The sequence below is a fragment of the Shewanella atlantica genome (assembly GCF_003966265.1).
Classification (GTDB): domain Bacteria; phylum Pseudomonadota; class Gammaproteobacteria; order Enterobacterales; family Shewanellaceae; genus Shewanella; species Shewanella atlantica.
This window is the reverse complement of record NZ_RXNV01000003.1, coordinates 288,357-346,027: the sequence shown is the minus strand read 5'-3', so window position 1 is coordinate 346,027 and position 57,671 is coordinate 288,357. Positions and strand designations below refer to the sequence as shown.

The window sequence follows — 57,671 nt, the reverse complement described above, 5'->3', positions numbered from 1 at the left end:
TTGTACCCATACCTTGTGTGCTCGGAGAGCCTCTGAAGGGACCGATCTTCAAATATCAGCTGTTAGTCTTGGTAGATAAAAGGAGTTTCAAATGTCGTTAAAGCTAGAAATGCAGGGACAGACCTATGGTCCGTTCATTAATGAATATACCGAAAGGGATGTCATGCTGTTTGCACTGGGCTGCGGTGCAGGGAGTGATGGAAAAACAGATTTAGATTATGTATATGAAAAGAATTTAAAAGTATTGCCTATGTTTGCGGCAATACAGATTGTCGATGCCGAGGTGACCAAGACCATTGATTACGGCTTCCAGTGGGGCGGCTCGCTGCATTGGGGCTTCGATCTCCATATTCACCAGCCATTACCCATCTGTCCCGGCAGGTTAAGCACTAAGGTATTACTCAAGGGGCTGTTCGACCGCGGTGAAGGCCGTGGCTGCCTGGCCCAACATATAGGCGAAACTTTCGATGAAGCCGGCACTAAACTCTTTACCAATGAGAGCTGGGATTGCGCCCTGTTTGACGGCGGCTTCGGTGGACCCAAGGCTCCAAGAGATATCGTAGAGATGCCGGAGCGGGCACCTGATTATGAAATTGAACAAGCTATCCCGTTGAACCAAGCTTTGATATACCGACTTTCCGGCGACGACCACCCCCAGCATGTGGACTGGGAGTACGCTCAGGAGTTTGGCCACCCTAAGCCGAACCTACATGGGGTGAGCACGGCCGGTGTTGCCTGTCGCCACATTATTCAGGCCATGTTTCCCGGTGAACCCGAACGTCTGACGCGTTTTAAGACACGTCTCACTAAATCATTGTATCCGGGCAGCACAGTGAAGACCCAAATCTGGAGATGGGATGATAACTGCATTCATTTCAAAATGGTGGATGCCAACGATCCAGAGATGGTCTATCTCAACTTTGGCCTAGCCGAATGGAAATAGTCCAGTGGAAAAAATCCAGTGGAAATAGTTGAGTCGTAATAGCTCTGCTTAAGTTTTCTGGTGAGCTCAATGTTTTAATGAAATATCAATGACCCCTGGATATTCAGAGCTCACCAAATTAACCGGGTCAGAATGAGAGAAAGTATCCGTTAATTTTTTGCGCTTTGAGTCAGAGAGTTAACCGCTAATTTCTTGAATAACGCTAGTGAGTATTTTAAATGGCCTGTTATGAGTTTGAAGGGCTGGTGCCTGTGGTGGACCCCAGCGCTTATGTTCATCCAACTGCGGTATTAATCGGTGATGTTATCGTTGGCGCGGATGTATATATCGGGCCAACCGCGTCGCTGCGTGGAGATTATGGACGGCTTATTTTAGAGAAAGGCTCTAATCTTCAGGACGGCTGTATCATGCATGGTTACGCAGGTATGGATACGGTTGTCGAGCAAGACGGTCATATCGGTCATGGCGCCATTTTGCATGGCTGTGTGATTAAGCGAAATGCACTTGTCGGTATGAATGCGGTGGTGATGGATGCTGCCGTGATAGGAGCTGACAGTATTGTCGGTGCAATGAGCTTTGTAAAAGGGGGTTTCAAAGGGGCGCCGAGGCAACTCTTACTTGGTTCGCCCGCTAAGGTCGTTCGTCAGGTATCTGATGAGGACCTGCATTGGAAAGGGTTAAACACCCTGGAATATCAGCTGCTTTCAGGTCGCTCATCGAGAACCATGAAAGAGGTAGAGCCGCTTGAACAGATGGAGGCTAATCGCCCACGTTTAACCGGCTCTACCGAGGTACAGCCGAAAAGCTAGTGAAAATCTGGCTGGGAAGAACTCTGCATTTTGGAACTATTGCCATTAATAACAGTGTTATACGCTTATCAAAGCGTGACGGTTTTCATGCCGTCTGACGAGCTTTGTTGCTCACATGCTCTATTTCAATGGAGTCAATTGATGATTATCAATCCCCACATCGTTTGATTCTGTTGCTGTTAGTGATTGTCAGGCGGCATACCTTTTTATGTTCAGGTTAGAAACGAATAAGTGAGGTGACATATGAAGTGTTCAAATGTACTCACAAACAGTTTTAATATCACATTTTTATAAGGAGAGGAGCATGCCGCTCGATCCAAAAGTTGAACAGTTCTTGCAAGAGGTGCGTGATTCGGGAGCCCCGGCCTATGAAGATATGACGCCGGCAGAGTCCAGACGTGAAGATCTGGCCGCATTAGCCGTTGCAATTCCAAGCCGTCAACCAGAAAAGGTTGCGGCCGTAGAGCATAGATTTATACCGGGACCAACGGCTGATTTGCCCATTCGTATTTATCGACCCGAAGGTCGTGAAGATACGGCCGAATTGCAGCCTGGGCTTATCTTTATTCATGGCAGTGGTTGGGTGGTATCTAACATAGAAACCAATGATTCATTCAGCCGTGCACTGGCCAATCGTACCGGAACCGTGGTTATTGCCATTAATTACCAGAAGGCTCCGGAGCACAAGTTTCCTATTCCTATGGATGATTGCTATGCCTCGACTCAGTGGGTGTTCGAATATGCATCGCAGCTGGGTTTGGATGTGAACCGAATTGGTATTCTAGGCGACAGTGCCGGCGGTAACCTTGCCGCCGCGGTATGTTTGCGCCTGCGTGATGAAAACGGTCCTAAGTTGGCTTATCAGGTTTTGGTCTACCCGGCAGTACAATACGGATGGAATACCCCTTCGGCCGTCGCTAACGCAGAAGGTTATCTATTGCAGCAAGCCAGTATGAAATATTACTGGCATCACTATATGCGCAGCGAAGCCGATGCAAAAAATCCCTACTGCTCGCCCCTCGATGCAGCCGACCATAGCGCGTTGCCACCTACGTTCATCTATACCGCCCAGTATGATCCCTTGTGCGACGATGGCTGTTATTATGCGCAAAAACTTCACGCATGTGGCGTGCCGGTAAAACATAAGATGTATGACGGTGTCATTCACGGTTTTATTAAGATGTTAGGTGTGTTTGACCAAGCCGATGAGTTCCTCGATGAGGTCAGCGAAGACCTGAGTTCGATAATTGGTTAGCTAAATACCGTGTCTCAATGGAACCTGAATTGCTTAATTAAGCATCTATAGATTAGTGCTCAACTGAATTCAGTTAGGCACTATTGTAATTAACGGGTAATTAACTAGTAACAACGTCCAAGTTATAAAACTGTGACCTGAGTATTTATTGGATTAATAGTGGGTGAGATGTATATGTCATTTTAACGGTCGGAGGTAAAATAGCTTACACGAACAGCTTAGGTTTATAATTTTATTCACATTTGTATATATTTTAATATTTATCTTCACAACTGGGTTTATATTTTTATCTGTACTTAAATTTACCTTTTTATTGATGTTCACGTTATCGTGAGTGTTTGTGAGCCCGGTCTTATTATTAATAACTACCTCTATATTTAACCAGGGTGTAACACTTTATTGTGCGCGTCATTACATCTTTTCAGTAAACGCTTATGATAATCTGTCTGGAAGGTTTTCGATATTTAGTTAATTATGAATAATAATATTCCGTTAAGAGCGCTTCAGATTTTTGAGTCCTGTGCAAGGTTAGAAAGTTGCTCTCTTGCCGCTAATGAATTGAGCATTACTCAAAGTGCTGTGTCACAACAGATCAAACAGCTGGAAGACTACTTCTTAGAGAAGCTATTTTATCGAAATGCAGGCAAGATCAACCTTACCGAGGCGGGCCTTGAACTGAGGCAGAGACTGTCTCCGGTTTTCTATGACTTAAATAGTGTCTGTGCGAGTCTGGTCCCGACTATGTCTGGAGAGGTCAGGGTGCATTCATATACTTCTCTGGCGGCCAGATGGTTGGTACCGAATATGGAGAAGTTAAGAAAACAATACCCTGAATTGAATATCAACGTCGGCATGTTTCAAAATGACATTGAAATGAGCGATATGATTGCCGATATATTTATTGTGACTCGAGAGTCACAAGATGGATATGTTTTTAAACCTCTTATCAAAGAGACACTTATTGCATTTTGCAGTCCTGAGTATCTTGAAAAATCAAAAGAAATTACCACACAAAATTTGCACGAGCATTGTTTGCTGTTTTCAAAGCATAAAGATTATGGCCTGGATTGGGATAGCTGGTTCAGAGATAACGGTGTCGAAATGAGTTCGACTCAGAAAAGGTTAGTGTTCAATCATAATATGCTTGCCGTTCAAGCCGCTATATTTGGAGAGGGGATCGTACTAGGGGTTGAACAGACCTTAAGGGTGGAAATTGAGTCTGGTAACCTGGTGAAATTAGAGCTCCCTTCATGCTATTCAGGTTTTAATTATTCTATAGCTTATAAAGCATCCAAGCAGCGCGATGCCAGGATCATGAAAATCGTCGATTGGATCTGTGACAAATACCCCAGTGTGAGCAGCATTAACTAAAATAGGGATTGAATGTGAGGGCACTGAATACGGGTGTCCACAAGTTTGGTTACAGCCTTTAAGGTTTTTCTTTAAAGGCTTTACTGCTGTTTTTTTGCTCTTTTATATTTAACATCCCCATAACTTTCGCTATGATGGGTAAAAGCATCTGTTAATCATGGCGTTAGTTAATGTTTAGAATAATAAGAATATTCCTTCTCGGTGCCTTAACACTCACCTTTCTCGCGGCTATGGGCATCTACCTCGGACTTCACCTGAGCCTGCCAAAGTTGTCGGGTCAATGGGAGAGCGGGGGCATAGCGTCTGAAGTTAAGATTGAGCGAGATCGGTTAGGTACTGCGATTGTGAGCGGTGATAGTCGGCGTGATGTGGCATTTGCACTAGGTTATGCCCACAGTCAGGACCGCTTTTTTCAGATGGATCTGCTCAGACGAAACTCCGCGGGCGAGCTATCGGAAATATTTGGTGAAAAAGCGATTAAGCTGGATGAGTCCCGCCGTTTTCATCAGTTCAGAAAGCATGCCGAAAACATTGTCGCCAAGTTGCCGATAGCCGAAAAATTACTCTTGCAGACCTACGCTAACGGCGTCAATGAAGCTTTAAAATCCATGCCTGTGAATTCATTTGAATACCTTGTCACAGGAGCGACTCCCACTCCATGGAAACCTGCCGACAGTCTATTGGTTATCTATAGTATGTATCTGGACCTGCAGGCTAATACGGTTAAGCGTGACCTGGTATTAGAGCAGATTAAACAATTTTATGGTGAGGAGATGTTGGCGTTTATTACTCAGCCAAGCGCTTTTCAGGCGGCGCTCGATGCCAGTCTAGTCCCCATGAAAGCTGTAAGTGTTCCGAATCTCTCTTCGGAACTTGTGGCTAATGCAGTCAATCAAGCGATTGAAGAGCCCCTGGATATCGGCAGTAATAACTGGGCAGTAACCGGGGCACTAACCGAGTCGGGACGCGCTATGTTATCGGATGACATGCACCTGTCATTTGCAGTACCTATTATCTGGTACCGTGCTCAGCTCAACTACCCCCATTCGATAACCAAAGAGAGTGTGCAGGTCACCGGGGTCTCCCTGCCCGGCGCGCCGGTCATTGTGGTCGGCAGTAATAATAAGGTTGCCTGGGGATTTACTAACGCCTATATCGACACGGCCGACTGGATAAAGTTAGCCGCCGATGAGATCACTGTATTTGAGCGAGAACAGATCCCGCTTCCTGATGGCAAGAGTCATGAATATAGTATCGAGATGTCTCAATATGGCCCGGTTCGCTCTGTCGGCGGCCAGAGATATGCGTTGAGCTGGGTGGCCCATAAAGACTATGCCGTCGATATGGACTTGATGGGATTGGAGACGGCAACAGATGTAGCCGACGGCCTGGAGGTAGCGACAACAGTCGGGATCCCGGTACAGAATATGATGATAGTGGACAGTAAGGGGAGTGCGGCCTGGAAACCCACAGGCGCGATTCCCTCACGCACTAACCCATCTGATGTCGCTCAAGATGCCTCAGAGTTTCAAGCCAAAGGTTGGAACCTTGACGAAACGACACTTCCCAGTGTGTTCAATCCCGAAAATGGTCGTCTTTGGAGTGCCAATTCACGGGTGATGTCATCGAGTGAACAAGTTCGATTTGGCGATGGCGGATATGCGCTCGGTGCCCGTGCGATGCAAATTCGCGATAATTTACAGGCAAATTCACATTTCGATGAAGCCGCATTTTATCAGTTACAGTTGGATAATCGTGCAGAGTTTTTAAAGCCTTGGCACGGATACCTGCTTGAGCTGCTCTCGACTCAGCCTAAGCGTTTTGCCAAAGATATTCAGTACCTCAGGGACTGGCAAGCATGCGCCTGCCCAAGCTCGGTAGGCTACACCTTAGTCCGGCATTTCAGGGCGAGGCTAATCGATGCCAGCTTTGCACCAATCGAGACAGGTTTAGGCAAACATCATCTATCTCTTTCGGTGGTTAAACGTTATCTGGAACCTGGAATGTGGCAGTTAATCGAGGAGAGACCTGAAACCTGGTTAGCCGATGGTTATAAAAACTGGGATGACTTTGCTATCGATAGTTATCAACACTCTGTTGCCGATCTGTTGGCTGCCTTCAGTGACAGTGAGGAGTTAGCCGACCTAAGCTGGGGCAAGGTTAATGCCCTGAAGATCCAGCACCCCTTCAGTAAACAGTTGCCAATCTTGAGTTCATGGTTAGATATGCCTGAAGTCGAGGCCTTCGGTGACACCTTTATGCCCGCCGTGCAGCGTAGCTCTTTCGGCGCCTCACAGCGCTTCATCGTACAACCGGGAGCCGAGGACAATGCCATCATGACGATCCCCGGTGGCCAGTCTGGCCATCCGTTATCTGACTACTACCGGGCTGGATTCGATGAGTATGCCAAACAGGAAGCTACTCCTCTGTTGCCGGGTGAGGTGCTACATACAATAGTCATAACACCGGTTCAATAACGCCCGGTAGCCTGACGGTTTGTTGGGCAAATAGATCGCCTTTGTCATCGCCTTAACCTCTTTACATTGTCAGTTTCTGTCTATGTGTTGAGGTTTTGCGTCTGCTTGAAAAAAGTTTTACTCAGATAAAACATCTTCAATTGAACAATTGTGGTGAATAGATATTCGTATTTAGTATTTTTTTCCAATTTATTGGCTAAGAAAGGGATGTTTAAAGGTTATATCTCTTGCCAGGCGCTTTGTAAGTAAGTGCAATGATTTAAAATATGAAACCAGACTCTGTTAAGCTTGGATACAAATAATTACATTAGAGTCGGCAGCGCGATGAAGAACACCTGGATTACTGCACTCATCTTGAGTGTTGTTGCATTATCAGGTTGTGATAAAGATGTCTCATTTCAACTGGATGCGGTTTCAGAGTCTGAGTTTAGCTCTCAAGACAGTGATGACGTTTTATTTACCTGTTATCTGCGAGTATACGCCACTAACCATCTGAAATACGGCGTTAAGGTTGGACCTCAGATCACAGTGTTTACCGATTCCGGCGCCCATCGATTTCGCATTGATTCCTGGGGTGACGATTGGGAGTACCTGATCGCCAACGATGAGGGGGAAGGTGAGGGGAACAGGCAACGCTTGTACTTTCGCGAGGAAAATGAACATCCAATGAGCTGCGCCAAGCTCGCCCAAGCCATCGACAAGAAAGCCTTTACACTCGAACTCAACCGTTGTGAGAAGGTAGACCAATCACCTGCCAGCTGCGATGTCGCCCTGGAAGTGGCCAGTGACGGGGTCGAGCTCCATAATGCCCAAGAGAGAGCACAGCAGGCGCATCAAGGGAGTGCGAACTCACCTGTTCGATCATAAATGGATTTTTTGTTCTATACGTGAGTTAGTAGCCTCCCAAATCGCAAAACGCAAGTAACATAATCCCTTGAGCTTCTCTCAGGACATAAAAAACAATCTCGATATCACGCCTAACGAGCTAGGCGCGAATGAATCGCTCGATTTCATTACCAATCAGGCCTTTCAGTACCCGGTGCGCGCACTGCCTTACGGCTTCGACGGCACGACTTACACGGCAAAAGTTAACTTTAGCTTCTAGGTTTAGCTAAAGGGGTTAACCCACAATAAAGATAAAAGCCATCGAGGAGACTCGATGGCTTTTTTGTTTTGAAGAGATCAGAGATAAGGTGTTACGAATCCATATATCTGTTTCTAGTTGTTGTGATTGCCCTTCTTTAATAAGTGGTTTTCTGAAGGCTGCATAAAAATGTGTAGCTCTTTTGGGTTGGGAAATCGTTTAACTTTTTTATCAGAGTGTTAGCTTGCTGGCATATTCGCTCGCAATGATGGGTACCTATCATCTTGGAAGTGGTTCCAAAATAACGCTTGGTTAACACTCTTGCTATAAGGAATATTTTAAATACCTGTATTTTGATAAACCCCAATAAATATACCGTACGGTTAATTTATTATCCTGCCCTCTAATTTGTTGGTCACTTTAAAATTAATATTTGAAAATGAAAGACGGAATGTCTAGTGCTTTTACCATAGACAGGCATTTCTCTATTCACTTCACAAGATGCATTAGTTTTTAACGATATATTTGCAACTGGCTGTATTTACAAATTAATTACTACAATACATTTAAAGGGTTGTGGATATGTTTAAAGATTTACGCTTAGGTTTGAAGATTGGCTTAAGCTTTTCTACTGTTTTAGTCCTGCTTTCTCTTGTACTCGGTGTGGGAGTCGTCGCTCTTAAAAAGGCGGATGAAGGTGTTACTACATACAGAGGTCTGGCGAGAGATACCAACCTTTCTGGTCGCTTACAGGCCAATATGCTGATGGTTCGGCTGAAAGTGCTGAGCTACCTCAATACCCAAAGTGATACAGACTTAGCTCAATATAAAGACCACCTTGCTAAGATGCATACCTTCTTGGATGAGGCCAAAAATGAAATTAAAAAACCGGAACGCGCAGAATTAATTACGGACGTGGATCTTTCAATATCTAAATATGAAAGTGCTTTCACTCGTGTTGTGGCTTTAATTGAGCAGCGAAACAGTGTGTTAAATAAAAAGCTTATTCCAGAGGGAGAGCTGATGAGAAAGGCTATCGCCGAGATTATCAAATCTGCCTATGATGGAAATGATCCCGAGATCGTTTACCACGCCTCTCATGTTCAAGAGGCATTATTATTCGGCAGGTTGTTTGTTTCCAAATTCCTCAACTCGAACACTCAGGAAGATTACGCTGTCGCGATCAGCCAGATAGGAACAAAATTGGAAGAAGAAGCGACAGAGCTGAATCAATACCTGCAAAATCCTACCCAAAAAAAATTGCTCTCCCAATTGTTTAAGGCTCAACAGATCTATGTGAATGGCCTGCATGAGATATATAGGCTTATCGAAAAGAGAAATGAGCTGATTGACAATACACTGAATCTAATTGGCCCGCAGGTTGCGAAAAATGTAGAAGACGTAAAGCTCTCTGTCATGGCAGAACAAGATATATTGGGGCCCGAGTTACAAGCAAGTACAGATGGCAGTATCAACCTTACCCTGTTGCTTTCTCTTATAGCCATAGTGATCGGATCTATTGCGGCCTACTTACTGACGGTCTCCATAACCCGTCCGATAAGTCAGGCAGTGAAGGCCGCGAATCATCTTGCTGAGGGGGACTTAACTATTGAAGTAACCAGTGCAGGCCGAGATGAAACTGGTCAGTTACTGAAAGCCATTCAAGGTACGGCGAGCAATTTGAGAAATATTGTTTCCACCATATCAGGCGCCAGCGCTGAGCTTGCTTCTGCTTCAGAAGAGTTGGCTGTGGTAACAGAGCAGTCAAGCCAGGGGATTGTAAACCAGCAAACCGAAACAGACTTGGTTGCAACCGCAATGAACGAAATGGCGGCGACGGTCCATGATGTTGCTAACAATGCAGCTAAGGCCGCTGAAGCGGCTAATCAAGCAGACAATGAAGCGAGTGTTGGTTCACAAGTGGTTGAAAAGACAATTTTAGCCATCAGTACGCTTGCCGATAGGGTGAATGAATCTTCAGATAAGCTTGGTGAAGTTGAACTGGAAACTATGAATATTGGTAAAATTCTTGATGTTATCCGAGGAATCGCTGACCAAACTAATTTACTGGCACTTAATGCTGCTATTGAAGCTGCTCGCGCAGGAGAGCAGGGTCGTGGCTTTGCCGTAGTGGCCGATGAAGTTCGCTCTCTTGCTCAGAGAACGCAGGAGTCCACTCAAGAAATTCAGATAATTATTGAGCAGTTGCAGGTTGGAACTAAGAGTACGGTAGCGGTAATGGATCAAGGGAAAGAGCAAGCGATACAAAGTGTAAAGCAAGCCAATGACACCGGCGGGGCATTGCAGGAAATCACTCTCGCTATCAGCGTGATTAACGACATGAATATTCAGATTGCAAGTGCATCCGAACAGCAAAGTTCAGTGGCTGAGAATATTAACGAGAACGTGATAAATGTAAAACGAATTGCGGAAGAAAATGCGGTTGCCGCAAATCAAACAAGGGCCTCTACTGGTGAAATTGCACAGTTATCTTCGCAGCTAAGAGAATTGGTTACCCAATTTAAAATATAACAGTTAGTCACTGATATAAAAGAGCGTTTGAGCATACGCTCTCTTATTCTTTATGACGGCTGTTAGCCTGGTTTATAGTTAGATAATCTATTAGGGAAAAATGGATATTTTTAAACATATTACACCTATGTCGTATTGGGTATTGGCTACTTTATGGGGGGGTATCATTGGCGTTTACCTGTTAAAACTAAGGCAGTTAAGAGCTGATGGGGCTGTAAGCAGAACGGTGGGTGTTCTCCTTATTATTCTTGCTATTGATGCCTTCAGAACCATACTTGAAAGCGTCTATTTCGGATTGTATTTCAATTCGCTGTACGGACTGATACCTAAGAGTATTGCCGATCTGCTATCACAACCCTCTTTGCTAATTATTCCGAAGTTAATCAATATCCTTGCCGGCTTGATAATCATCTTGCTTCTCATCAAGCGCTGGGTACCTAGAGATATTCATGAGCGCAAAGAAGCACTGCTCGCTCTTCACGCAGCAAAAAACGCATCAGTCAAAAATGAAAATTTGTTTAATTCAATTTTTAATGGCGTTACCGATGGTTGTATTTTTGCCGATGCTGATCGAAAAATTGTCACGGTAAATCAAGGTTTTGAGTCGATGCTTGGCTATGGTGTTGATGAGCTTGTGGGGAAAACCGCATCAATAATTTATGAGAGTGATGAAGAGTACGAGCGACAAGGTCGTATTCATTTTAATCTGGCAGCGAAAGAGAAAGTCACACCTTATGAAGTGAATTATCGGCACAAGGACGGCAGTATCATTGTCGGTGAAACCAGTAGGATTGTTATTAGAACTCTTGAAGATCAAATTTTGGGCTACGTTGGGTTTATCCGGGACGTTACAGATCGCAATAAAGCTGCGACGGCATTACAGGAAAGTACGGCAATGCTCTCCCATCATGTTCAGAATACCCCGCTTGGGTGCATCTCATGGGATAGCAATTTAAATTGTATCGAGTGGAACAAATCGGCCGAGAAGATATTCGGATACTCACCTGACGAAGTTATTGGTCATTCTCTAGTAGATATATTGGTGCCTGAAGAAATTAGAGATGATATCAGCAAAATAGGTAACATATTGTTTAAAGAGAAGAAATGCACCAGAAGTTCAAGTGAAAACATTACAAAAGGTGGCAGGAGCATCATTTGTGAATGGTATAGCACCCCGATCGTGGGTGTGAATGGTGAAGTTATCGGTGTGACATCATTGATTCTAGATATTACCGAGAGCAAGCAAGCCGAAGTAAAGTTAAAACATGCCGCCAGTGTATTTACCCACACAAACCAAGGCATCACAATTACAGATACCTCAGGAGTCATCATCGAAGTTAATGATGCTTTTAGCACTATTACAGGCTACGCACGCGATGAGGTGATAGGGAAAAATCCGCGGGTCCTTCAATCCGGACGACATTCACCTGAGTTCTATAAAGAGATGTGGGACACTCTTCAAGCGGATGGACATTGGACAGGTGAGATTTGGAACAAACGTAAGAATGATGAGATCTATCCAGAGATGCTTACTATCAGCGCGGTACTCGATGCTACCGGCAAGGTGCAAAACTACGTCGCGCTTTTCAACGACATCACAGCGATTAAAGAACATCAGGAACAGCTGGAACGCATTGCTCATTATGATCTTTTAACCAACCTGCCAAACCGCACACTATTGGCTGATCGTCTAACGCAATCCATGGTGCAAGTCCGGCGCCGGAAGTCATCCTTAGCGGTTGTTTTTCTTGATTTAGATAAGTTCAAAGAAGTGAATGACGCTTATGGTCACGATGTCGGTGATAAATTGTTAATTGTTATCTCCCGTCGCCTGAAGGAGGTGTTACGCGATATCGATACGCTGGCACGAATAGGTGGTGATGAGTTTGTCGCCGTGCTGATGGATATAGATAAAAGTGAGGATTGTGAACCTGTATTGGAAAGGCTGTTAGAGGCTGCCTCTGGCTCCGTGACTGTGGAGGGAATTATGCTGAAGGTCTCTGCCAGTATGGGGGTCGCCATTTACCCACAAGATGGCATAGATGCAGACCAACTCCTGCGTCATGCAGACCAAGCTATGTATGTAGCAAAGCATGAGGGTAAGAACTGCTATCACTTGTTTGACACTGCACAAAATATTGCGATGCAGATTCGGCATGATGATTTGCAGAGTATGCGCAAGGCTTTGGAGCAAAGTGAATTTGTGCTGTATTACCAGCCCAAGGTCAATATGAGGACAGGGGCAATCATTGGTGTTGAAGCCTTAATTCGATGGCACTCCCCTGAGCGTGGTTTAGTCCCCCCTATCGAGTTTTTACCTGCAATTGAGAATCATGTTATTAGCATTGGGGTAGGCGAGTGGGTCATTGACACCGCACTGGGTCAAATAGCGGCATGGCAAAAGCTAGGGTTGGATATTCCTGTTAGTGTCAACGTTAGCGCACTTCAACTACAACATGATGACTTTGTAACTTGCTTGGCTGCACTACTGGCTGCACACCCGGAGGTAGCTCCGAGCTCTTTGGAAATAGAAGTACTTGAAACGAGTTTGATAGACGATGTAATGCAGGTCTCGGCAACCATGCTCGCCTGTATTGAACTGGGGGTGACCTTTGCTTTAGATGACTTTGGTACAGGCTACTCTTCACTGACTTATCTAAGACGATTGCCGGCGAGTTTGATTAAGATAGACCAAACCTTTGTGCTCGATATGCTGACGACACCAGATGATCTGGCTATTGTTTAGGGGGTTGTGAGCTTGGCTAAGTCATTTAAACATAAGGTAATTGCTGAGGGGGTCGAGACCATCGCGCATGGCACAGCGCTATTACAAACGGGGTGTGAATTAGCACAAGGCTATGGCATTGCGCGCCCCATGATGGCTAAGGATATTCCTGAGTGGTCGGTTAATTGGAAGCCAGATGATGCATGGCGAGAGTTTAGCCCTCATGTGTAATGAGTGGAGCTGAAAATTTGCCACCCATGTTAGTTGGCAAAGACCCCTCTACTTCATAGTTATACTAATTGCTATTGGCCTCTCCTTGACTCTGTTATATATTGATCGGGTGTATCAAAAACGAACCCAATTAATGTCAAAGTAGCAATAAATACAGAAGTATAGAGAGGTCCTATGAGCAAGTTCGAATTCGCCCCCATGCCTGACAATCAAGGTTTCTTTGGTGAGTATGGTGGGCAGATTATTCCGCCTGAGCTAAAGAGTGCGATGGATGCGATTAATCAAGCCTACGAAGAGATTCGACAGACTCAAGGCTTCCAGGATGAGCTGATGCAGCTGTTCCAGGACTATGTGGGCCGCCCAAGCCCCATCTATCATGCCAAACGCTTAAGCGATAAGATCGGCGGCGCGCAGATTTATCTCAAGCGTGAAGACCTTAACCACACCGGCGCTCATAAGATCAATCACTGCCTGGGTGAAGCACTGCTCGCCAAATACATGAACAAGAAAAAGGTGATTGCCGAAACCGGTGCCGGACAGCATGGCGTCGCACTAGCCACGGCCTGCGCCTTGGTCGGGATCCCCTGTGAAATCCATATGGGTCAGGTCGACATTGAGAAAGAACATCCTAACGTTACCAAGATGAAAATATTAGGCTGTAAGTTAGTGCCCGTAACCCAAGGTACCGCAACCTTGAAGGATGCTGTCGACAGCGCTTTCGTTGAATACCTTAAGAATCCGCAAGACTATCTCTATGCTATCGGCTCTGTCGTTGGGCCTCATCCTTTCCCTAAGATGGTACGTGACTTTCAGAGCATTATCGGCCGTGAGGCCAGAGAGCAGTTCCAACAAAAATTCAATAAGCTTCCCGATATCATCACAGCCTGTGTGGGCGGCGGCTCGAACGCCATAGGTTTGTTTACTGCATTTCTAGATGACAGCGAGGTGAAGATTGTCGGTGTCGAACCTGCCGGTAAGGGGCTTGAAACCACGGAGCACTCGGCAACCCTCACTCTTGGCTCGCCCGGTGCCATCCATGGTTTTAAATGCTATCTGCTGCAAGATGAAGCGGGTGAGCCACTACCGGTTCACTCCATCGCCTCAGGTCTGGATTATCCGGGAGTGGGCCCGCAGCACTGTTACCTTAAAGATATTGAGCGTGCACACTATGATTCGGTTACCGATGAGGAGTGCCTTAATGCCTTTATGACGCTGTCGCAGGTCGAGGGAATTATCCCTGCGCTGGAGAGTGCTCATGCGGTGGCCTGGGCCATGCGCGAAGCGGCTAAGTTACCAAAAGATCAGCAGATCTTGGTTAACCTCTCTGGCCGTGGTGATAAAGATGCCGACTATGTAGCCGACAAACTTGGTCTTTAACACTTTGATTCAGAGTTAAAAAGCTATTAGAGTCATATATTAAGCTTAGCCATTTGCCCGGCTAAGCTTTTTTCGTTAATGCCGCGGCGCAAGATAAATGTGCTTGTGTTGTGGGCTTGATGAAATGGTTCATTATGGCGATTTTAAGGTTACTAAATATGCGAATAGAAGATCTGAAACTTTTTACTATTGTCGTCAAACTTGGCAGTTTCACCGCTGCGGCGACAGCTTTAGACCTGCCTAGAGCTAACGTCAGTCGACGGATTGGCGAGCTTGAAAAGTCCCTTAATGCCCAGCTGTTTTTCAGAACAACCCGCCAACTTAGATTAACCCAGCACGGCGAAGCCTATTATCATGAGTTGTTGACTGTGCTTGAGGGGTTTGAGCAAGCCAAAAACAAATTACATGATATCGATGACAAGCCCGTAGGTAAGGTTAAGGTTGGCTTTTTACCTGAAAGCGATGAGGCATTGCAGCCTATATTGGCGCGCTTCCAAGAACTGCATCCTGACATTGAACTCGACTTACGCTTTACCAATAACTATGTCACCGACATCTATAGCCAAGGATTAGATTTTGTTATCCACGCGGGACGAATTCTGGATTCGGGCTTTATCGCGAGACGGTTACTCAGTCTTGGGCGTTGTATGTATGCCAGCCCTGAATATATTGAAAAAAACGGCATGCCGAATACATTAGATGAACTGCGAGAACATCAGTGTATTTGCTATCGCTGGCCGGATGGAACCCTTGATGATTGTTGGGATCTGCTCACCGAAACGATAAAAGTCTCAGGCCGGTTCAGCAGTAACCATATGGGATTTGTCCGGCGCGCCATCATAGGCGGGCAGGGGATTGGTTTTTTGCCTCCTCTGTTTGCATTTAATGCGATTGAGTCGAAAATGCTTGTACGCATTTTGCCACAATACCAGTCTAAGACTGAAGATGTGTGGCTCATCTACCCGGATCGGAAAGGGATAAGTCTCCCGACACGACTATTGATTGATTTTTTAGTAAAAGAAGTGCCTAAACTCGCTAATTTGTCATGAAAATCATGACAGTGTTGTGCAATACACACTGATTATCTTAATTAGTTAAACATTTACACTCTGCCGTATTAATACATAGGGTAGAGAGTAATGACAATTTCACCAAAAATGGCTGGTTTTGGGCTGGCACCATTAACGATACTGATGTTTACCGGCTGCGGCCAAGCTCCGGCACAAACAGATAGCGTTATCACAGCAACCGAGCGTCCGGTACAAGTGATGACGCTAAGCGACCAACAGCAATCCAACATTAAACTCTTCTCCGGTGTCCTGGAAGCGACACAAACTGCTAAGTTGTCATTTAAAGTGCCGGGAACAATTGAAGCTATGCTGGTTAGAAGTGGCGATAGGGTTACCAAAGGGCAAGTTCTGGCAAGACTCGATCCCCATGACTATCAAGTATTAGTGTTGGAGTTGGAGGGGCGCCTGGCAGAAGCGAGTGCTGCACATCAGTTGGCTGCGGCAGAACTCAAACGTGTTAAGCAAGCCATCGCAGATAGCGCCATCTCAGCAGTTAATCTGGATCGGGCTGAAAGTGGTTATAAACGCAGTTTAGCCATGGTCCAGGTGGTAACACAGAACCTGCAAAAAGCGCAGGATGCCTTATCTTATACTGAACTCAAAGCGCCTTTTAGTGGGGTGATTGGCTCACAATCTCAAGAAACCTTCGAACAAACCTCTCCAGGGATCTCACTTTTCTCACTCCATCAGCCGAACAAGTTAAAAGCGGTAGTCGATGTGCCTGAGAATTTAATTGGCATGCTCTCGGTTAATCAAGAAGCTACGGTGAGTTGGTATGGTGGGGAAAAGCCAATTTCGGCCGTGTTAACTGAAATGAACACCCTTGCCGACCCCATTAAACAGACCTATTCCGTACAGTTCGTCTTGGCGAAAACTTCACAACAGATGTCTCCAGGTAGGGCGATAAACGTTTCGGTGGATCTTGGCGGCGGGCAAAGTCGTTACTGCCTGCCCTATGCGGCCTTGGCGGGAGAAGGGGCTGCTCAGCGTGTTTATTTGGTGAAAGACCAAATCATAATCGAGAAACCGGTTCAGATTGAGGCAATGGAGAAGAATGCTGTCTGTGTCAGTGGCGATTTAGCTGCCGGGGATGCTGTAGTTACGGCGGGCGTCCATTTTATTAAACCACAGCAACATATTGCCGCCACAAGCGTTAACGCATTTAGTTACTAGGAGTCGTGATGAATTTAGCCGAATTTGCCATTAAGCAGCGGGTATTTGTGCTGTTCTTCAGTGTACTTTGCGTGATTGTCGGATTGGTTTCCTACTTTGAGCTGGGAAAACTTGAGGACCCCTCATTTACCGTAAAAAGTGCTGTGGTTGTAACGCTTTACCCAGGGTCTTCGGCTCAAGAGGTAGAGCAACAAGTAACTGACAAAATTGAGACTAAACTGCAAGAGATGGGGTCGATGTGGAAGTTACGATCCCTGTCTCGCCCGGGCAGTTCTATGATTTTTGTGGATCTGAAAGAGACGACCAACTCAAAAGATCTGCCTCAAGAGTGGGATCTACTCAGACGTAAAATCAGCGATGTGAAGTTAACCTTACCGGCAACCGCCCAGATCAGCATCGTCCAGGATGAGTTTTCTGAAGTCTACGGCATGCTGTTTAGTGTGCATGGTAAAAACGCTGAACCTGAACAGTTGCGCCAATACGCTAAAGAGCTGCAGCGCCGCTTGAAAACCATAGAGGGCATTAAAAAAATTGAGTTACATGGAGTGCAGCAGCAGGTGGTGTATGTAGACTTCCCCGATGAACGGTTAGCGCAATATGGGATCTCTTCAGCACAAGTTATCAGCCAACTCGCTACCCAAAACCTGACGTATGACAGTGGAAGCTTCGCTGCAGATCAAGAGCGGATCCGTATCGATCAAAGTAGTGCGTTCAAATCACTGCAAGATATCAAAGATTTGACTATCAAGGGCGGAGTGGGTGACTACAGTACCGGATTGATCCGTTTAGGCGATATTGCAGATATCAGTTTAGATTACCAAACACCGGCCACAACCTTGAGTCGTTATAATGGCATGCAGGCGATCACATTGGCTGTGAGTCCCGTAGATGGTATCAATGTGGTCAGCTTAGGTGAGCAACTAAATCAGACTATCAGTGACTATCAACAAACCCTGCCTGTGGGTATTGAGATAGGTAACATCGCTTTTCAACCGGATGAAGTTGATAAGTCGGTTGAAGAGTTTGTGATTAACTTGCTTGAAAGTGTGGTGATTGTATTCGCTGTGCTGCTGATTTTCATGGGGTTCAAAAGTGCGACCATAGTCGGTGGTAGCCTTCTGTTTACGATCCTATTAACCCTGATCTACATGTACATAGCAGGGGTAGATCTGCAACGCGTCTCTCTAGGCAGCTTTATTCTTGCGCTGGGCATGCTGGTTGATAACGCCATAGTGATAACCGACTTGTTTGTCGTAAAGCTTAATAAAGGCATTGAACGCACCAAAGCCGCAATTGATTCGGTTAAAGAAACATCTAAACCACTATTGGCTGCCACTGTGATTGCGATTATGGGTTCGAGTCCGGTGTTGTTCTCTCAAACCGATGCAGGCGAATTCGCCCTCTCAGTCTTTTTAATTATCTGCTCTTCGCTGCTGTTTTCATGGCTGGTCGCCGTCACGTTAACCCCTCTGCTGTGCTGGCTGTGGATCAAACCGGATACGAATAAAAACGCTGACAAGTCTAAAATCAGTCGATATCAACTGGCGGTGAATTGGACAGTATTGAATCCGCTTAAAGCTATTTCAATGGTGATCCCACTGCTACTGGTAACGGCAATAGCCGTGCCTTATGTTGCTGTTAACTTTATACCCAGCTCAGACAGGCCTATGGTGTTTCTCGACTACTGGTTACCCAATGGTTCCAAAATAGAGCAAACATCTTCAGACATGAAGAAAGTTGAGCAATGGTTGGTTGAACAACCTGAAGTGAGCAGTATTGCCAGTTATGTAGGGGCCAGTGCGCCGCGTTTTTCGGTCACGGTAGAGCCAGAGCCATATGACCCGAGCTATGGCCAAATTATAGTTAATGTCGATGACTATGAAGGGATTGAGTCGCTGACAAAGCGCGGAGATATTTGGTTAGCTGATAATTTTCCCAATGCAGAACCTCGTTTTAGAGCGTTGAAGCTTGCTACCAAAGATAAATTCAGCATCGAGGCACGCTTTAGTGGCCCGGATCCAAAAGTATTACACCGGCTTTCAGAGCAAGCACAGTCGATAATGCGTGCAAACAGCCATTCCAAATATGTACGTGATGATTGGCGCCAACACAGTAAAGTGATAGAGCCGGTGATCAACCAAGAGCAAGCTCGCCGTGCGGGACTTAATCGCACGGATATCTCCTTAGCGATTAAACGAGCCACTGAGGGAGTGACATTGGGCACGCTGAATCAGGGGGATCAACTCATCCCGATTAGCTTTCGGAGTGCTAATGCTAACTTAAGCAACTTAGAGACCCTACCGGTACGTTCCCTGCTGGGGATCCACAGCGTACCGCTGGGCCAAGTTGTCGATAGTTTTGAGCTTAAATCGGAAGAGAGTCTTATATGGCGCCGCAATCGCGTACCGACTATTACCGCTCAAGCGGATGTCTTCGATGCCACACCAGCTGAGGTTCGTAATCAGATAAAAGATCAGATTGAAGCCATCCAACTGCCCATTGGTTACTCATTTGAGTGGGGAGGTGAGTATTACGATGAAAATCGTGCGATTACCGATACCTTAAGTCAGTTGCCGAAAGCGCTCTTGATGATGGTGGTGATCATGGTGGCAATGTTTAACGGATTTAAGCAACCAGCGATTATCTTGATCACACTTCCGTTAGCGGCAATAGGCGTGACGTGGACCTTGCTGCTGCTCGATAAGCCTTTTGGCTTTATGGCGCTGATTGGAGCCATCACACTATCGGGCATGATCATTAAAAATGGCATAGTGCTGATGGATCAGATCGAGTTGGAGCGGGCGAATAACAAACCATTACGAGAAGCGGTGCAGGTGGCGACAGTCAACCGTACCATGGCCATTTCGATGGGAGCGCTCACAACCGCTTTGGGGATGATCCCATTATTGAGTGACCGTCTATTCGATCAGATGGCGGCAACCATCATTGGCGGACTTGCTGCGGCCACGCTTCTGTCATTGTTTATCATGCCGGCATTCTACTGCTTGTTTTATCGTGGTTCTGAGAAAAGCAAAACAGATGTTTTTGCAGTTGATTCACCGATAGCCGCAACCATACCGGAGCAAAAATAAAATGAAACTTTATCAAGTCGCCCCAATTGCAGTGGCAATGATATTGGCAGGTTGTGCGGTAGGCCCGGATTATCAAAAGCCACAAACAAGTTTAGACAGCAACGTTTACCAAGCGTATCTGCATCAGAATATACCCGGGACTGAACTCGGGGAGTCACAGGCTTTGAAGCATGCGTGGTGGACGCAGTTTAACGACCCTATATTGAATCAATTGGTCATCGATGCCCAAAACCAGGCCATACCGCTTAAAATCGCCGCACAGCGCATTCGTATGGCGCAGTCTTATCAAAGCGCTATCGAATCTTTTAAGGTGCCGACGGTGAATATTGGTGCGGGATTCGGTAACTATCAATTAAGCAAAAATGACCCATTAATAGGATCTGCTATAACGGCTATCAACCCAATCAGTGGCGAAGAGCTGGGGCTGGTGGATGATAACAATAGTGCTTTTTTTGCCGGAGCGACCATAGCCTGGGAAGTCGACCTCTTTGGTCGAATCGACAGACAGGTCAATGCTGCCGCTATTCGAAAGGAGCAGCTGGTTATCATGCGCGGGGGGTTAACCACACTGATCACCTCTGATGTTATCCATAACTATCTGCAAATGCGTGGTGCACAGGAGCGTAAGCAAATAGCACTGCAGACGGCTGAAGATCAACTGCGTACTCTTGAATTGGTCAGACTCATGGTTAAGAGCGGGTTCGGTTCGGACCTCGATGAGGCCCGCGCCAAAGCAATGCTTGCAGCCACTCAGTCTATGGTGCCACAACTGGAGATTGCGGAGAATGCACATAAGCAGCGCTTAGCCATTTTATTGGGGGAAACACCCCTGCAAAGTCATAAGCGTTTTACTCAGGTTATGCCACTGCCAAGTTTTGATGGGGTGATCCCAACGGGTCTACCTTCAGAGCTGCTCAATCGCAGGCCAGATATTCGTATCGCCGAACGTGAGATGGCTGCAGTTAGTGAAGAGCGAGCGGCTGCGATCGCCGCACAGTATCCAAAAGTATTCTTAACCGGTGCACCGGGTGTGCTCGCTAAGGATTTTGATGATTTATTTAGCAGTGATTCCATCGCTTGGGCTGCGAGTGTCGGTATTAGCTGGAATGTATTCGATGGCGGCCGCGGTGATGCCATTGTAGAGATGCAGCAAGCTCGTTTTGATGCCAGTGTGCTTGGCTATCAACAGTCGGTGATCGCAGCCTTTGGTGAGGTGGAAACTTTACTGCAAGGTTATGGCCACAGCCAGCAATATGTGCTGCTAATCAATGAAGCAGAGAATGCGACAAACAGAGCTGTAGATAAAGCTAAATCACTTTACCGAGCTGGGTTGAGCGATTATTTGTCAGTGTTAGATGCACAGCGGCAGCAAAATATGATGAAAGACCGAGTTGTCGCAGCCAAGCTACAAACGGCGCATATGACGATAGGCTTGCATAAAGCGCTGGGTGGAAACTGGCAAGTCGACAGCGATCCATCAAGCTAAACAGAGTTGGTCAAGCTCTATGCCCATGGTGATGAATACGCCGACTATGTAGCCGATAAACTGGGTCTTTAACTTCAGCATTTAAAGATAGGCTTATTTAATACAAGGCCTGTAACGTTAGCCAAAGGGACGAAGTGAACACTTAGTCCCTTTAAGGTCTCCACTACGAAAACTGAGCAGATGTTTATCACCATTATGTCAAAACACTTTCTCGTAAAAGGCAAACTCGTTTGCGCTTAAGGAGGGAAGAAGTAAATATTCCTCAAGTGTGCCATCTGGGTTGTTCATACGAGGCTCAAATATCTCATGAGGACAACCATGCTGGATATTAGCTGGTTTATGAGGCTACTCAATGAAACGATAGTGAGGCTAGCCTTGCTTGATGAAACTACAGTACTTGCGTGTATGGCTTATTTAGATCTCAATCCCATCCGGGCTCAAATGGCTGCGACACATGATGCTTCTGATTTTACCTGTGTTCAGAGGGTATCAGATCGGCGATGAAAGGGTCTAGCCAGTGAGCTGTGGGCCGGGGTCATAACGGCGCAGATCCGGCGATTGAGGGCAACAGTCACTTGTTCGATGAGTATATCGTCTGAGTTTACTCTAACATCACCCCTTTAAATGGGCAGGAAAACTAAATGTCAGATGAGGGCTAAAATTGTGTCTATCAGCAGTGCTGTAGCCCACAGCTTAAAAATAATGCCCAAAAAAACCGCAGTTAGAATCTATGGGTAAAGTAAATGCCAAACTGGTCTAGTTGGGTTTCATTCAGCTCAAAGTGGGTCCATTTGAGTTGAACTTCCGAAGATCTAGTGACTTGATAATTGAGCTCTATCCCACCATAGGGGGATATACCGTTTTGTTGGCCCGAATCTACAGAGCCTATTTTAGAGCGTGACTGTTCCCAGTTAAATGCACCAGCATGAATAAGCGTCGTCAAATTAGGTGACAGTACTATTCTCTTGCCGATCTTAGTACCCCATCCAAGATATTGATAAGATTCATCAATTAAGCGATTGATGTAGCTTGCCTCCTCGTCAAAGAAAACGTTAGCCATCAATGACGATTGAGACCCTCCAAGTTCAAGCTCTTCAAATGCCACTCTCCAATCTGAACCTTGTTCACTGCCAGTAAACGTGGAGTAATTAAATAAAAAGCTATTGGCTAAAGAGTAGCTGAATGCTGATTCGCTAAAGAAAGAGCCATTAATCAATGAATTTACATAGGGGCTAATGTCTATTTCTGTGTGACGAGTAAAGAGTGTCGGCTCGCTGTGAGTGCTAGAGGAAGCATACACTTCGGAATAATCGCTCACGGCATAAGCCTGAGAATCTACTGCCGCCAAATGCTGCATCGAATCATCTGCCTCGGCTCGATTGTTCATAGTTAATAGCGTGCAGAATAAGGTTAACCATAGGGGGGAAATCTTACAGGCTTGCGACTTGATGCTAAGAGGCGTGTATTTCTGTTCTTGAGTTACCTTATTGGGCAACACAGGGATAAGTGAACTAAAAACATCATTAGATTGGATACGGCTCATATACTTCCTCTTATAAGACTTGACGTGTTCAGCCAAAATATCAGGTATGAAGCGCAAGTCAGAACTACACTTTCAACACATAAACTCAGGCATAAATGCGCCATAACACTTGGCAGCTTTGTGTTTCAAACCCTTATGAAACGATTGTTTTAGCGGTCAAAAAAACGTCTTTATGTTTTGAAGTATTTAGCTCTGGGAGAAAAAATATTCAAATTAGTATTATTGGAATTTGAATTGACGACTCGATTTAATCTTACAAGATTATAACAGTTGTGCGTTTTTTGTACAGCTTTGGGCGATTAAATTTGAGTACTGTTGTGCACTGAGGGCTCGTTAATGAGTTCATCGCGGCGTTTTCTCCCCATTTATGCGCTGCTAGGAGCCTAGATATTTCATCGTGATGAAGTTTCGCTATTTCTGGCTGCTTAACGAAAACCTAGCTTTTATTGATACCTTCAACCGTAACTAACATGTCCCTCTTTGCTTCCTGTTATGAGATTTTTACGGGAGCCTGCTTTCGAGGTATGCTTTATTGTTAACCATGGACCTGAACCTGAGTTGAATGAAAATTGAACAGCAATTGTTTTTTTGGAGGGCAAGTGAAAGGTGTTAGCTAATGTTTGGTAATACAATGCTACCAGTGCAAAATAAGACAGAAGTAAATGAGTTAGCCAATATTAGCGCTCTTAATTAAGTCATTTACAAAATAAACCCAAGACTATTGCCTAAAAAACACCGATAATTCCCCTCATTAAGGCACAACCGCCGATTTACAGCGCACGACTCTGGACACTATCAATGGAAATCAAAGTTAATTTTCTCGACAATCTTAGACTGGAAGCGAAGTTTGATGACTTTACTGTCACCGCAGATCAGCCTATTCGCTACAAAGGCGATGGCTCTGCTCCCAGCCCTTTTGATTACTTCTTAGCGTCATCGGCGCTTTGTGCGGCCTACTTTATAAAGGTGTACTGTAAGGCGCGTGATATTCCAACTGAAAATATCAGACTGTCACAGAACAACATTGTTGACCCGGAAGATCGTTACAACCAAATTTTCCAAATTCAGGTAGAACTGCCCGATGATATTTCAGAGAAAGACAGAGTCGGTATTTTACGTTCGATAGACCGCTGCACCGTTAAAAAGGTGGTACAGACAGGGCCTGAATTTAAGATTGAAACGGTTGAGAGCCTCGACGAAGATGCTAATGCCATGCTGATGGGGCAACCCGACGGCGATGCCAGCACCTACATCTTGGGTAAAGACTTGCCGCTTGAGCAAACTATCTCAAATATGACGGGCATGTTAGCCGACTTAGGCATGAAGATAGAGATATCTTCGTGGCGCAATATTGTCCCTAATGTGTGGTCGCTACATATTCGCGACGCAGCATCACCTTCGTGTTTTACCAACGGTAAAGGTGCTACTAAAGAGAGTGCGCTTTGCTCGGCACTTGGTGAGTTTATCGAGCGTTTAAACTGTAACTTCTTCTATAACGATCAATTCTTCGGCGAAGAGATTGCCGGCAGTGAATTTGTTCATTATCCCAATGAAAAATGGTTTCAGTTAGAAGAAGACGATGCATTGCCAGCGGGCATCTTGGATGAGCATTGTTTAGAGATATACAACCCGGATGGTGAATTGGCGGGTTCTAATCTTATCGATACCAACTCAGGCATGGTTGAGCGTGGCATCTGTACCATTCCCTACGTTCGTCACTCCGATGGCGAAACGGTGCATTTTCCCTCTAATTTGATCGAAAACCTATTTTTGAGTAATGGCATGAGTGCGGGTAATAACCTGCAAGAAGCCGAGGTGCAGTGTTTATCAGAAATTTTTGAGCGCGCGGTTAAAAGACAGATCATCGAGCAGGAGATTGTCTTGCCGGATGTGCCTATGCAGGTATTGGAAAAGTACCCGAGTATTCTGGAAGGCATCAAAGGGTTGGAAGCACAGGGTTTCCCTGTTGTGGTTAAAGACGCCTCTCTTGGTGGCCAATTCCCGGTCATGTGTGTCACGCTGATGAATCCAAAAACGGGTGGCGTATTTGCCTCTTTTGGTGCGCATCCTAGCTTCGAAGTGGCACTGGAGCGCAGCTTGACTGAGCTATTGCAGGGTCGAAGCTTCGAAGGCTTAAACGACGTACCTAAACCCACCTTTGACACCATGGCAGTGACTGAGCCTGAGAACTTTGTCGATCACTTTATCGATTCTACCGGTGTTATCTCTTGGCGCTTCTTTAGTAGTGCTCACGACTATGAGTTTTGTGAATGGGACTTCTCCGGCACTAACGCAGAGGAGTCTGAGGGTTTATTTGGCATATTAGCCGATATCGGCAAAGAGGCTTATATTGCCGAATTCGACCAGCTCGGTGCCTCGGTATGCCGCATTTTAGTGCCGGACTATTCAGAAGTGTACCCCGTTGAAGATCTGATCTGGGATAACACCAATAAAGCGCTCAATTATCGTGAAGATATCTTAAATCTTCATTCACTCAACGATGACGAGTTAGCTGGCTTGGCAGAGAGTTTAGAGGAGAGTCAATTAGATAACCAAACAGACATTCCGACTCTGATTGGTATCGTTTTCGATGAAAATACACCTTGGGGTCAGTTAACCATTATTGAGCTCAAGATCCTTATCTATCTGGCGCTGGGCGAGCTTGAAGATGCCATCGAGCTGGTTGGTGAATACCTGCAGTACAATGACAATACGGTTGAACGTGGTTTGTTCTATCAAGCCATACATGCAGTGCTTGAAGTCACCTTAGATGAAGAGTTAGAACTCGAACATTTCATCAATAACTTCGAGAGAATGTTTGGTAAAGAGACCATGGATAACGTGGTTGGCTCAGTGACCGGCGAGGTCAAGTTCTTCGGGCTGACTCAAACCAGCATGAAGCTTGAGGGCATAGAGCCACACCTGAGGTTGATTGAGAGCTACAAGAAACTGCACCAGGCCCGCAAAGCTGCGAGTTAACGTCTGTTAATTTCTTTAGCCTGTACAGATAAAAGCCCATCAATCGATGGGCTTTTTGTTAGCTCCGTTTGTCCCGAGCTGACCTTTTTATCTACTTCTACAGCTTATCTTAAACGCTGCAGCACCACACTTTGATCGAGGATAGATTGAAAGGGTTCGTATTCAATCCCACTATCGAAGATATATTCAGTGATTAATGTGGTGGCTATGTTCAGTAACTCTTCTGACTTCCAAGGCTTTTCGAAATAGCTCTCGACTCTGGCTCGATTAATGGCGGCGATGGTGTCCTGGTGAGTTGCCTGGCCGGTTAATAAGATTTTTTTAGTCTGATGATAACGGCGTTCTTGAGAGATCTCGGTGAGAAACTCCACCCCAGTTTTTTCAGGCATGACATGATCAGAAATAACCAAGGCAATATACTCACCCTCAGCATCAAGGCTGTCCATAACCTCCAGTGCTTCAATCGCGGATTCACAATCTTCGATATTGAAAAAAGCGGCTAATGGAGAGAGATCCTGTAACACTGCACTCAATACTTCACGTTGGTCATCAACACAGATAATATTAATTTTTTCCATCAGTTCCCTCGATTTCTTGTGCAGGTACAGGCAGTTTTATCCTGAATATGGTTTTTTCATCATTGCTCATTACAGCAATACTGCCGCCGTAACTGTTTACAATTCGTTGAACGATTGAGAGCCCAAGCCCCAGCCCGAAAGATAACCCACCTTTTTTGGTGGTAAAGTTTGGTTGAAATATTTTTCTTCGCGTTACTTCATCAATCTCGGGGCCATTGTTAGCCACCGTTATCTGTACCATATTGCGTACGTGACGAGTAGATATCTCAATAGCTGGCTCAGAGGTATGACTTAACACATCACTGGCATTTTTAATAATGTTGACCCAGATTTGCACCAGCTCCGTTGAACTGGCTTTCAGCTTCGGCAACACCGCGGGGCTTATTTTTACATTAATGCCACGTAAACTATTGTGTAGCAAGGCCAGCGCTTTATTGATGCTATCATTAACATCCAGCCACTCTTCGGTATCGGTATCGGTTCGGCCTAATTGTTTCACCGACTTCACTATGCCTACCGAGTGCTTAGAAGCCAGTCGCATATCATGCAGATCCCTACCTATCTCCCAATAGCGCAGCGCTTGTTCAATATCGGTTAACCACGAACTGTCGATTTCCCCATGAGGGACTGCGCGGGCAAGCTTTCGGGCGCTATCACGGTCAATTCGATAGGTATTCATCAGCTCTTTTGCTCTGGCTCTAACCTCTGATGAACTAGCCTTCTGACCATAAAGTAAACCATGTTCGAGAAATTGCCTAGTATCCGGGTGACACTCTTCGATCAGATCAAATACGACTGTCTGCAACCGCTCGGTCTTGCTGTTAATAACACCGACCGCATTATTTAACTCATGAGCAATGCCCGCGGCCAGCTGTCCTAACGTGGTCATCTGCTCGGCGGTATTGAGCTTGTTTTGTACCGTTTCGCGCTCAACCGCTTCCATGCTGGCTCGGCGCTGTCTGCGTGCTAACTCTTTAACGATCACTGGAGTAAATTGAGCCGTTAGCGGGCCATATTTCTCCGGCGATACCACAGGTGTAGAGGTATCAATCCAGGCAAGCTCGCTGTCCTCTTTTGCTATCACAGTTGTTGACGCTTCGAGCGTTTCTGCGAAAAAACTGTGCACGCCGATAAAGGTTCCGGCGGGCGCGGTAAACACCTTGGTTTTTCTGTCTTTGGCTGTGGAGGAGAAAAAACCTTCTAACTCTCCGGATTTTACCCAATAGAGGCGATCGTTATACTCCGCCTGTTTTAAGACTACCTCGCCTGCAGGAATCGTTATTTGACGAAATGGATTCTCGAAATAATCATCTATAAGTCGTTGTAGTTTCACTTTTTCCATTGCTTTTCTCTAAAGAATATTGCTCAGGGCTGCTATCCGTTACGCTCAAGGCTGACTATTTATAACAGACGCTCAGGGCTGATAAAACAGTCGCTCAGGGCTGTCCAATAAAACCTGTGATGTTCAAGACCCACACCATCACAAAGCTCAGTGAGACACCCAGTACGCCAAGAATGACCCCAATCTTTGCCATCTGGTTGGTCTGAACGTGGCCTGTTGCATGTGCCAACGCGTTCGGTGGCGTACTAATTGGTAACGACATACCGAGCGAAGCGGCGAAGGTAACGACTAAGATCAATGTTATCTCACCTCCGAGCGGCGTTAAGGATGTCATAGACGTACCTAAAGCCGCCATAATTGGCATTAACAAGTTCGCGGTAGCCGTATGGGACATGAAGTTAGCCATGATCAAACACAAGGTCGCCGCACCTAGCAATACCACATATGGTGAGAAGGCATCAAATGGAATACTGTGCACCACCAAGCGTGCCAGCCCCGTTTTATCGAGCGCGAGCCCTAATGCGATCCCCCCCGAAACCAACCATAAAACATCCCAGGAGATCTTCTTAAGATCCTCTTTATTGATAATGCCGGTTAGAGAGAAGATGGCTACAGGGATCAAGGCAACGGTGTAAGAGTTCATACCATGACGAGACCCCATCAACCATAATCCTATGGTCATAATGAAGGTGACGTAAACGGTTAATGCTTTTGGTGTCTTTAAAAATTTTCCTTTTATTTTAAGCTCTATCTTCTCTTGCTTAGCGGGAAAAAGATGGTTAATCAGGAACCAGGATGCGGTCATCATCACCACTACAAATGGCACACCAAACATCATCCATTCACCAAAGGTAATAAGGTTATCATCCACTAAATATTTAAGCGCAATTGCATTAGGAGGGGTTCCGATTGGGGTGCCGATACCCCCAATATTGGCAGCCACAGGAATGCATAATGCAAACGCAATTTTACCGGGATCTTTGGGACCAAACAGCGCGATGACCGGGGTTAAAATTGACAGCATCATCGCAGTGGTGGCGGTGTTTGACATGAACATCGAAAAGATGCCGGTGATCAACATTAAACCTAGCATCACAAAGCGAGGTTCATTGCCAAACGGCTTTAATAACACCCTGGCCAAGTTGATATCCAAACGATATTTGGTTGCCGCCATCGCTAAGAAGAAACCACCAAGAAACAGCATAATGATTGGACTTGCAAAGGTCGCCATTATCTCGTTGTATTTTAACAATTCGCCAAAGTTACTTTGATCTTCGGCTAAGCGAAAAAGAATGAAGCCTTTATCGGACAGCAGCAATAACTCTAATACGATAATAACCACGGATGTGGCGTAAATTGGAATAGGCTCCATCACCCAACACAGTGCCGCCAATAGAAATATTGCAATCACTCGCTGTTGTATGATCGTTAAACCATCAAGAGGGAAAAAGCTGGTGGGAAGGGATAAAACAATCAGAGGGATAAGAATGGGGATTATGTACTTCAAGTATTGGCGCATAGAGTGCTGCTTCCTTACTAAACAAACCAGATCTTTTTCTATCTAAACAAGTTATTTACATACTAAAAGAATTATCTATTAAACACACAGCTGCGACTTGGCGTCAGATCACCATTTAGACAAACGGTAAGCGTGAGGTAAGCGTTAGTTAGGCTTTTTGTTTAAAAGCACGCTAAGTTTGACCACCTGATTGAAGGTGCCTGGTAAAGTGGTGCCGGTTCAGTATCGCGCGTACTCAACAACGTGGGGAGCTGCTAGACTGCTCTGGTAACTTTTTAATTTAAGAGCGACTTCTGAGAAGCGAAACTTTCAACGGGGGAGATTAGATTCTGCGAGCTCTTTAAGTCATGATGTTTACTTAAAAGCTACAGATTTCTGTATTGAAGCTTAGAACTTAAATGTTAAGTATTTGCGCTTTTATAACCCAGTATCTGCACATGTGCTGACTGTGGGTCATAGGAATCATTTCCGGTAGAAGTTAACTCGTTTCTGCTTAGAGTTTGTTGGCTTTTGTAATGAAGGTTTGGTATGCCTTAGTGTTTGCTTCAGTCGCGTTGGACTGAGTGGTTATTGATGGTTTTTTTTGACGTTCATACCTCCATTGTGACTTATCATCTGCTGGTCGGGGGCATAACCCAGCCCAAGCAGTGCGCTGATTTAAGTTGTTAGGTTTGGCTTCTAATTCATGATCTTAGGTTTAATGCTTGTATTGAGTTCAACCTACAAATTAGATTGACGTATGACCACTTGTGGGCTTAGCTAGGGAAACTCGAACTCAATCATCGAACATGCCATTTAGGGAAGAAGCCAATCGATAATGTGCCAATCAACTCTCCTAAAAAGTTTTCTCTGACTTCATTTGTTTTTTGTTATAGAATTGTATCGAAGAGGACTTTCCCCCACAGATTAATTGAAGGGTGAGCAATGAGTTTCAAATTATTTAAATCGGTTATGATATTTACACTTCTAAGTGTGTCATCGACCACCTACGCAGCTAAAACCTACGAGTTCGATATTACACCCACAAGTGAATATGTGAATGAGAATTACACAAACTACGAACCTGTTTCGCTAACTTTGAGTTTCAAAGATGACACGGATTTTGACGAAGTAGACAAAGACGATGTTATAGACCTTATGTTTACGATCAAAGGAAGTACTAAAAGGTGTAATAAGATCCAAAGTAGCGGATTTGTATCAGGATTTTTCGCAGATTTGAAAGGCAGCCCGATGTTACACCTTTCCCCAAGGAAGATGCGTGGAGCCTTGATCTCTTGTACCACAGCTGAAAGCCAGGGTGAACCAGCATTGGCGATTATTTCACTTGGAAAGAGCCTCTGGGAGGAAGGGTACGGGTGCATATCTCGGTATACACCGCCTTGGAACGGTGGTGATTTTTACCAGCTGTTTTGTCGCAAAGATGTGGTGGGGCAACTTAAGTGATACTTCGCCAGAACGGTGGAGTCCTGCTGTTTTCGTATTAGTAATTGTAGGTTTTATATATCGTCAGTAATCAGCCCCTAATCCGTAGGGGCAAAAAAGCCAATCAAACCAATCTAACCAATTATTAACAATAACTAAGACATATTTGGCTTGTTCTCAAATCGTATTCAAGCACAACGGCCCTGACACAAAGAGGTCTAGCGCGTACTCAACAACGCGGTGATCTGCTACACTGCTTTTGGTTACTTTTTAATTAAGATCAATTTGTTATGCAGCGCCCACCACTACGTCAAGCCAAAACCATCGACAACGTTTTCAGTAGTGCCTATTGGCACCTTGGCCAGCAAGATTTTACCATCAATGAAATTCGCGCCAAGCTTGAACGTAAAACCGAAAACCTGGAGTGGATTGAGACCGTACTCGCTAACCTGATAGAAAATGGTTACTTAAAAAGTGACTACGACTTTGCTGTGCGCTATTGCGAGCTGGCCTTCAGTCATGAAATAGGTAAAGGCGCGATAAGACGTAAGTTACAACGGCGAGGCATCGCCGTTACTGAGATTGATACCGCAATAGAGCAGGTGATGGGCGAGCAAAATGTCGATTCCTATAAGATGGCGACATCCAGGCTGTTAAGCAAATATGAGAACTTTTACGGTACTACGCGAGAAAAAGTCTATGCCATGATGACCACCAAAGGCTTTTCTCGGGTAGAAATTGACCACGCACTGTCACAACACCCGGAACGTGAAACACTGCGCAGTAAATTAGCCGTAAAAGCAGACAAGGCCGACTTAACCACTGAAATCATCAAACTATTTAACAAAGGCAAGGGCGAAACCCTCATCCTGCAGGAGCTAAAACAGCGGCTGATCGATGTGAGCGACTTCGAAGAGACCTTGTACCAATTATCGCTCACAGGCGAGGTCGATTTCTATCAAAGCTGTAAAAATGAGCTGGCTAAAAAGCGCTATGACCTGTCGGACTATAAAGATAAATCGAAGGCCTATGCGTATCTGTCCCGTAAAGGGTTCGGCAGTGACGAAATCAAAGAGGCAATGAGTCTGGGTGATGAGTAACTGAAGCAGTTAATGAAATAATCAGATAAAAGGAACAGGCCCCTTTATCTTGCTAAAATGAATGATAAGTTCGCGCAATTAGATTTCTAATACTAGGCTTTTTAAATCACTCACGGACGAGTCTCCTGCCATATGAAAAGTCTTTCTGCATGCCCTTAATCAGCAAATTACGCTCGGTTATATTCCGTTTTTTCGATTTCTATCGTTATTTTTTGCTGGTGAGAAAACTGCAAAATTAGGTTTGGCTATTAAAAATTCATAATCATCTTTTCATATAGGAGTTGGAGGTCGAAAGGATAAGCTTACTAGCGTGTGTTTTGGTATTAACGGAGCTGTCCTAGTGCAGGTTGTGCTGATTAAGTTATTTTTTGTCATAGGCTCAAGCTCTTTGAACTAAATGGATGTTTTGACTAAAAGGCATTTATAAAATGATAAGGATATTATTTTTTTTTCTTGCTTTTTCTGCGCAGATTTATGCTCTTGATTATCAAGATTATGAAAAATTTAATGGTGACAGGAGATATAAGAGAAGTGAAATCGTTGCTCACAGTCATCGAATTTGGGTTTCAGTTCTACCGAGTTCCAATATTGAACCATCAGATTCTCGATGGATATGGTCTCCGGTAGCTTTGACTGGTATTAAGGAATGGCAGCCCGGTCAACTCTATCTTCTTGGCGATTCAGTTGCTATTGAACGGAAGTTCTATTTTGTAAAGCGGTTGGGCTTTTCGAAACCTGGTAGTCATTTCAGTAAGTATCAATGGGAAGAATTTACCCATCCCGCTATCGGATATGAGCTTCCTATACTCTATCAAGATGATACATCAAAGACGATCGATGGAGTCGACTCTAATTTTGATGGTGTGAGAGATGATTATGAAGTATTTGTAGTTATGAAGCATACGGATCCTGTGTTACGTATGCTTGGATTTAAGGCTGGAAAAATTTACCAAAAATTATTGAATTTGGCTTCAATGGATATCAGCGAAGTATCCATTGATGATGCAGCTTTACTTGCTGATTATCTCGTCGCAATGCAAGTTTGTGTTCGACAAAAAATTCGTTCTCAAGAAAGCTTCTTCGGTTACCAGTATAAGTACTTAAACACAACAGAGCGGTTTGAGGCTTACTATAGCGCTCAGAACATGCTTTATGAATTATTAGGTGATGAATATGAGCCAAAGGTATCAGATATGCCGTGCCAGCAAGTAACAAGTGTAGAAGGAGAGCTGGGGTGAAATTTAAAGCATGGTGTTTAACTCATAATGGTTTGGTTAAGACAAAAAAGCCATCGGCACTACTTCTATCCAGGTAAGAAGTGCCCGATGGCTTTTGCTTTCTCTTACAGCTTAAAACTTCTCTTTTTCTAAAAGCCGCTCAGGGCTGACATTCTTCAAAAAACCGCTCAGGGCTATCTATAAGAGCCGCTCAAGGCTGAGACCTTTCCTCGCAACTCGAAACTGCTTTCCCTCGCGACTTCTTAGCTTTAAGCCATCCTCTGTGTCGGCTTCCAGCGCAGTAGCTCAGTTGGCAACTTCACTCCTTGAGCGGTCAGCGAGTTAACGCGGTTCAAGTAAGCGGCGCCATACATCAGGTGCTTAGCCAGATCGACTGCATTACGGTCCTGGTAGTTATCTAAGTAGCTGCCCTTGGCCCACTGGTTAAATGCGCCCAGTGCCGGACCTGCCCAGATCTGGTAATCCATCTCACGACCCGCTTCGCCTGAATTAGACCAGCGGCTCGAAAGCCCGAGATACCAGCGGAAGATAAGCGCCATCTTACGCTTGGGGTTGCCCTCGGCGCGTTCGATCTGCTTAGGGTCACGCTCGTTAAAGTGAGCCACAGTGCCGGCCCAGATATCATCAAGCGATGAACGGAATACCTGCTTCTCAAGCTTCTCACGCTCGTCACTCGGAATCGCTTCGATAGAGTCATAACGGGTGTAGATTTCGTAAAGCTTGTTAGCGCGCATCGGGAACAGGGTGCCGCGCTTTACTACTTGCAGCTTCACGCCCATCTCGAACATATCTGCAGCAGGGGCCATGGTTACATCGGCCATCTCGGTTGTGGCAAGCAGCTTACGGGTATGCTCGCTGGCACCGGCTTCGACACAGGCCTGGTTGATAGAACCGGTAACGATATAGGCTGCGCCCATGTTAAAGGTTGCCAGCGCCGCATCGGGAGTGCCCACACCGCCACCACAACCGACACGGATTGGTGTGTCGTACTGGTACTTGGCCTGGATCTCCTCTTTAAGCGCCAAAATCGTTGGCAGTAGTGTCACTAACGGACGGTTATCCGTGTGACCACCTGAATCGGCTTCGGCGGTGATGTCATCCGCCATAGGAACCAGCTGAGCCAGCTCCATCTGCTCTGGTGTGATAGAGCCGTCATCGACCAGCTTTTGTAGCATCTTAGCCGGCGCGGGCATCATGAATTTTTCAGCCACTTCGGTGCGGCTGACTTTGGCTATGACCTTGTTAGCGACAACCACGTTTCCATGGGCATCACGGCTCAGACCTGCAGCGCGGTAGTAGACAATCTGTGGCGTAAGCCCAAGAAATGCCGAGGCTTCGACGGTGCGGACCTTATGCTTTAGAAATAGCTCGACGCTGCCACGCTCTAATGCTGGCTCACTCGGGCTATGGATTAGGTTGAACATGTATGGGCCATTTGGCAGGGCTTTTTGAATGCGGTTAATTGCCGCTTCGACACGACTCGGTATCAGGCCCGCTGCGCCAAATGAACATAAAATTCCGGCTTGACCCAGGGCGATAACCAGCTCTTCAGATGAGATGCCGTTAGCCATCGCACCGGCATAATAGGCGTATTTTACCCCGTGTACACGGCGGAAGTTACTGTCACCTAAGCTTTCGGTGCCAAGTGCAGGCGCGAAAGCGCTGACTGGTTGTGCATTACCATTAGCACCTTGCTCTGATGCTAAGCTTGCCTCTTGGGCGATACCAGTGCCTTTTTCGCTGTGGTTAACTATGTAGCAGCCACGGCTGAAGTCTTTCAGTTGCTGCTCCATTGTGTTCACATCAAAGTTGATGTTGGCATCGGTTACCGACCAAGGCCATGGAGAGAGCTTTTCACTTGTTGTCGTAGGATTCATTCTTGACCCTTAAATTAATTCTTTTCTGTTTTAGTTCTTTATCAGTTTGAGTTTTCAAACTTAACTAGTACGTTTTATGAATTGAGTTAGGACGCAGATACTTTTGCTCAATTTCCCGAAAAAAGCGCGCAGCCTATGACTATAGGTGAGCACTTTTGACACAGAAATTGAGCAAAATAGCCAGTCAATAACTCAAATTCAAAGAGCCTCTTCTATGCAGATTGCGATATCAAACACTTCGTATATGCGAAGACCATCTTTACTCAGGCTCGCATTACCCGTGATCACTTTCTTACCGTCGACATCTTTGACCGATGTGATGCTGACATCCATAGACATCTGCTTGTTCAGCGGGTTGATCTGTCCACGGTACTTCCACTTGATGTTCGACAGGATCTGGCCAAACTTTGGATTTTTAAATCCGGCGCCTAAATCTTTACTGATGGCGTAAGTCTGCATGGTTTCGATAATCGCTTCAACACCCAGCGAGCCCGGCATAACCGGATCTTGATGGAAGTGGAACTGGAAGAACCAGTCACTCGGATCGATGGTGCGCTCAGCGTAAAGGTAACCAAGACCTTCGGTGCCGCCATTATCGACAATTTCTACAGAGTCGATAAAGTTCAGCTGACCACCGGCTAAACGGTAGTGTGGCTGACTCGCAGGAGCATTAAAGTGACGGCCACTCTTATCGAGTAGGTTAACTTTGGTATCTGCTGCAATACCTTTAGCGACATGCCAAGGCTGGGTGACTTTACCGTTATCAAGGCCAAGCTGATCTTTAAGTGCATCGCCCTTGAAGTAACCAAATACCGCAGTTCCCCGATAGAATGGTTCGCCATCTGTGCTCAGTTCGAAGCTAAAGCTTTGAATGATGTTGGTACCTGCCATCACGGTCGACAACAGACGCGAATCGTTGACGATAGTCTTACCGCGAAGATCGACTTCACGTAACAGCTCTCCGCTACCATCTAAGTTACGGAAGAATAGCTCAAGGCCTGGGAAACCGAGGGTTGTTCCCATATATCCTGAGATGAAGCCGTTTGGCTGTAGAGATATCTCCATCAAGATAGAGTAGGGCATTACCGCTTGGTGGTTGTTTTTATCGAAATACCAGGCATCAGTTGGTACTTCATACTCTGCGATACATGATGATGGCTTCTTAAAGTCGCCACGCTTACCGTTGACCTCAATCACACGAGTGGTCACCTGTAGATCGCCACAAGGTGTACGTGGTGGGATCATGCCGCGGTAGATTGAGAACTCAGGTCCGAAACAGTTTTCGATGTTACCGGTCGCAAACTCAAACATATGATACGGCGTAAATGGCACTGTATCAGGAACACGGTTCGGGTAATCCGGTGTGATTGGCGCCTCTACGTGTGAAATCGGGATCACACCCTTGTTTGGCGCTTTGGTTAAGTCTGGAATTTGGGCCATAAGTGGCGCGTTAACCGATGCTGGTTGATAAGCCTTGCTCTCATTAAGTGCCGCTGAAGGCGCTTTATTAAGAGACGCCGCTGGCACTTTCGATTCAGAAAGAGTTGGGTAGCGGGTGCACTCATCTTCTTCCTTAATCATCACACCCAGGTTCTGGAAGTCGACCACGGCTTTACCGTTAAGCAGAATATCGATATTTGCTTTTGCATATGGACGTGGGCTGAAGCCAATCTCAGTCACTTCCATACGGTAAGTTAGCGTGCCTGATTGTGGCAGTACCTGTCCGCGACAGCGAACCTGCTGTGATGCATTCTCAAGTGGCTGGAAACGGCCGTTCTTAGTTTGAGTGTGCATGCCTAAGTGCAGCATAAAGAACTGCAGCAGTTGACCACAACCTTCGGCCATCAAGGAGCCTGCCATCACCTGGTCGCCCTGGAAGTGACAAGGGAAGTACCAGTGATCGGCTTCGAGTTGCTTATGACCTTCGATTAGGCCAAGACCCCATGTGCCGCCGTTGCGCTCAACCTTGCTCACCTGCTCGATCATCAGGAACTTCTCCGATGCGAAACACAGTGATGCTTGCGTTGGGCCTGCGTGAGTTGCACCGAAACAGCCTTCGATATCAGCCGTTAGCAGCTTATGAATATCGCCGTAGCTAAAGCTGGTCTTAGGGCAATCCAGCAGCGGGTTAAAGGTCTTTTTCACTGCCAAGTTGCGCGCCTTAATTTCATCTTCGGTGCGGATAACCCCTTTACCGTCGGCAAGCTCTTCGTCGGTGAAGAAACCGGCACAACCGCCGTCCATCTTCAAAATCATCTTGTCGCCGACAAAACATTCGTAGGAGAAGAAGAACAGCAAGGTTTCGCCGTTGCGGGCGTAGTTGTTGATCTTGATGTCATAGCGCAGGGTATCGCCGCCACGTGGCAGATCGCCCAGGAAGGTGAGGGTACAATCGAGTAGTCGATAGACGCGGTCGCCCTTATTTTCGAAATCGATACCCAAGTAACTAATTAACATCAAGTCGCACTGACCTGACTCAACCGCCACTGCCCATGGGATCTGGCCATCGACCAGATAAGGCGCATCGACCGGAATGTCATATTCTGTGGTCATAGAGCATGGCTTAAACTCGTTCATGGTGGCATCGAGTTTAGTGACGCGTGACACAAGCAGGTAATCTGTGGTCGGTAGACGAACGCGGCGTGAGTAGCTATCGATGATGGCGTAATCTGAGCCGAATACATTGGCGATATCACCCTCTGCATACTCAACTAAGTCTGCATAGTTCCAGATGCATGGCTTAAGCTCAGGTGTTGGCGCAGTATATGGCGGCACGTTAGCGTGGTCAGGCTGCAGCTCTTTTTTCAGAGCCGCAGGCGCTTTCCCTTGTGGTAAAGAGTGAGCAGCCGCAGGCGCTTGTTGAAGTGCTGGCTGAGTAGCAAGCGTGTTAGCGTATGAAGCCGGTGCTGGTGCTTGGCCTGTCACTTGAGCAAGTTGCTGTTTAAGCAGGGCATCGGCGACTTTCATACCTGTCGAGCGGCTCTTCAAGAATGCTTGATGAGCCTCTTGTGTCAGCTGCTGGTTTTGTGCAAATGCAGCCATATCGCCTGCTGAAACGTCTATTGTCTTGTTTGTCATAGTCTTTGTATTCTCTGACCTTGTTATAACAGTACCTAATGCTGGAGTAGGGCTAACAGGTGTTGCTTGCTGCTGAACCTGCTGCGGCGCTATTTGCGCTACAGTTTGAGCTGGTCGTGTGATTAGCGGTTTGTGCTGCTTTACAACCGTTGAAGCGCTGACTGTCGCAAGCTTGCTCTGAATTGAGGCTTGAGCTGCAAGTGGTGTATCGACGATATGCTGATAGATGTCACGGCCGCCTAAAGTCACCTGCTTAAGTAGCTGGTGCTTAGCATCAGATTTAAGCTCACTGCTTAAACGAGCGGTTAGCGCACTGTTTTCTGTTGAGCTTTGGCTGATTAATAGTTGAGATACTTGATTCTCACTGCTATTAGCAACAACTGCAGTGCCTGACTTATGCTGGGGCTGATTTTGTACAGACAGGCTAAGCAGACCATGGAGTAGGCTTGCCATTCCTGCAGCGGCAAAGCTGTGACCCACACGCTCATCGGCACTTGTGCTAATAGCATTTGGGAATAGCTTGCTCACAGGTGTAGCCGTTAGGCTACCCGGTGCGATACTGGTTTCAACGACTTTGACTGTGTTGATATCAGCGCCAGCTTGAGTCAGCAAGTTATCAGTAACTAGGTTAGCTTGTGTCACTTTGCCAAAGGCTAGGGCACTTATCTCTCCGTAAGAGCTCTGGCCATAAGAACTTTGGCCGCTAGAGCCTTCGCCATAAGCGCTAGAGGCACCAGTGTCACTTGGCACAAGTACCACGGCACCCGCACCTTCACCAACATTCCAGTTACCCTTGTTTTGAGCTGTAGAGTTTTGAACAGCAGTTGCATCAATCGATACTGGCTCGACACTGTTTTTCAGTATTATCTGCTCGAAGCTGCCAGAGAGATCCACCGCTGCGATAACGACCGCATCTAATGATTCATTGGCCATCATATTTTGCGCCACATCGATACAGCGGCTAACCGACTGCTCGGCAGCAGAGATAGTAAATGCTGGACCATGGAAATCCCACAAGGATGCGATTCGAGAGGCCATGATGTTGCCGATAAAGCTGGTGTACTGGTTGAGCTTAGCCGCATCGAGCACACTATCCATAGTGATAGCTTCAAGCGCTTGGTACTCATCACTCGTTAAAGTAACACCAAGGGCCGATAGGCTCTGCTCTAGTTGAGTGTGCAAGTTAACGCGTCCGCGGAACTGATGCAGTTCTAGCTCAGTCTCCATAGCAACTAACACTGCCACTTTCTGACCTGCTTGAAGCTTAGCGTCACGAATTGCTTCATCGGCGACCTTCATCAGCATCAGTTGTTGTGAGATCAGGCGATCATCTTCATTAGGCGGCAGCTTAAAGCGTAGGAAGTCCAAATCGAAGCTATCGACATAGGCACCCTTTGGCGCTGCTGTAAGTCCAAACTCTGCAAGCAATTCTTGATGTTTCTCTAACCCTTTCCAGCGCCTCTTAGGTAGCGAGATAAAGCCATTGCTGTTTGATGCTACGGCATCGCTGAGCTGGTTTATGCTGCTAAGAGGACCAAAGTGAGAGGCAAGACCTGTGATCTTCATCGCTGCTGGTTGGGCTACTGGCTTATTAACTACTTGAGCGCCAGCAGCTGGATTCGGTGAGGCACCCGCGGCGTCTTTTGGAGGTAAATAGCTCTCTAGTAACAAGTGTGCATTACAGCCACCGAAACCAAATACCGATACGCCAGCATGACGCTTATCGTTACCCGCTTTTACAGGCCATGGCTGCACTTGATTCGGTAGAGTACCTGCATCAAATAGACTATTTGGCGACGATATCGCATCGCTAATATTAATACTTGGCGGCAGTGCTCCCTGTTTCATGGCGAAAATCATCTTCATGATCCCCGGCATGCCAGCGGCAGTGAGTAAGTGGCCTAAGTTAGATTTCGCTGAACCAATTAGCGGCGCTTTACTACCCGCTAACTTATTTTCGAAGAAGGTTTCCATCGAGGTCAGCTCAATCTTGTCACCTAGCGGTGTGCCTGTTGCGTGACACTCAATCACTTCGATATCTTTTGGCTCGATATCACTGGCGGCATAGGCACGCTCGAAGGCTTTTACCTGACCTTTAGGGTTAGGGCTCAGTACAAACTGTCCTTTACCATCGTTAGAGAGGCCAACACCACTGACAACGGCATAGATCTTATCGTTATCGCGCTCGGCATCTTCAAGACGCTTTAGCACAAGTACGCCAGCACCTTCTCCGGCGAACAGACCTTTACTGTCGCTATCAAAGGGTACTGAAACACCATGATCCGGATAGGCGTGGAAGATGGAGAATCCCATGTTGATAAAGAAGGGATCTGCGCCAGAGACTGCGCCAGCTAACATCACATCGGCTTTGCCAGCTGTGAGGTAATCACAGGCAAGCTTGAGTGAGTAGACCGAGCTTGCACAAGCTGCATCTAAGCTAAGCTGCGCGCCGCCTAACCCCAATGCATCAGCCACAACCTTCGAGGCGTTGTGGGCGATAGCACCATTGGCGTTATCCAGTGTTGCTTCGCTTTGGGCACGAGTAGTGTGGGCGTTAGTTGGGTTTAGCTTAAATGCATTCGCTCCCAGCTTATCTTGCAGCGCTTTTTCGACAGCGCTGTGATAGATAGGCAGAAACAGATCGTTCGAACGAGTCGTTGGGAACGAAAGGGCGCCCATGATGATCCCCGTACGATCAAGGGAGGCATTACCTAAGGTGATACCTGCATCATTGAGTGCTTTACGGCTAGTGTCTAGCGCCCAAAGGAAGCTGTCATCCAATCCGGTTAAGCTTTCGCTGGGTAGCTGATAGCCGGTAGCATCGAAGCTGAAGTTTTCGATGTAACCGCCTTTATCACAATAAAAGCGGTCAGACTGTCCCTGAACACCTTGATAGTCTTGGCTAGTCGCACCTAGCTTTTCATTGGTTAAGGTGGTGCGTGAGTCTCGTTTATCGAGCAGGTTCTGCCAAAACTCACCTGGCGATTTAGCGTCAGGGTATAGCGTAGCAAGACCGACTATTGCGATCTTGCTTTGCTTAGTGGCCTGTTTGTCTGAAGAAGACATTAAACTTCCCCTTGTAATGTTAGGTTCGGCATCTGTTCACTGTTGCACTGTGTCGTGCTAGCTGCTTTTTGTAGCTGAGACTGTAGTTGCGATAGTGCAATTTCACGATTCAATCCATCGATAAGTGGTTGAGTCGTGAGTGGAACACGATGACTAATGAGTTGGCCTAATGCCTTAAGCAGAGTAGTGATATCATCACCACCCTTTGCATTGACGGGCACTGTGCAGCAAGGAAAATCTGTTGACTCGCCGCCGCATTGGCGATCTTGCTTAGCGATTTTGTCGATAAGGGTACAGTTTTGTCTATCTGCACCTAACTCAACAAATAACTTAGCACCTTGCTTTTGGGCACTGTGAACAAGTGCGGTGAAGTCTAAGGTGTTGCAGAAGGTATCGGCAATTGAGTTTGCGACAACTTGACTATCAAGGCCACCTTGGGTGTTTGATACATGAGTGTCACCAGATGCTGCACTGATAAACTTAATATCAGTTGGCAGTGACTCTTGCAGCGGCTGGTTGTAAAACAGCTCCACATTACCATGCTCTTCCATCGCTGGAGCCGTATGCATAGCTGTTACTCGGTTCGCTGCAATGCCACGTTTTTTCATCTGTGCTAATAACGCTCTGCATTGGTTCTCACAGCCTGCAATCACACAGGTATCACCCTGAACAATGGCTAGATAGGCGTGGGGGAACTCAGGGAGTAGCGCGTTAATCGGGGCGGCTGGTGAGCGAACAACAAAGCTGTTCCAGACAATATCAGCATCGCTGTTATCGAGCTGCCAAGCCTTGCGAACCGCAGTTAACTTGCCTGAAATAGCGCTGGTAAATAGCGGGTCAGTCTTAGTTTTTTCAATCAGGGTATGTGGCTCTTTCCATACACCAAGGCTTGCCCACATAGACGCTTCACCCATGGAGTAACCCAGGGCAAAGTTTGGCGTGATATTAAACTCTTTGACTAATAGTTGTGTCAGTAGGTAGCTGCTACCCACACCGGCAATTGCCAGATCCCCTAATGGCATGGCTGGTGCCACCTTAGGGTCTAAGTTATAGATAGCATCGGCTTGGAACATGGATTTCAAGTCACCTTCACGCTCAAGTTGAGAGAAGAGTGACGGGAAGTAGCCATGTAGCTCACTGAACATATCGCTATAAACTGTGCCTACACCTGGGTAGACAAAGGCAAGGCCATTTTGAGCAGATGAGCCTAAAGGCTCAGCTGTAAAGTAGCTACCTGCTGGCGTGCGATACTGTTGTGAAAGAGCTTGGCCGCTTTCAGCCATTATCTTAGATACAGTCTCAGCCATGGCATCAAGCTCTTGCAGCATGGCTTCAACTGAACCTGCTTGCAGCGTGATGGCGTATTTGCCGCTAGTCGCTTCGAATGCAAGGAGATTATCACGCATCAATTTGAGTAGTGATGAGCCCTGTGTTGTTAGAGCCAATTGGGCTTTCAGCGTACCTAGCGCATCAATAAGTCCTGCTTGGTTATCCGCTGAGACAACAAGCTGTAATCGCTTAGTATCGATAATCGATTTTGGTGCGATAAAGCCTGTGCCTTGGGATACCACGAAACTGATGCAGCTTTGACCATTGACGCTATTCGTTAGGTTAATTGCCACCACACGTGCTTGATGGTGGTCGGTAAACCAGTAGTGGCTAGTAGCTTGTTTAGGGCCAATCGACTGTGTATCTCTATGGTGTGTACGAGAAGCAAGATCTTGGATGAGTTTACATACGGCATCAAACTGCTCAGTACTGTTAAGCTCAGGTAGGTCGAAGCGCTTGCTGACGCTGTCAGGCTTACGCTTTGCTTGGCTTAATGCGCTCTCCATACAAGCATCAGCCATACAAGCAGTAACAGAGGCTGCTGAATCAAGTTCAGCTTGAATCTGCATCGCTGCAAGTTGCGCATGGGGGTGAATTCGATTTTGCGCCGCTTTTAGTGCATGCATCATCAAAAGCGAGCTTGTCGGCGTTGAGATCTGCACTAGTTTACCTTGCTCTATCGACTCGATAGTAGCAGTTAAGTTAGCTTCGAAATCATCGACCTTGATAGAGACAAGCTCTGTTGTCTCTAGCAATTTCGAACGATATAACTCAGGCATTAACACAGATAGCTGTTTAGCTATCTCATGTGAATCAAGAGAGGCCGCATTTAAATCTATTGATGCTGGAAGCACCAAGAGTGCGATGCGCAGTGGCATCTCACTCTTGATGACTTGATCACTGACGCTCGCGCTAGCTGACGAGTGGACCATTAGGACTTTCCTCCCGCGCTCAAGGCTGTTTCGTTCAAGAAAGCGCTATTGAGGTTTTTGCTGATAGTGACTTTCGCCCCTTTCATCATGGCGCTTAGTTCACCATTTTCATGGTAAAGCGCGACATTGGCCTCAAGTGAGCGAGCACTTGTTTTAACGACCTCTAGCGTTAGTACTGCTTGATCACCAAATGCTAATGGCTTGTGTGAGATAAACTCGCCTATGGCTGATGGCAAGCTCGCTGCACCGTACTTAAGCCTTGCCCATACCAGCATCGCCTGTAGCAGTAGATCTTCAGCAAATGGCTGACTGCCTCCGATATGACCTGTAGCAACAAACTGGCCGCAATCACTGTCATGGACTTGTGGAAGCTGACAAGTGGCTAACAGGCCTGCATCATCAAAGCTAAATACCTGCTTTATGCCCTGCAGACGTGGCCCGTGGAATAGGGTTCCGTTGCTGTAGAGCTCTGCCGTATCTGTCACTGCATCGCCAAGGTCGGTAAACGATCTGGTTGATAGCACAGCTTCATCGGCGTTAACGCTTACAAGAGTAGCCTTGTACTGCGGACGACCCAGGCAAGAGATCATGGCACTCATTCTAAGAGCCGCTGAAGGCTCACTATTTATAGGCGTCAACTCAAGGGTCATCTCTTGAACATTGCTGCTATCGAAGATGATCCCTTTAAGTAGCTTATAGTCGAGCACTTTAACTTGAGCGCCAAGCATCTCACTCGCTGCCTCACGCATCCACTGTATTGCACATACAGTGGGAAGCACTGGGTTACCGCTAATGCGGTGGTCTTGAATAAAGACCATAGTATTAGGGTTTAAAGCTCTAGTTAGAGAGACAGGTGCTAGCGGGCGCGATGCAAGTTGCACCTCACCCGCATTAAGCTTTTTTACAGAAGCGTCCTGTTTAGAAGCGTCGCCGCCACCTTGCATAGAGGTACCGATAAGCAGCTGAGCGCCGGTCTCACTTAACAGTTGGGTGGCAAAAAGCTCAGCCCCTGCTTTTAGTGGGATAACGTATACGCCACGCTCGGTAAACATCTTCTTAAGTGCATCGGTAACCATGCCGCCATCCCAAGGGCCCCAGTTAAAGCTCATCACTTTAGCTTGCGGATTACGCGCAGTGAACTGCAGCGCTGCCTTGTTAAGGATGTCGTTAGACATAGCGTAATCGCTCTGACCTGTGTTGCCGTAGAAACCAGCAGCAGATGAGAACATCGCCAGTAGTTTCACCTTGCTTGAATCAAGTGCAGCAAGTAGTGCTTTAAGACCGTTAACTTTAGTACCGTATACACGACTTAATTCGTCAATCGTCTTATCTTGAATATGCTTATCGGCAAGTACGCCAGCACCGTGGATAAGGCCAGTGATCTCATTTGAGCGACCATTTAGCGCTGCTGTAATAGCGGCAGTATCGGTTACATCCATGCTGACATATTCAGCACTTGCGCCAACCTCGGCAAAGGCTTCAAGGGCTGTGTTGATCTCGATAGAGCTCTTAACAGTCCAAACTAAAGCTTCAACCTGCTTAGGTGTTGGCTTATTACCTGTAGAGATAATGTGCGCAATCGCTGCGGGCTTTAGCTCGCTAATTTGTTTACCTGTTGCCCATGCAGGGATAGCTTGCAGCTCGCTACGGCCTGCAAGGATAAAGTGAGACTGTGTACGCTTAGCTAATGCAAGGGCACATTCAAAGGTCACACCTTTTGCTCCCCCGGTCACCAGTATTTTATCTGCACTATTAAGTGATGAACCAGCATGTTTACTGCTCGCTTCACCTGCTATTAGCGTTGTACGGACAACATTGCCTTTAGCGTCGAGTGAGATACCTGCTTCTGGTAGATTCGTTTCGCTATCGAACAGCTCATTGGTGATCGCATCAGCAAGATGGGTAGCATCTAGGTCAGTAGCGATGTCTAGCGCACGGCAGAAGACAGTTGGCCACTCATGGCTAAGTGTCTTAGTTAAACCTGCAAGTGCAGCTTGGTTTAGCTCAGCATTTTCAAGCTGCTTAGTGTCTAAGTAACCAAAACCACCATCGATACGGCTAACCGTGAAAAAGCTGCGACGCTTATCACTTGATGCTGTCAGCTTTGGCTGTAGTAGCTTAGCCCAAAGGAATGCTTGGCTAACGTGAGTGAAGCTGCCATCACTTAGATTTAAAGCTGGGGGATTTACAGCGTCTTTAGTGTTGGTACTCTCTTTTGAGAAAGTGCCAGCTTCAGGTTGCAGGTGAATAAATCCACCAATTTGACCTAGTTGCTGCTCGATTTGAGCAATAACGGCGCTGATGCCTGATTCATCAAGACTGTCAGCTTGGAAGCTGGCCACATCACTGCTTAGTGGTGATTGTGCAGCTCCTTTAGGTAGACGAACAACGGCTACTTTAAGACCTTGCTTTGTTAGTTTCTCTGCTAGTACGCCTGCGTTGTGACCATCATCGTTAATCACTACGGTTGCGTCTGCGGCGAAACAGTTGTTGATTTGATCCGCCGCGTTAAGCTTTTTTAGCGCCACCTCGCTGTGAGGAGGAAGCTCTAGAGAAGAGGTGATTGTGTCTGCTACTGACTTAACAGCACCTGTTACAACAGCACTTGCATTGGCCAGCTTAGAGTTCATGTAGCTTACGATTTCGCCCAGTGTGCGACACTCTGCAAGATCTTCAGGGTTTAGCTCTGGAAGACCTGGTAGTTCATCTTGAACTGTTCCTAGGATTTCAACACGCTTGATTGAGTCGATACCCAGGTCAGCTTCCATATCCATGCTAAGTTCTAGCATCTCTGTTGGGTAACCGGTCTTCTCGGCAACCACTGACATCATAGTGCCTTGAACTTTTTCGGCGCTAAGACCTGTAGAGAGCGAGCCTTCAGCGGCACTTGTATGAGCAGAGCCTTCAGCTGGCAGTTTACTGCCCATATAAGTCACGATTTCACCCAGTGTACGACACTCAGCAAGATCTTCAGGGTTTAGCTCAGGCAAGCCAGGAAGCTCATCTTGAACTGTACCCAAGATTTCAACGCGTTTGATAGAGTCGATACCAAGGTCAGCTTCCATATCCATGCTAAGTTCCAGCATCTCTGTTGGATAGCCAGTCTTATCGGCAACCACTGACATCATAGTTGCTTGGACCTGCTCGGCACTTAAACCACTTGAAGCGGGCGCTGCTGCGGCACTAACGTTAGGAGCCGCCGCAGCGCTATTAGCAGAGCCTTCAGCTGCACTTGTATTAGTCAGCTTAGAGTTCATGTAGGCAACGATTTCGCCTAATGTTCTACACTCAGCCAAATCTTCTGGGTTTAGCTCAGGAAGACCTGGAAGCTCATCTTGAACAGTACCTAAGATTTCAACTCGCTTGATAGAGTCGATACCAAGGTCAGCTTCCATATCCATGCTAAGTTCCAGCATCTCAGTAGGGTAGCCAGTTTTGTCGGCAACCACTGACATCATAGTCGCTTGGACTTTTTGTGCGCTAAGGCCACTCACAGCAGGCGCTGCTGCGGCACTTGTATTAGCAGAGCCTTCAGCTGCACTTGTAGGTGTTAGCTTAGAGTTCATGTACGCCACGATTTCGCCAAGAGTTCGGCACTCAGCCAAATCTTCTGGGTTTAGCTCAGGAAGACCTGGTAGCTCATCTTGAACGGTACCCAGAATTTCAACACGCTTGATAGAGTCGATGCCAAGATCGGCTTCCATATCCATCTCAAGCTCTAACATTTCAGTTGGGTAGCCTGTTTTCTCGGCGACCACTGACATCATGGTTGCTTGGACTTTTTGTGCGCTAAGGCCACTCACGGCAGGCGCTGCGGCGGCACTTGTATTAGTCCCTTCAGCTGAAGCGCCTGCGCCGTCAGTTGTAGAGAGGTTAGAGCCCTCAGCCGCACTTGTAGGGAGCTTAGAGTTCATGTACGAAACGATTTCACCTAATGTTCTACACTCGGCTAGATCTTCAGGGCTTAGCTCAGGCAAGCCTGGTAGCTCATCTTGAACGGTACCCAGGATTTCAACACGCTTGATAGAGTCGATACCAAGATCGGCTTCCATATCCATCTCAAGCTCTAACATCTCAGTCGGGTAACCGGTTTTCTCGGCAACCACTGACATCATGGTTGCTTGAACTCTTTGTGCGCTCAGGGCTGTTTGCGCGCTCAAGGCTGTCTCAGCAGAAGCGGCAGTAGCAACAGGAGTTGCGGCGGCACTTGTATTAGGCAACTTGCTATTCATGTACGAAACGATTTCGCCCAGTGTTCTACACTCGGCTAGATCTTCAGGGCTTAGCTCAGGCAAGCCTGGTAGCTCATCTTGAACAGTTCCTAGAATTTCAACACGCTTGATAGAGTCGATACCAAGATCGGCTTCCATATCCATCTCAAGCTCTAGCATCTCTGTTGGGTAACCGGTTTTCTCGGCAACCACTTCAAGCATGGTTGCTTGGACCTTCTCAGAAGAAAGAGTCGAGCTTAGGGCTGTTTCTGCTTGAGCTGCAGGAGCTACAGCAACTGGAGTTACTTGTACTGGAGCTGGAGCTGCTTGATGGCTAATGGTCTGTACTGGCTTAGCCACTTGAACTGGAGCCACTTGAACCTGTGCAACAGGTGCTGGAGCAGCAACTTGAACTGGTGCAGGCTGAGCAATAGCTGTTTGTACTGGGGCTACTGGTTTAACTGTTTTCGCTTGTGGCTCAGAGAGTATTTGAGTTGGAGTGCCCGTTAGCATACTTAGCGCTGCAGTGTTGCTGCCGGCTTGCATCTCAAGGAACTGAGTGTGGCTCTGTAGTGTCTGTGCCTGAAGCTGGTGGAACTGCTCCATAGAGCGTTGTAGGCTTTCTGGTATTGCGATGCCGTTTCCAGCTAACTTGGTTTGTTCAGTCATTAAGGTCGTGAAGGTCTCACCGTATTGCTGCGGGATCTCCAGGAACTGCTGATGAAGTTCTGCTGCTTGCTGCTGCGCTGCAAAGAAATTAGTTAGCGCGTCATTGCTAACAGCCGCTGATGGCTTATTGCTAAGAACCGCTGATGGCTCTTTATTTAAAACAGGTGCGTTTTGAGACACTACTTGACTCTCTATAACTGTTGGGACTTCTACAATTCTTTCGACAACTTTTTCAACTTCTACGATCTTCTCAACTTCTACCACTTTCTCTACTTCAACTACTTTCTCAATGACCTTTTCTTCTACGATAGTAGAGCTGGTGACTGTGCCAGTTTCGAGAGATTTGGCCATCTTAGCGCGAGTGGCCTTGCTGATATGGTTTACGGCGTTAAGCGAGATGCTCATTGGCGACTTCTTCTCTGGGGCGGCAATATCGGCTTGGTATGGGTCGATATTATCAAGCTTGATACCGGCAACCGCTAGCTGCATCGCAGCTTGCTTAAGCTGTAGATCGCTATCGCCTTTAGGGCTTGGATTGATAGAGATAGCGACTATACCCGCTTTTTCTGCAAGTGTTCCCTGAACCAGCTTTTGAAGTATGTTCTTAGGACCAAACTCAACAAAAACACGTGCGCCAGCGTCATACATAGCTTCAAGTTCAGCGGTAAAGCGTACCGATTGAAGCATATGTTTCTTGAACGAAGCCTTAATCTTAGCGGCGGTGTTATCGTAAAGCTCGCCCGTTGCGTTTGAGTACAACGCGCGGGTTGGCTTGCTGAACTTAGCGGCATCAATTGCTTTAGCGAATGGGGCTTGGGCATGACCAACCAGTTCTGTGTGGAAGGCACCAGATACAGGCAAATTAATTGCCTTATAGCCTTGCTCACTAAGCGCTTTAGCTGCATCAGCAGTAGAGGCTGTCGGGCCTGCAATCACAGATTGTGTCGGTGCATTGTAGTTAGCGACTTTTACGCCATCAAACTTGGCGATAGTGGCTTCAACGGCCTCGAGATCGGCAGCTGACTTTGTGATGATGGCGTACATGGCGCCACTATCTGTTTCAGAATCAGCAGCCTCTACACCATCTTTCTTTTTTGCCGGTGCTTTTGTTGCCATGGCATCGCCACGGGCAAAGGCTAGCTTGTAGTAATCTTCAGTTGAGATAGCGCCAGATGCACAAAGTGCACTTAGCTCACCGAAGCTGTGACCTGCAACCATATCGGCATTAAAACCGGCGGCAGTGAACAGCTCATACTGACCCATAGAGATAGCACCGATTGCACTTTGAGCATTTGCGGTGTTAGTCAAAATGGCTTCTTGTGCTTTAACATCATCTTTATTAAACACAGGCTTTGGATAAAGAGTCTGTGAAAGTGGTGTCTTATCATTAGCGGCAAAGACTTTATCTGCAGCGACTAACTGCTGACGCATCTCCGGGTAGTAACAAGCAAGGTCACGACCCATGTTGAGGTACTGTGAGCCTTGGCCGGCAAATAGTGCGGCAACTTTACCTTCGATAGCATTAGCGCGATAACTAGTGCCACCTGGCAGCTGCCAACTTGCTTCATCAGTAGCAAGTTTAGTAATTGCTTGCTTGATCTGTGTTGCTAGCTCTTCGCCTGTATTAGCGACTAAGCCGATACGCGGTGCGTTGGCGTCCAGCTCACGAAGGCCGTAATCTTGTGCGGCAGTGGCGATGATAAACTCATCGGTTGTTGCTGCTGTTGCTAACTTATTTAACTCAGCGATAAGCGCATCTTTTGATGCGGCGCTTACCAGGAAGCTTTGGGCAACTTGGCGCTGACGGTACTTAGCCTTTTCAGCATTTAAGCGGTTATGTTCATTGTTGTACTCTTCCAGCACGAAGTGGAAGTTAGTGCCACCGAAACCAAATGAACTGATACCGGCACGGCGCGGTGTGCCGTCAACACGTGGCAACCAGGGGCGAGTCTCGGTATTCAGATAAAATGGTGAGTTCTCGATATCCAGTTTAGGACTTGGCTCGCTGACATTAATCGTTGCCGGCAATACCTTATGATGAAGAGCCAGCGCCGCCTTAATCAGACCCGCTGTGCCTGCAGTAGATTTAGTGTGGCCAATCTGTGACTTCACCGAACCCAGAGCGATATGCTGTTTCGTGTCGTTGCCGTCGGCAAACACTGAACAAAGACCGGCAAACTCTGCGGCGTCACCTGCTGCAGTACCTGTACCGTGGGCTTCGATAAGCCCTAGCGTGTGGGGGGCAAAACCTGCATCATCATAGGCTCGGTTAAGGGCTTTAGCCTGACCTTCGGGGCGCGGCGCATAGATAGACTTGAACTTACCGTCTGAAGATGAGCCCACACCTTTAATAACAGAGTAGATACGGTCGCCATCACGCTCGGCATCTTCGAGACGCTTCAGCGCGACCATGCCGATACCTTCACCGATCATCATACCTTTCGAATCGATATCGAATGGCTGAATGGTCTCGTTAGTGGTAAATGCCGGCGTCTTCGAGAAGCTCATGTACATAGACGGTGAGTTATCGGTACACACACCACCGGTGATCATCATCTCAGAGCGGCCTTCTGTCAGCTCTGTCAGTGCCATACGCATTGCGGCGAGGGAACCTGCACAGGCTGCATCGACGACACAGTTCATGCCACCAAAATCGAAACGGTTAGCGATACGACCAGAGATAACGTTACCCAGAGATCCCGGGAACGAGTTCTCTTCCCAATGAACATACTGGTCCTGGAACTTCTTGATCAGCATTGCGCTATCTTCGTCGCTGATGCCGCTGTTCGCGAATACCTTCTTAAGCACCGGGTATTGCAGACGAGCTGTTAAGCTGTGGCTGATCTTCTGACCACCGCCCACACCTAGTGTGATACCAATCTTATCTCTGTCGTAACCTTCAGGCAGATGCGCATCGGCCAAAACTTCTTTAGCAACAATCAAAGAGAGTAGCTGCGAGCTATCAGTCAGCTCCAGGATATTTGGCGGCAGGCCAAACTCCATTGGATTGAAGTCAACATCCGGCAGGAAACCACCACGCTTACAATAACTCTTATCGGGTGTGCTCTTGTTAGCATCGTAATACTCTTCCGGTTGCCAGTGTGTCGAAGGCAACTCGGTGATGGCATCGATTTTTTCGCTAATAAGATCCCAGAACTTATTCAAGTAGCGGGAGTTAGCAAAGATGCTGGCCATACCGACTATCGCGATAGGCATATCTTTAAGGCGTTTATTGAGTCGACTATCTTCCGCAATATTAGCATCTTGTGAGTCATGCTGTGGTTGAGCTGCTTTAGCTGACTTTTTATCACTCGCTAAAGGCTTCTTTGAAGGTTTAGAGGTCTGGCTCATTATGAGTCTCCGCTGGGTGCCTGGTGTTCAGGCGTCTTGTTGTTAGTTGCCGCGCTTTTATGTGTGGTAGCAGTACTGAGTCTGGCACCGGGGAAGCGCTGTAAAAAGGTGTGGTAGTTGCGAACGAGCAACTTACGCAGATGAAACGGCCCATGCTTAAGCACATAGGCGATGTATCGATTAGTGGCTTGTGTGTTGCCATCTTGGTATATGTCTAAATAGATCCAGTCGCTGCTCGGGTCGATGCCAAGCAGTATTGAACTCGGTTGGTCTTCGGTTAACTGAGGCGGGATAGTGAGAGACACTACCTGAACCACGTTATCGCCATCGGGACTGGGCATTGCCAGTGTCTCGGCCAGCGTTTCGAAGTGAAGTGTATAAGTTTGAATATCACTGCCTTGAATGATGGGCAGTTGATTAAAGTATCGCTCGGGTACGTGAGGGCTCTCTATATCACTCACCCGTGATACGCCGTAGCGTTTAAGACATCTTGCTAAGCCGGATCGAGAAACGTTGGGGTTGATAAAAGTTTGAGTGACCCGAAGGAGTTTATCGAGTGGCATCTTGAGTTGGTATCTCAAGCCTACAACCACGTATTCCTGAAGGGGGGTCAGCGTTGTATTAAGGTGGTGGGGCGTATTCGGCGTATTTTCGACAGAGTCACGTTTGCGCCACTTACGTACGGTGGCTTCACTGATGTTCAGCACCTTAGAAAGTTGCGTAACTGAAAGGTCGGATTCTTGGATGAACCGACGCATTTCGGGCGTTGTGGTGGCATTGCGGTGCCGGGTCTCGGTCGCGCTTTGCGTACGCTTATCCGGATTTGAATTTTCCGGATTCATATTTTTACTAGCTTGCTCTGCCATCGGGTTAGCGCTATTCCGTTAATAATCTACTGGGACTAAATACGACTTTATGGCCGGGTAACCCTGCAGGAGTTCCCAGTTTGTCGCTATTTATAGGGTCTTTTTTGACTAATGGTTGAGCAGACTACCTGACCTTAGGTTTCAACACAATCACCTGGGACTTAATATTTTCTCTTCCGACCAGTTTGAGCTTACACTTGTACCCTATCTGTGTGATTTTTGTTTAAAAACAGGTAGGGAAATAAAGCGTGATCCAGGTCAAATAACAGTCACTGGTACAAGTCTATACTCTATGGTAACAACTTAATTTTCTTCACTAGTAGCTTGCTACTTTCTATTAGCAGCAATGCAAAGGTTTAATCCATTTGACTTAATTTAATGACATGAAGGAGGCCAATATGGCTGAGTTTATAACCGAGCAGATCAGAAATCTGGCGGTGCTCGGACACACAGGATCGGGTAAATCCTCTCTACTGGAGGCATTACTCTTCCGCGCTAAGGCTATTACTCAAAAAGGCAGGGTGGATAAGGGCACAAATCATGCTGATTTCACTGCCCAGGAAAAATCCCATCGCCACAGTTTAGAACCCTCCTTCTTAAATCTAGATTTCGACAATCACCATATCAACCTTATCGACACCCCCGGCATGCCAGACTTCTTTGGCCGCGCACTCTTACCATTACCCGGCGTTGAGTCTGTCTTGTTAGTGATCAATGCATCGACCGGTATCGAGACGCTGACCCAGAGGGCATTCGAAGCGGCGCGAACCATGGGTAAGGTGGTATTGATTGCCGTTAACCATATCGATGGCAATGAAGAGAGATTACCGGGCCTGCTCGAAGATATTCAGCGACGATTCGGACCGCGTTGTCTGCCGGTCAATTTACCTACAGCATCATTAGATGATGTGGTCGACTGTTATCTTCATTGTGAAGAGGGCGCCACTGATGCTTTGTTTCACTCTGCGATGTCGGCTAAAGATGATCTTATTGATACTGTACTCGAGGAAGACGAGGAGTTGATGGAGCTCTATCTCGAGCAGGGAGAGTGTTTATCCCCCGAGCAGTTGCATGCGCCACTGGAAACCGCGTTACGTATGGGGCACCTAGTTCCGGTTTGCTTTACCAGTGCAGAGCAAGAGATAGGTATTGACTCACTGTTGGAGATCATCACTAAATTGATGCCAAGCCCGTTAGAGGCTAACCCGCCTCAGTTTGTCAAAGGTCTTGGGAGCAATCATACACCGGTAGATGTGACTCAGAATGCCGGTGATCATGTACTGGCCCATGTATTTAGGATCTCCATCGATCCCTTCTTTGGGCGAATGGGCGTGTTCCGCCTATATCAGGGGACGATCACAGTCGGCATGAAACTGTTTATCGGTGAGGGGCGTAAACCGTTCAAAGTTACTCATATATTTAAAATACAAGGTGATCAGCAGATCGGTGTACCTCAGGCCATCCCCGGTGATATCTGTGCGGTTGCAAAAGTGGATGAACTTGAAGTCGGCGCAGTGTTACACGACAGTCATGATGAAGATCAATTCCACCTCCCTGAGCTCAATCTACCTCAACCTATCTTCGGTTTAGCCGTGATGCCAAAACGCCGGGGCGATGAACAGAAAATTGCCGAAGTCTTACATAAGTTAGTTGCCGAAGATCCTAGCTTAAGTCTGGCGAAGAACGATGCCGAAGGCCAAACGATACTTCAGGGGCAGGGTGATCTGCATCTTCAGATCGCGATAGAAAAAGCCCATGAAGTGTTTAATGTCGATATGGATACTGATAAACCCGCAGTCGCCTATCGTGAGACGATTACCGGTAATGCTACGGCAAGATACCGCCATAAGAAACAATCGGGCGGTTCTGGTCAGTTTGGTGAAGTCGAGTTGACCGTTGAGCCTCTGGAAAGGGGCGCCGGTTTCGAGTTTGTCTCTAAAGTCGTGGGTGGCTCGGTTCCCGGACAGTATATCCCCGCCGTTGAAAAGGGGATAAAAGAGGCCATGCTCTCTGGCGCCGTCGCAGGTTTTCCTATGCAGGATATAAAAGTCTGCTTACTCGATGGTAAACATCATAGCGTCGACTCGAAAGAGATTGCCTTTGTGATGGCGGGTAAGAAGGCGTTTCTCGATGCGGTGGCCCAGGCTACGCCTGTGATATTAGAACCTGTCGTTGAGATGGAAGTGGTTGTCGCCCAGGAGCACGTGGGTGATATCACAGGTGATATCAGTTCCTGTCGGGGCATGGTATGTGGTACTCAGGCACAGGGGAATAGTAAAGTTGCTGTCAGCGTTGAGGCGCCACTTGCGACCGTCGATGACTATTCGACCCGACTTAAATCTATGACCGCAGGGGATGGTCAGTTCAGTATGACTTTTGCCAGATACGATATTACCCCTGAACACGTTCAAAAATCACTGGTAAAAGATGCCAAGGAGGTGGCGTAACTTAATCATTTCAGCATTTGCCATGCAGAAGATGCACCTTGAGTGTTGAGATTAGTTAAAGATGGCAGAGAGTCTAAATATCAAGGCTTTCTGCCTTTTTATATGCGGAGTTCAGTCCCTGGGACGGCTAACGGTAAAACAAAAAAAACGCCTGACATGCAGGCGTTTTATTATGTGCTGATTAATAGCTTAATCGCTACTGCTTAGGACCAATCTCCTCGCTGACACCATGCTGAAAGTATTCCGTTGGTGCTGCGCCGTAGGCCTGACAATAGTCGAGGGCGTATTCGGCCTGAGCCTGAATATCTGCTCTGGCACTCTTGCTCTTATCGTGCGGTACTACAGCTGTGCTACAGGTATAAACGTCCTGCTCATCATTGTCCAACCCCTTAGATATCATCAGGTAGACACGGCCATCTTGATTACCACTGCGCTCCTGACGCAGGCGTAATGCATCGCCATTGAACTTGGCATCCGGGGCGAAATTTCCGTCTCCGGAACCGGGTTGTGAAACCTCCTGCTCATCACTCCACACGGTCGTCGCCAGGCTTGATTTCAATTGACGGTCACAGCTGTTGACCTTCAGTTCGAAGCCGATATCGGTCATTTTGTGGTTAGGTGACCATAGTGTATCGGTCGCCACGACATGACCCAGTGCTGGCAAGCTATCATCTGACTCACAGGTGTCGGTAACCTCAACCTTAAAATCACATTGAGCGCTGTTGCCATCGGTGTCGCTGACCGAGCAGCTGACAGGGGTGCTACCCAAGACAAACTCACTGCCTGCTTCGGCATCACAGTTGTAACTTAACTCGCCAAGACCGCCTTCGGCCAAGATGTCGAAGTCGACTTCAGCTCCACTTTCGAGTACCGAAATCTGTGCCCCAACGTTGTTGCAACGGACAAACTTCAGCTCGTCATAGCTGGGTAGTTCCGGCTCACTTGGTTGTTCCGGCGTATAAGTCACATCGGCTGAAACAGAAGCCTCAGTACCGGCTTCGTTAGTGGCCGTCACTGTTATGTTATTGTCACCTTCGTCCAGCGGAACTTCAACGCTGACTACACCATCTTCGGCGCAGTCTTGTGTACAGACAACAACAGGGTCTTCGCCATTTTTGACATAGTCAACTTTGGCGATAGGGGTTTCGGTGTTCACGTTAGCCGTGATCACTAAAGTCTCACCTGTTGTCTCTTGCGGTAGCTCACCGACACTGACCTGAATCTCGGTCGAAGCCTTTACCACTTGACCACAACCAACATCCAGGGTGACCGGAGGCAGTTCGGCTAAGGTTTCGCCGCCGCTTGGGTTCAATGCCCTGACTTGCGGAGTAATGTCATATAACCCTTGAGGCAAGGTCATCACTACCAGGCCATTTGCTGCTGCGGTAGACGCATAAAGCGGGGTACCGTAAGCACTGTCGACATTGACCTGATAATTGGCTTGCTCTTCCTGAAAATCGGTACCCTGGAAGCGGCCGACAGCTCTCAGATTTGGTCGGTAGAAAACGCCTGAAGTGGACTTGTACGCCAGTTGGATATCATTAAAGCAGTATGCTCTGTCGACAGTCTGACGCTGGCCGGGTATAACGTCTTGCAACGGGATAACAAGGTCACGGATCCGCAGTTGTGAGTTTTGATAACTGCCCTCAGTGCTCGCCGTTGCAGTATCGAGAAAGCTTAGCTTAAAGTCGCCGACATTCCATTTAGAGGGTTCGCCCGCTAACCCGCCCAGTATCAACTCATAATCACCATTGAACTCACCGCTTTCGGCATTAAACTGCCCGCTAAATCCGGCGCGTGCCAGACCACCTGTTGCATCATAGGTCGCGCCTTCACTTTTGATGTAGCTACCGGAAGCCATCACATGGGAGTTTGACAGGTAGATATAATCGGGAATGCCATCGGCATTAGTATCTCTGTCGGCGTCTCGATACAGATCCGCAAGGCCGTTGTTTGTACCATTGCCTTCAGGTCCCGCGAGTGTGATTTGGCCATTTACATAACCCGGCTTGAGTACGAATGTGTCTGCCAGATCGACGGTTTCTCCGCCGCTGACCATCACTCTGCCATTTCGGCTATTGAGGAAGGGAGTACGCAGATATTCAGTCTGGTATCCCTTGCGCAGTGCCATTTCACCATAAACAAAATAGCCAGCCGCCGGTGATACCACGTCACTTGGAACTAAATTTTCCAGGGTATAGTGGCCCGCACCACCAACATGGTCGATGCGGTAGTTAAGGTATGGACCATTGCTGGCGTAGATACGTGACAGGTAACTAGTATCAAGCACCTCTTCACCTACAACATCGATGTCTCCTTCGATGGCACCCAGTTCCTGAGTCCCGCCATCGATGACACATTCGACCGGCACTACAGTATCGCAGGCAGCGGTTACCTTAACTTCGCACATGTTACGCACGGTATCGCTGAAAGGATCGAGGCCAAAGTCATACATGACGTTTACTTTGGTGACACCATCATGGCTTTGAACTGTCAAAT

28 protein-coding genes and 2 pseudogenes (1 of these 30 only partly in view) are annotated in these 57,671 nt (G+C 46.9%); 20 read left to right on the top strand and 10 right to left on the bottom strand.

Annotated features, from left to right (window positions below; genetic code table 11):
* Positions 1–91 precede the first annotated feature (91 nt).
* The 15 genes and pseudogenes from EKG39_RS10115 to EKG39_RS23870 all read left to right on the top strand — a co-directional run.
* The gene (locus EKG39_RS10115; RefSeq protein WP_126505621.1) at positions 92–943 is read left to right on the top strand and encodes a MaoC/PaaZ C-terminal domain-containing protein; all 852 of its coding nucleotides are present in this window, start codon (positions 92–94) and stop codon (positions 941–943) included.
* A gap of 218 nt (positions 944–1,161) precedes the next feature.
* Positions 1,162–1,752 (top strand): carnitine operon protein CaiE, encoded by a 591-nt coding sequence (gene caiE / locus EKG39_RS10110; RefSeq protein WP_126505620.1) that lies wholly within the window; start codon positions 1,162–1,164, stop codon positions 1,750–1,752.
* 304 nt (positions 1,753–2,056) lie between these two features.
* Positions 2,057–3,007, top strand: coding sequence for an alpha/beta hydrolase (locus tag EKG39_RS10105; RefSeq protein WP_126505619.1), 951 nt, complete (start codon positions 2,057–2,059; stop codon positions 3,005–3,007).
* Positions 3,008–3,481: 474 nt separating this feature from the next.
* Positions 3,482–4,378, top strand: coding sequence for a LysR substrate-binding domain-containing protein (locus tag EKG39_RS10100; RefSeq protein WP_126505618.1), 897 nt, complete (start codon positions 3,482–3,484; stop codon positions 4,376–4,378).
* A gap of 170 nt (positions 4,379–4,548) precedes the next feature.
* Positions 4,549–6,855 carry a penicillin acylase family protein gene (locus tag EKG39_RS10095; protein ID WP_126505617.1) on the top strand — a complete coding sequence of 769 codons (2,307 nt, stop codon included), beginning with the start codon at positions 4,549–4,551 and terminating at the stop codon, positions 6,853–6,855.
* A 324-nt stretch (positions 6,856–7,179) separates the two neighbouring features.
* Positions 7,180–7,722 carry a hypothetical protein gene (locus EKG39_RS10090; RefSeq protein WP_126505616.1) on the top strand — a complete coding sequence of 181 codons (543 nt, stop codon included), beginning with the start codon at positions 7,180–7,182 and terminating at the stop codon, positions 7,720–7,722.
* Between the two features lie 67 nt (positions 7,723–7,789).
* The gene (locus EKG39_RS23375; RefSeq protein WP_185817581.1) at positions 7,790–7,960 is read left to right on the top strand and encodes a hypothetical protein; all 171 of its coding nucleotides are present in this window, start codon (positions 7,790–7,792) and stop codon (positions 7,958–7,960) included.
* 561 nt (positions 7,961–8,521) lie between these two features.
* Positions 8,522–10,471, top strand: coding sequence for a methyl-accepting chemotaxis protein (locus EKG39_RS10085; RefSeq protein ID WP_148103055.1), 1,950 nt, complete (start codon positions 8,522–8,524; stop codon positions 10,469–10,471).
* A gap of 100 nt (positions 10,472–10,571) precedes the next feature.
* Positions 10,572–13,427 (top strand): annotated as a pseudogene (locus EKG39_RS10075) (sensor domain-containing protein).
* A 174-nt stretch (positions 13,428–13,601) separates the two neighbouring features.
* Positions 13,602–14,804 carry a tryptophan synthase subunit beta gene (gene trpB, locus EKG39_RS10070; protein WP_126505614.1) on the top strand — a complete coding sequence of 401 codons (1,203 nt, stop codon included), beginning with the start codon at positions 13,602–13,604 and terminating at the stop codon, positions 14,802–14,804.
* Positions 14,805–14,962: 158 nt separating this feature from the next.
* Positions 14,963–15,853, top strand: coding sequence for a LysR family transcriptional regulator (locus EKG39_RS10065; protein WP_126505613.1), 891 nt, complete (start codon positions 14,963–14,965; stop codon positions 15,851–15,853).
* Between the two features lie 90 nt (positions 15,854–15,943).
* Positions 15,944–17,047, top strand: coding sequence for an efflux RND transporter periplasmic adaptor subunit (locus EKG39_RS10060; RefSeq protein WP_126505612.1), 1,104 nt, complete (start codon positions 15,944–15,946; stop codon positions 17,045–17,047).
* A gap of 8 nt (positions 17,048–17,055) precedes the next feature.
* Positions 17,056–20,139, top strand: coding sequence for an efflux RND transporter permease subunit (locus EKG39_RS10055; RefSeq protein WP_126505611.1), 3,084 nt, complete (start codon positions 17,056–17,058; stop codon positions 20,137–20,139).
* A gap of 1 nt (position 20,140) precedes the next feature.
* Positions 20,141–21,625, top strand: a complete 1,485-nt coding sequence (locus tag EKG39_RS10050; RefSeq protein WP_126505610.1) for an efflux transporter outer membrane subunit — start codon at positions 20,141–20,143, stop codon at positions 21,623–21,625.
* A gap of 309 nt (positions 21,626–21,934) precedes the next feature.
* Positions 21,935–22,111 (top strand): annotated as a pseudogene (locus tag EKG39_RS23870) (transposase); the annotation flags it as partial.
* A 235-nt stretch (positions 22,112–22,346) separates the two neighbouring features.
* Here the strand turns inward: EKG39_RS23870 and EKG39_RS10045 are convergent.
* Positions 22,347–23,168: a hypothetical protein gene (locus tag EKG39_RS10045; RefSeq protein ID WP_126505609.1), complete on the bottom strand. Its 822-nt coding sequence runs from the start codon at positions 23,166–23,168 to the stop codon at positions 22,347–22,349.
* A 798-nt stretch (positions 23,169–23,966) separates the two neighbouring features.
* Here EKG39_RS10045 and EKG39_RS10040 point away from each other — a divergent pair.
* Positions 23,967–26,147, top strand: coding sequence for an OsmC domain/YcaO domain-containing protein (locus tag EKG39_RS10040; RefSeq protein WP_126505608.1), 2,181 nt, complete (start codon positions 23,967–23,969; stop codon positions 26,145–26,147).
* Between the two features lie 104 nt (positions 26,148–26,251).
* On the opposite strand, the gene EKG39_RS10035 is transcribed toward EKG39_RS10040, so the two are convergent.
* From EKG39_RS10035 to EKG39_RS10025, 3 genes are all read right to left on the bottom strand, one after another.
* Complete coding sequence (locus EKG39_RS10035; RefSeq protein ID WP_126505607.1) at positions 26,252–26,725, bottom strand: response regulator; 474 nt, start codon at positions 26,723–26,725, stop codon at positions 26,252–26,254.
* Positions 26,712–28,067, bottom strand: a complete 1,356-nt coding sequence (locus tag EKG39_RS10030; RefSeq protein ID WP_126505606.1) for an ATP-binding protein — start codon at positions 28,065–28,067, stop codon at positions 26,712–26,714. Before EKG39_RS10030 ends, EKG39_RS10035 begins: the two co-directional genes overlap by 14 nt.
* Positions 28,068–28,161: 94 nt before the next feature.
* On the bottom strand, positions 28,162–29,586 hold the full coding sequence (locus EKG39_RS10025; RefSeq protein WP_126505605.1) for an SLC13 family permease: 1,425 nt from the start codon (positions 29,584–29,586) through the stop codon (positions 28,162–28,164).
* A gap of 924 nt (positions 29,587–30,510) precedes the next feature.
* Between EKG39_RS10025 and EKG39_RS10020 the strand changes: the two genes are divergently transcribed.
* The 3 genes from EKG39_RS10020 (at position 30,511) to EKG39_RS10010 (ending at position 33,346) form a co-directional block, all read left to right on the top strand.
* Entirely contained in the window at positions 30,511–31,029 is a 519-nt protein-coding gene (locus EKG39_RS10020; RefSeq protein WP_126505604.1) for a hypothetical protein, read from the top strand.
* 269 nt (positions 31,030–31,298) lie between these two features.
* Positions 31,299–32,108: a RecX family transcriptional regulator gene (locus EKG39_RS10015; protein ID WP_126505603.1), complete on the top strand. Its 810-nt coding sequence runs from the start codon at positions 31,299–31,301 to the stop codon at positions 32,106–32,108.
* A gap of 428 nt (positions 32,109–32,536) precedes the next feature.
* Positions 32,537–33,346, top strand: a complete 810-nt coding sequence (locus EKG39_RS10010) for a hypothetical protein (RefSeq protein WP_126505602.1) — start codon at positions 32,537–32,539, stop codon at positions 33,344–33,346.
* A gap of 248 nt (positions 33,347–33,594) precedes the next feature.
* On the opposite strand, the gene pfaD is transcribed toward EKG39_RS10010, so the two are convergent.
* The 5 genes from pfaD to EKG39_RS09985 all read right to left on the bottom strand — a co-directional run bounded on the left by pfaD (position 33,595) and on the right by EKG39_RS09985 (position 52,701).
* The gene (gene pfaD, locus EKG39_RS10005; RefSeq protein ID WP_126505601.1) at positions 33,595–35,223 is read right to left on the bottom strand and encodes an eicosapentaenoate synthase subunit PfaD; all 1,629 of its coding nucleotides are present in this window, start codon (positions 35,221–35,223) and stop codon (positions 33,595–33,597) included.
* 198 nt (positions 35,224–35,421) lie between these two features.
* The gene (locus tag EKG39_RS10000) at positions 35,422–41,367 is read right to left on the bottom strand and encodes a hotdog fold thioesterase (protein ID WP_126505600.1); all 5,946 of its coding nucleotides are present in this window, start codon (positions 41,365–41,367) and stop codon (positions 35,422–35,424) included.
* The gene (locus EKG39_RS09995) at positions 41,367–43,628 is read right to left on the bottom strand and encodes a PfaB family protein (RefSeq protein WP_126505599.1); all 2,262 of its coding nucleotides are present in this window, start codon (positions 43,626–43,628) and stop codon (positions 41,367–41,369) included. Before EKG39_RS09995 ends, EKG39_RS10000 begins: the two co-directional genes overlap by 1 nt.
* A complete protein-coding gene (locus tag EKG39_RS09990) occupies positions 43,628–51,859 on the bottom strand; it encodes a type I polyketide synthase (protein WP_246028466.1) in 8,232 nt (2,743 codons plus the stop codon). The genes EKG39_RS09995 and EKG39_RS09990 overlap by 1 nt, the downstream gene beginning before the upstream one ends.
* Complete coding sequence (locus EKG39_RS09985) at positions 51,859–52,701, bottom strand: transcriptional regulator (RefSeq protein WP_425470169.1); 843 nt, start codon at positions 52,699–52,701, stop codon at positions 51,859–51,861. The genes EKG39_RS09990 and EKG39_RS09985 overlap by 1 nt, the downstream gene beginning before the upstream one ends.
* A 422-nt stretch (positions 52,702–53,123) precedes the next feature.
* Here EKG39_RS09985 and fusA point away from each other — a divergent pair, with 422 nt between their 5' ends.
* The gene (fusA, locus tag EKG39_RS09980) at positions 53,124–55,172 is read left to right on the top strand and encodes an elongation factor G (protein ID WP_126505597.1); all 2,049 of its coding nucleotides are present in this window, start codon (positions 53,124–53,126) and stop codon (positions 55,170–55,172) included.
* Between the two features lie 196 nt (positions 55,173–55,368).
* Here fusA and EKG39_RS23510 read toward each other — a convergent pair whose 3' ends face one another.
* Positions 55,369–57,671, bottom strand: partial view of a hypothetical protein gene (locus EKG39_RS23510; RefSeq protein WP_221767373.1) — the 3' portion only. Its footprint extends 616 nt past the window's final position; only the last 2,303 of its 2,919 coding nucleotides appear in the window; its start codon lies beyond the right edge, outside the window; its stop codon occupies positions 55,369–55,371.

Excerpts from the sequence above, each read along its gene's own strand:
- EKG39_RS10015 (WP_126505603.1), top strand. The coding sequence starts at position 31,299 with ATGCAGCGCCCACCACTACGTCAAGCCAAAACCATCGACAACGTTTTC.
- fusA (WP_126505597.1), top strand. The coding sequence starts at position 53,124 with ATGGCTGAGTTTATAACCGAGCAGATCAGAAATCTGGCGGTGCTCGGA.
- EKG39_RS10055 (WP_126505611.1), top strand. The coding sequence starts at position 17,056 with ATGAATTTAGCCGAATTTGCCATTAAGCAGCGGGTATTTGTGCTGTTC.
- caiE (WP_126505620.1), top strand. The coding sequence starts at position 1,162 with ATGGCCTGTTATGAGTTTGAAGGGCTGGTGCCTGTGGTGGACCCCAGC.
- pfaD (WP_126505601.1), bottom strand. The coding sequence starts at position 35,223 with ATGAATCCTACGACAACAAGTGAAAAGCTCTCTCCATGGCCTTGGTCG.
- EKG39_RS10035 (WP_126505607.1), bottom strand. The coding sequence starts at position 26,725 with ATGGAAAAAATTAATATTATCTGTGTTGATGACCAACGTGAAGTATTG.
- EKG39_RS10060 (WP_126505612.1), top strand. The coding sequence starts at position 15,944 with ATGACAATTTCACCAAAAATGGCTGGTTTTGGGCTGGCACCATTAACG.
- trpB (WP_126505614.1), top strand. The coding sequence starts at position 13,602 with ATGAGCAAGTTCGAATTCGCCCCCATGCCTGACAATCAAGGTTTCTTT.
- EKG39_RS10095 (WP_126505617.1), top strand. The coding sequence starts at position 4,549 with ATGTTTAGAATAATAAGAATATTCCTTCTCGGTGCCTTAACACTCACC.
- EKG39_RS10045 (WP_126505609.1), bottom strand. The coding sequence starts at position 23,168 with ATGAGCCGTATCCAATCTAATGATGTTTTTAGTTCACTTATCCCTGTG.
- EKG39_RS09990 (WP_246028466.1), bottom strand. The coding sequence starts at position 51,859 with ATGAGCCAGACCTCTAAACCTTCAAAGAAGCCTTTAGCGAGTGATAAA.
- EKG39_RS10090 (WP_126505616.1), top strand. The coding sequence starts at position 7,180 with ATGAAGAACACCTGGATTACTGCACTCATCTTGAGTGTTGTTGCATTA.
- EKG39_RS10105 (WP_126505619.1), top strand. The coding sequence starts at position 2,057 with ATGCCGCTCGATCCAAAAGTTGAACAGTTCTTGCAAGAGGTGCGTGAT.
- EKG39_RS10010 (WP_126505602.1), top strand. The coding sequence starts at position 32,537 with ATGATAAGGATATTATTTTTTTTTCTTGCTTTTTCTGCGCAGATTTAT.
- EKG39_RS09985 (WP_425470169.1), bottom strand. The coding sequence starts at position 52,701 with ATGAATCCGGAAAATTCAAATCCGGATAAGCGTACGCAAAGCGCGACC.
- EKG39_RS10085 (WP_148103055.1), top strand. The coding sequence starts at position 8,522 with ATGTTTAAAGATTTACGCTTAGGTTTGAAGATTGGCTTAAGCTTTTCT.
- EKG39_RS10025 (WP_126505605.1), bottom strand. The coding sequence starts at position 29,586 with ATGCGCCAATACTTGAAGTACATAATCCCCATTCTTATCCCTCTGATT.
- EKG39_RS10065 (WP_126505613.1), top strand. The coding sequence starts at position 14,963 with ATGCGAATAGAAGATCTGAAACTTTTTACTATTGTCGTCAAACTTGGC.
- EKG39_RS10050 (WP_126505610.1), top strand. The coding sequence starts at position 20,141 with ATGAAACTTTATCAAGTCGCCCCAATTGCAGTGGCAATGATATTGGCA.
- EKG39_RS10030 (WP_126505606.1), bottom strand. The coding sequence starts at position 28,067 with ATGGAAAAAGTGAAACTACAACGACTTATAGATGATTATTTCGAGAAT.
- EKG39_RS10000 (WP_126505600.1), bottom strand. The coding sequence starts at position 41,367 with ATGTCTTCTTCAGACAAACAGGCCACTAAGCAAAGCAAGATCGCAATA.
- EKG39_RS10115 (WP_126505621.1), top strand. The coding sequence starts at position 92 with ATGTCGTTAAAGCTAGAAATGCAGGGACAGACCTATGGTCCGTTCATT.
- EKG39_RS09995 (WP_126505599.1), bottom strand. The coding sequence starts at position 43,628 with ATGGTCCACTCGTCAGCTAGCGCGAGCGTCAGTGATCAAGTCATCAAG.
- EKG39_RS10100 (WP_126505618.1), top strand. The coding sequence starts at position 3,482 with ATGAATAATAATATTCCGTTAAGAGCGCTTCAGATTTTTGAGTCCTGT.
- EKG39_RS10040 (WP_126505608.1), top strand. The coding sequence starts at position 23,967 with ATGGAAATCAAAGTTAATTTTCTCGACAATCTTAGACTGGAAGCGAAG.
- EKG39_RS10020 (WP_126505604.1), top strand. The coding sequence starts at position 30,511 with ATGAGTTTCAAATTATTTAAATCGGTTATGATATTTACACTTCTAAGT.